Source organism: Sphingomonas sp. GC_Shp_6, from assembly GCF_026540835.1.
GTDB lineage: Bacteria > Pseudomonadota > Alphaproteobacteria > Sphingomonadales > Sphingomonadaceae > Sphingomonas.
Genome location: NZ_JALNUO010000020.1, coordinates 1 through 53685, shown reverse-complemented (window position 1 = coordinate 53685; position 53685 = coordinate 1). Strand labels below are relative to the sequence as shown.

The 53685-nt window shown below is 65.7% G+C and carries 68 protein-coding genes and 1 tRNA gene (1 of these 69 only partly in view); 51 read left to right on the top strand and 18 right to left on the bottom strand.

What is annotated here, in order from left to right:
- On the bottom strand, positions 1 to 1651 hold part of the coding region annotated (locus OXQ95_RS16765) for a hypothetical protein (protein ID WP_267382632.1) (this coding region is incomplete at its 3' end). Its footprint begins 3795 nt before the window's first position; 1651 of 5446 annotated nt are visible.
- A 280-nt stretch (positions 1652 to 1931) separates the two neighbouring features.
- Here OXQ95_RS16765 and OXQ95_RS16760 point away from each other — a divergent pair.
- The 3 genes from OXQ95_RS16760 to OXQ95_RS16750 all read left to right on the top strand — a co-directional run bounded on the left by OXQ95_RS16760 (position 1932) and on the right by OXQ95_RS16750 (position 4387).
- Positions 1932 to 2678, top strand: a complete 747-nt coding sequence (locus tag OXQ95_RS16760) for a SapC family protein (RefSeq protein WP_242096264.1) — start codon at positions 1932 to 1934, stop codon at positions 2676 to 2678.
- 66 nt (positions 2679 to 2744) lie between these two features.
- Positions 2745 to 3422, top strand: coding sequence for a hypothetical protein (locus OXQ95_RS16755; RefSeq protein ID WP_267382631.1), 678 nt, complete (start codon positions 2745 to 2747; stop codon positions 3420 to 3422).
- A gap of 341 nt (positions 3423 to 3763) precedes the next feature.
- On the top strand, positions 3764 to 4387 hold the full coding sequence (locus OXQ95_RS16750; protein ID WP_267382630.1) for a replication protein A: 624 nt from the start codon (positions 3764 to 3766) through the stop codon (positions 4385 to 4387).
- Positions 4388 to 4762: 375 nt separating this feature from the next.
- Here the strand turns inward: OXQ95_RS16750 and OXQ95_RS16745 are convergent, their stop codons facing one another.
- The 5 genes from OXQ95_RS16745 to OXQ95_RS16725 all read right to left on the bottom strand — a co-directional run bounded on the left by OXQ95_RS16745 (position 4763) and on the right by OXQ95_RS16725 (position 9436).
- Positions 4763 to 5179: a hypothetical protein gene (locus OXQ95_RS16745; RefSeq protein ID WP_267382629.1), complete on the bottom strand. Its 417-nt coding sequence runs from the start codon at positions 5177 to 5179 to the stop codon at positions 4763 to 4765.
- A gap of 70 nt (positions 5180 to 5249) precedes the next feature.
- Positions 5250 to 5477, bottom strand: coding sequence for a hypothetical protein (locus tag OXQ95_RS16740; protein WP_267382628.1), 228 nt, complete (start codon positions 5475 to 5477; stop codon positions 5250 to 5252).
- A 105-nt stretch (positions 5478 to 5582) separates the two neighbouring features.
- Positions 5583 to 6407: a DNA adenine methylase gene (locus tag OXQ95_RS16735; protein ID WP_267382626.1), complete on the bottom strand. Its 825-nt coding sequence runs from the start codon at positions 6405 to 6407 to the stop codon at positions 5583 to 5585.
- A 150-nt stretch (positions 6408 to 6557) separates the two neighbouring features.
- Positions 6558 to 7619, bottom strand: a complete 1062-nt coding sequence (locus OXQ95_RS16730; protein ID WP_267382625.1) for a phage portal protein — start codon at positions 7617 to 7619, stop codon at positions 6558 to 6560.
- On the bottom strand, positions 7616 to 9436 hold the full coding sequence (locus OXQ95_RS16725) for a terminase family protein (protein WP_267382624.1): 1821 nt from the start codon (positions 9434 to 9436) through the stop codon (positions 7616 to 7618). The genes OXQ95_RS16730 and OXQ95_RS16725 overlap by 4 nt, the downstream gene beginning before the upstream one ends.
- A gap of 187 nt (positions 9437 to 9623) precedes the next feature.
- Here OXQ95_RS16725 and OXQ95_RS16720 point away from each other — a divergent pair, with 187 nt between their 5' ends.
- From OXQ95_RS16720 to OXQ95_RS16660, 13 genes are all read left to right on the top strand, one after another.
- Complete coding sequence (locus OXQ95_RS16720) at positions 9624 to 10439, top strand: GPO family capsid scaffolding protein (RefSeq protein WP_267382623.1); 816 nt, start codon at positions 9624 to 9626, stop codon at positions 10437 to 10439.
- A 43-nt stretch (positions 10440 to 10482) separates the two neighbouring features.
- Positions 10483 to 11547, top strand: a complete 1065-nt coding sequence (locus OXQ95_RS16715; protein WP_267382622.1) for a phage major capsid protein, P2 family — start codon at positions 10483 to 10485, stop codon at positions 11545 to 11547.
- Positions 11548 to 11596: 49 nt separating this feature from the next.
- Positions 11597 to 12484, top strand: coding sequence for a phage terminase small subunit (gene gpM / locus OXQ95_RS16710; protein WP_267382621.1), 888 nt, complete (start codon positions 11597 to 11599; stop codon positions 12482 to 12484).
- A gap of 132 nt (positions 12485 to 12616) precedes the next feature.
- Positions 12617 to 12841: a hypothetical protein gene (locus OXQ95_RS16705; protein WP_267382620.1), complete on the top strand. Its 225-nt coding sequence runs from the start codon at positions 12617 to 12619 to the stop codon at positions 12839 to 12841.
- On the top strand, positions 12838 to 13332 hold the full coding sequence (locus OXQ95_RS16700) for a head completion/stabilization protein (protein WP_267382619.1): 495 nt from the start codon (positions 12838 to 12840) through the stop codon (positions 13330 to 13332). Before OXQ95_RS16705 ends, OXQ95_RS16700 begins: the two co-directional genes overlap by 4 nt.
- Positions 13332 to 13547, top strand: coding sequence for a tail protein X (locus OXQ95_RS16695; RefSeq protein ID WP_267382617.1), 216 nt, complete (start codon positions 13332 to 13334; stop codon positions 13545 to 13547). Before OXQ95_RS16700 ends, OXQ95_RS16695 begins: the two co-directional genes overlap by 1 nt.
- Before the next feature lie 2 nt (positions 13548 to 13549).
- On the top strand, positions 13550 to 13957 hold the full coding sequence (locus tag OXQ95_RS16690; protein ID WP_267382616.1) for a hypothetical protein: 408 nt from the start codon (positions 13550 to 13552) through the stop codon (positions 13955 to 13957).
- On the top strand, positions 13954 to 14544 hold the full coding sequence (locus tag OXQ95_RS16685) for a hypothetical protein (RefSeq protein WP_267382615.1): 591 nt from the start codon (positions 13954 to 13956) through the stop codon (positions 14542 to 14544). Before OXQ95_RS16690 ends, OXQ95_RS16685 begins: the two co-directional genes overlap by 4 nt.
- A 17-nt stretch (positions 14545 to 14561) precedes the next feature.
- Complete coding sequence (locus tag OXQ95_RS16680) at positions 14562 to 14825, top strand: hypothetical protein (protein WP_267382614.1); 264 nt, start codon at positions 14562 to 14564, stop codon at positions 14823 to 14825.
- Positions 14826 to 14851: 26 nt separating this feature from the next.
- Complete coding sequence (locus OXQ95_RS16675) at positions 14852 to 15214, top strand: hypothetical protein (protein ID WP_267382613.1); 363 nt, start codon at positions 14852 to 14854, stop codon at positions 15212 to 15214.
- A gap of 14 nt (positions 15215 to 15228) precedes the next feature.
- Entirely contained in the window at positions 15229 to 15447 is a 219-nt protein-coding gene (locus OXQ95_RS16670; RefSeq protein WP_267382611.1) for a hypothetical protein, read from the top strand.
- A 13-nt stretch (positions 15448 to 15460) separates the two neighbouring features.
- Positions 15461 to 15937 carry a phage tail protein gene (locus OXQ95_RS16665; protein ID WP_267382610.1) on the top strand — a complete coding sequence of 159 codons (477 nt, stop codon included), beginning with the start codon at positions 15461 to 15463 and terminating at the stop codon, positions 15935 to 15937.
- On the top strand, positions 15934 to 16608 hold the full coding sequence (locus tag OXQ95_RS16660) for a phage virion morphogenesis protein (protein ID WP_267382609.1): 675 nt from the start codon (positions 15934 to 15936) through the stop codon (positions 16606 to 16608). The genes OXQ95_RS16665 and OXQ95_RS16660 overlap by 4 nt, the downstream gene beginning before the upstream one ends.
- 78 nt (positions 16609 to 16686) lie before the next feature.
- Here the strand turns inward: OXQ95_RS16660 and OXQ95_RS16655 are convergent, their stop codons facing one another.
- Both OXQ95_RS16655 and OXQ95_RS16650 read right to left on the bottom strand, forming a co-directional pair.
- Positions 16687 to 17379 carry a hypothetical protein gene (locus OXQ95_RS16655; protein ID WP_267382608.1) on the bottom strand — a complete coding sequence of 231 codons (693 nt, stop codon included), beginning with the start codon at positions 17377 to 17379 and terminating at the stop codon, positions 16687 to 16689.
- Positions 17380 to 17591: 212 nt separating this feature from the next.
- A complete protein-coding gene (locus tag OXQ95_RS16650) occupies positions 17592 to 18212 on the bottom strand; it encodes a hypothetical protein (RefSeq protein ID WP_267382606.1) in 621 nt (206 codons plus the stop codon).
- Positions 18213 to 18520: 308 nt separating this feature from the next.
- Between OXQ95_RS16650 and OXQ95_RS16645 the strand changes: the two genes are divergently transcribed.
- From OXQ95_RS16645 to OXQ95_RS16575, 15 genes are read left to right on the top strand one after another with little or no spacing between them, the layout of a single operon-like run.
- Positions 18521 to 19426 carry a baseplate J/gp47 family protein gene (locus tag OXQ95_RS16645; protein ID WP_267382605.1) on the top strand — a complete coding sequence of 302 codons (906 nt, stop codon included), beginning with the start codon at positions 18521 to 18523 and terminating at the stop codon, positions 19424 to 19426.
- Positions 19416 to 20072, top strand: coding sequence for a phage tail protein I (locus tag OXQ95_RS16640; RefSeq protein ID WP_267382604.1), 657 nt, complete (start codon positions 19416 to 19418; stop codon positions 20070 to 20072). The genes OXQ95_RS16645 and OXQ95_RS16640 overlap by 11 nt, the downstream gene beginning before the upstream one ends.
- Positions 20069 to 21313 carry a hypothetical protein gene (locus tag OXQ95_RS16635; RefSeq protein ID WP_267382603.1) on the top strand — a complete coding sequence of 415 codons (1245 nt, stop codon included), beginning with the start codon at positions 20069 to 20071 and terminating at the stop codon, positions 21311 to 21313. Before OXQ95_RS16640 ends, OXQ95_RS16635 begins: the two co-directional genes overlap by 4 nt.
- A gap of 12 nt (positions 21314 to 21325) precedes the next feature.
- Positions 21326 to 21820, top strand: coding sequence for a hypothetical protein (locus tag OXQ95_RS16630; RefSeq protein WP_267382601.1), 495 nt, complete (start codon positions 21326 to 21328; stop codon positions 21818 to 21820).
- Between the two features lie 4 nt (positions 21821 to 21824).
- Positions 21825 to 23609, top strand: coding sequence for a hypothetical protein (locus tag OXQ95_RS16625; protein WP_267382600.1), 1785 nt, complete (start codon positions 21825 to 21827; stop codon positions 23607 to 23609).
- A 1-nt stretch (position 23610) separates the two neighbouring features.
- Entirely contained in the window at positions 23611 to 23880 is a 270-nt protein-coding gene (locus tag OXQ95_RS16620; RefSeq protein WP_267382598.1) for a hypothetical protein, read from the top strand.
- A 60-nt stretch (positions 23881 to 23940) separates the two neighbouring features.
- Positions 23941 to 24513 (top strand): phage baseplate assembly protein V, encoded by a 573-nt coding sequence (locus OXQ95_RS16615; protein WP_267382597.1) that lies wholly within the window; start codon positions 23941 to 23943, stop codon positions 24511 to 24513.
- 5 nt (positions 24514 to 24518) lie between these two features.
- Complete coding sequence (locus tag OXQ95_RS16610) at positions 24519 to 24878, top strand: GPW/gp25 family protein (protein WP_276589156.1); 360 nt, start codon at positions 24519 to 24521, stop codon at positions 24876 to 24878.
- 11 nt (positions 24879 to 24889) lie between these two features.
- Positions 24890 to 26065 (top strand): phage tail sheath subtilisin-like domain-containing protein, encoded by a 1176-nt coding sequence (locus OXQ95_RS16605; protein ID WP_267382595.1) that lies wholly within the window; start codon positions 24890 to 24892, stop codon positions 26063 to 26065.
- Positions 26066 to 26109: 44 nt separating this feature from the next.
- The gene (locus OXQ95_RS16600) at positions 26110 to 26619 is read left to right on the top strand and encodes a phage major tail tube protein (protein ID WP_267382594.1); all 510 of its coding nucleotides are present in this window, start codon (positions 26110 to 26112) and stop codon (positions 26617 to 26619) included.
- Entirely contained in the window at positions 26619 to 27068 is a 450-nt protein-coding gene (locus tag OXQ95_RS16595; RefSeq protein ID WP_267382593.1) for a hypothetical protein, read from the top strand. Before OXQ95_RS16600 ends, OXQ95_RS16595 begins: the two co-directional genes overlap by 1 nt.
- Positions 27069 to 27079: 11 nt before the next feature.
- Positions 27080 to 27196, top strand: a complete 117-nt coding sequence (locus OXQ95_RS16590; protein WP_267382221.1) for a GpE family phage tail protein — start codon at positions 27080 to 27082, stop codon at positions 27194 to 27196.
- A 4-nt stretch (positions 27197 to 27200) separates the two neighbouring features.
- A complete protein-coding gene (locus OXQ95_RS16585; protein ID WP_267382592.1) occupies positions 27201 to 29717 on the top strand; it encodes a phage tail tape measure protein in 2517 nt (838 codons plus the stop codon).
- A gap of 5 nt (positions 29718 to 29722) precedes the next feature.
- Positions 29723 to 30118 carry a phage tail protein gene (locus OXQ95_RS16580; RefSeq protein WP_267382591.1) on the top strand — a complete coding sequence of 132 codons (396 nt, stop codon included), beginning with the start codon at positions 29723 to 29725 and terminating at the stop codon, positions 30116 to 30118.
- Positions 30115 to 31155: a contractile injection system protein, VgrG/Pvc8 family gene (locus tag OXQ95_RS16575; protein ID WP_346731945.1), complete on the top strand. Its 1041-nt coding sequence runs from the start codon at positions 30115 to 30117 to the stop codon at positions 31153 to 31155. The genes OXQ95_RS16580 and OXQ95_RS16575 overlap by 4 nt, the downstream gene beginning before the upstream one ends.
- Positions 31156 to 31288: 133 nt before the next feature.
- Here the strand turns inward: OXQ95_RS16575 and OXQ95_RS16570 are convergent, their stop codons facing one another.
- Both OXQ95_RS16570 and OXQ95_RS16565 read right to left on the bottom strand, forming a co-directional pair.
- Entirely contained in the window at positions 31289 to 31870 is a 582-nt protein-coding gene (locus OXQ95_RS16570; RefSeq protein WP_267382590.1) for an SHOCT domain-containing protein, read from the bottom strand.
- Between the two features lie 155 nt (positions 31871 to 32025).
- Positions 32026 to 32748, bottom strand: a complete 723-nt coding sequence (locus OXQ95_RS16565; protein WP_267382589.1) for an XRE family transcriptional regulator — start codon at positions 32746 to 32748, stop codon at positions 32026 to 32028.
- Positions 32749 to 32834: 86 nt separating this feature from the next.
- On the opposite strand from OXQ95_RS16565, the gene OXQ95_RS16560 reads away from it, so the two are divergent.
- From OXQ95_RS16560 to OXQ95_RS16495, 14 genes are all read left to right on the top strand, one after another.
- Complete coding sequence (locus OXQ95_RS16560) at positions 32835 to 33194, top strand: hypothetical protein (RefSeq protein ID WP_267382588.1); 360 nt, start codon at positions 32835 to 32837, stop codon at positions 33192 to 33194.
- Entirely contained in the window at positions 33191 to 33688 is a 498-nt protein-coding gene (locus OXQ95_RS16555; RefSeq protein ID WP_267382587.1) for a hypothetical protein, read from the top strand. Before OXQ95_RS16560 ends, OXQ95_RS16555 begins: the two co-directional genes overlap by 4 nt.
- 2 nt (positions 33689 to 33690) lie before the next feature.
- Entirely contained in the window at positions 33691 to 34008 is a 318-nt protein-coding gene (locus OXQ95_RS16550; RefSeq protein ID WP_267382634.1) for an ogr/Delta-like zinc finger family protein, read from the top strand.
- A 99-nt stretch (positions 34009 to 34107) separates the two neighbouring features.
- Positions 34108 to 34548, top strand: a complete 441-nt coding sequence (locus OXQ95_RS16545; RefSeq protein WP_267382586.1) for a hypothetical protein — start codon at positions 34108 to 34110, stop codon at positions 34546 to 34548.
- Positions 34545 to 34673, top strand: coding sequence for a hypothetical protein (locus tag OXQ95_RS16540; RefSeq protein WP_267382585.1), 129 nt, complete (start codon positions 34545 to 34547; stop codon positions 34671 to 34673). The genes OXQ95_RS16545 and OXQ95_RS16540 overlap by 4 nt, the downstream gene beginning before the upstream one ends.
- Positions 34673 to 34843: a hypothetical protein gene (locus tag OXQ95_RS16535; protein WP_267382584.1), complete on the top strand. Its 171-nt coding sequence runs from the start codon at positions 34673 to 34675 to the stop codon at positions 34841 to 34843. The genes OXQ95_RS16540 and OXQ95_RS16535 overlap by 1 nt, the downstream gene beginning before the upstream one ends.
- Position 34844: 1 nt before the next feature.
- Positions 34845 to 35036, top strand: coding sequence for a hypothetical protein (locus OXQ95_RS16530; protein ID WP_267382583.1), 192 nt, complete (start codon positions 34845 to 34847; stop codon positions 35034 to 35036).
- Between the two features lie 96 nt (positions 35037 to 35132).
- Positions 35133 to 35408 carry a DUF2312 domain-containing protein gene (locus OXQ95_RS16525; RefSeq protein ID WP_267382633.1) on the top strand — a complete coding sequence of 92 codons (276 nt, stop codon included), beginning with the start codon at positions 35133 to 35135 and terminating at the stop codon, positions 35406 to 35408.
- A complete protein-coding gene (locus OXQ95_RS16520; protein WP_267382582.1) occupies positions 35408 to 35902 on the top strand; it encodes a hypothetical protein in 495 nt (164 codons plus the stop codon). Before OXQ95_RS16525 ends, OXQ95_RS16520 begins: the two co-directional genes overlap by 1 nt.
- The gene (locus tag OXQ95_RS16515; RefSeq protein ID WP_267382581.1) at positions 35899 to 36204 is read left to right on the top strand and encodes a hypothetical protein; all 306 of its coding nucleotides are present in this window, start codon (positions 35899 to 35901) and stop codon (positions 36202 to 36204) included. Before OXQ95_RS16520 ends, OXQ95_RS16515 begins: the two co-directional genes overlap by 4 nt.
- Positions 36201 to 36593 (top strand): hypothetical protein, encoded by a 393-nt coding sequence (locus OXQ95_RS16510; protein ID WP_267382580.1) that lies wholly within the window; start codon positions 36201 to 36203, stop codon positions 36591 to 36593. Before OXQ95_RS16515 ends, OXQ95_RS16510 begins: the two co-directional genes overlap by 4 nt.
- On the top strand, positions 36593 to 38665 hold the full coding sequence (locus OXQ95_RS16505; RefSeq protein WP_267382579.1) for a DNA cytosine methyltransferase: 2073 nt from the start codon (positions 36593 to 36595) through the stop codon (positions 38663 to 38665). Before OXQ95_RS16510 ends, OXQ95_RS16505 begins: the two co-directional genes overlap by 1 nt.
- Before the next feature lie 415 nt (positions 38666 to 39080).
- Entirely contained in the window at positions 39081 to 40139 is a 1059-nt protein-coding gene (locus tag OXQ95_RS16500; RefSeq protein WP_267382578.1) for a phosphoadenosine phosphosulfate reductase family protein, read from the top strand.
- 203 nt (positions 40140 to 40342) lie between these two features.
- On the top strand, positions 40343 to 41590 hold the full coding sequence (locus OXQ95_RS16495) for a hypothetical protein (RefSeq protein ID WP_267382577.1): 1248 nt from the start codon (positions 40343 to 40345) through the stop codon (positions 41588 to 41590).
- A 9-nt stretch (positions 41591 to 41599) separates the two neighbouring features.
- Here the strand turns inward: OXQ95_RS16495 and OXQ95_RS16490 are convergent.
- The 5 genes from OXQ95_RS16490 to OXQ95_RS16470 form a co-directional block, all read right to left on the bottom strand.
- Positions 41600 to 41673 (bottom strand) — tRNA-Gly (locus tag OXQ95_RS16490).
- 13 nt (positions 41674 to 41686) lie between these two features.
- The gene (locus OXQ95_RS16485; protein ID WP_267382576.1) at positions 41687 to 43078 is read right to left on the bottom strand and encodes an AarF/ABC1/UbiB kinase family protein; all 1392 of its coding nucleotides are present in this window, start codon (positions 43076 to 43078) and stop codon (positions 41687 to 41689) included.
- A gap of 4 nt (positions 43079 to 43082) precedes the next feature.
- On the bottom strand, positions 43083 to 43577 hold the full coding sequence (locus tag OXQ95_RS16480) for a DUF427 domain-containing protein (RefSeq protein ID WP_267382575.1): 495 nt from the start codon (positions 43575 to 43577) through the stop codon (positions 43083 to 43085).
- A complete protein-coding gene (locus OXQ95_RS16475; protein WP_242096260.1) occupies positions 43574 to 43930 on the bottom strand; it encodes a DUF393 domain-containing protein in 357 nt (118 codons plus the stop codon). The genes OXQ95_RS16480 and OXQ95_RS16475 overlap by 4 nt, the downstream gene beginning before the upstream one ends.
- A gap of 89 nt (positions 43931 to 44019) precedes the next feature.
- Entirely contained in the window at positions 44020 to 44793 is a 774-nt protein-coding gene (locus OXQ95_RS16470) for a molybdopterin-binding protein (RefSeq protein WP_267382574.1), read from the bottom strand.
- Positions 44794 to 44852: 59 nt separating this feature from the next.
- Here OXQ95_RS16470 and map point away from each other — a divergent pair, with 59 nt between their 5' ends.
- Positions 44853 to 45680, top strand: coding sequence for a type I methionyl aminopeptidase (gene map / locus OXQ95_RS16465; protein ID WP_242096258.1), 828 nt, complete (start codon positions 44853 to 44855; stop codon positions 45678 to 45680).
- A gap of 3 nt (positions 45681 to 45683) precedes the next feature.
- Here map and OXQ95_RS16460 read toward each other — a convergent pair whose 3' ends face one another.
- The gene (locus OXQ95_RS16460) at positions 45684 to 46148 is read right to left on the bottom strand and encodes a hypothetical protein (RefSeq protein WP_267382573.1); all 465 of its coding nucleotides are present in this window, start codon (positions 46146 to 46148) and stop codon (positions 45684 to 45686) included.
- Positions 46149 to 46301: 153 nt separating this feature from the next.
- Here OXQ95_RS16460 and purL point away from each other — a divergent pair, with 153 nt between their 5' ends.
- The 5 genes from purL (at position 46302) to bfr (ending at position 51695) form a co-directional block, all read left to right on the top strand.
- Positions 46302 to 48533: a phosphoribosylformylglycinamidine synthase subunit PurL gene (purL, locus tag OXQ95_RS16455; RefSeq protein WP_267382572.1), complete on the top strand. Its 2232-nt coding sequence runs from the start codon at positions 46302 to 46304 to the stop codon at positions 48531 to 48533.
- 138 nt (positions 48534 to 48671) lie between these two features.
- Positions 48672 to 49370, top strand: coding sequence for a lipid-binding SYLF domain-containing protein (locus OXQ95_RS16450; RefSeq protein ID WP_242096255.1), 699 nt, complete (start codon positions 48672 to 48674; stop codon positions 49368 to 49370).
- 202 nt (positions 49371 to 49572) lie between these two features.
- Positions 49573 to 50829, top strand: a complete 1257-nt coding sequence (locus tag OXQ95_RS16445; protein WP_267382571.1) for a DUF418 domain-containing protein — start codon at positions 49573 to 49575, stop codon at positions 50827 to 50829.
- Positions 50830 to 50910: 81 nt separating this feature from the next.
- A complete protein-coding gene (locus OXQ95_RS16440; RefSeq protein ID WP_242096253.1) occupies positions 50911 to 51081 on the top strand; it encodes a (2Fe-2S)-binding protein in 171 nt (56 codons plus the stop codon).
- 92 nt (positions 51082 to 51173) lie between these two features.
- A complete protein-coding gene (gene bfr, locus OXQ95_RS16435; protein ID WP_242096252.1) occupies positions 51174 to 51695 on the top strand; it encodes a bacterioferritin in 522 nt (173 codons plus the stop codon).
- Between the two features lie 16 nt (positions 51696 to 51711).
- On the opposite strand, the gene OXQ95_RS16430 is transcribed toward bfr, so the two are convergent.
- On the bottom strand, positions 51712 to 52149 hold the full coding sequence (locus OXQ95_RS16430; protein ID WP_242096251.1) for an Hpt domain-containing protein: 438 nt from the start codon (positions 52147 to 52149) through the stop codon (positions 51712 to 51714).
- Between the two features lie 96 nt (positions 52150 to 52245).
- The gene (der, locus tag OXQ95_RS16425; protein ID WP_267382569.1) at positions 52246 to 53625 is read right to left on the bottom strand and encodes a ribosome biogenesis GTPase Der; all 1380 of its coding nucleotides are present in this window, start codon (positions 53623 to 53625) and stop codon (positions 52246 to 52248) included.
- Positions 53626 to 53685: the final 60 nt, after the last annotated feature.

Genomic DNA, 53685 nt, shown 5'->3' with positions numbered 1-53685 from the left:
GCGCCGCGCCGCCACCGCCACCGACCGATTGCGCGAACAGGCCACGCGAATCGACGCCCGCGGTGGTGATCGTGCCACCGCTCTCGATCGTCGCCGCGGCCGCCTTGCCCCCCTTGGTGCTCGATCCGCCAAGCGATACCAGGCCGACGCCGACCTTTCCGGAGCCGCCGCCGCCGCCGACCGACTGCGCGACCACGCCGTCGGCTTCGATGCCACGCGTCGCGACCACCGCGCCGTCGAGAACCCGGACGGTGGCGCTCTCGGCATTGCCGCCGCCGCCGCCGCTCGACCCCAGCGACACTAGCGCAACGCTGGCTCCGCCGCTGCCACCGCCACCGCCGACCGATTGCGCGAACAGACCGGTGGCATAGTCGCCCGACGTGATCGTTGCCGACGTGCCCGTCGCGGTCAGCGTCACGGCCGATCCCGTGCCGCCCGTACCGCCGCCGAGGCCGGTCGCCACGATGACCCCGCCGCTGGTGCCCGCGTTGCCGCCATCGCCACCCACCGACTGGGCCAGCACGCCATAGGCATTGTCACCCGACGTCTGCACCCGCCCGCGCGTCGTCACATCGACCTTGCCGCCGTCGCCCGCGATCGTGCCGCTGCCGCCGCCCGCGACCGAGACGTAGCTGTTGCCACCCGAACCGCCCGAGCCGCCGACCGACTGCCCGACGATCCCCGCCGCGCCCTTGCCCAAAGTCGTCACGTCGGCGCTGCTGTCCAGCGTCACGTCACCGCCCTTGCTGGCGACGCCACCGCTGCCGCCGCTGCCGGTAGTGCCTATGTTACGGCCGCCGGCACCGCCGGTACCGCCAGCGCTCTGTGCGAAAATGCCATAGACGCCGGTGCCCGACGTCTCGATCGTCACGCCCGGCTTGACGGTCAGCGACACCATGCCGCCATTGCCCGCATTGCCGCCCGCCTTGCCGCCGCCGGCAAGGTTCAGGTACGAACCGCCGCCAGTGCCGCCATTGCCACCGATGCTCGCGGCATAGATACCAGCCGGATTGCCCGTGATCGCCGTGATCTTTGCGGGAGGATTGCCGGCCGGGGGCGACACCACCGCGACGACCGGCGCACCCGAACCGCCCGCACCGCCTTCGCTTGCCGGTACGAACAGGGCGCCTGCGCGACCGCCACTGCCCCCCGCACCCTTCTGCACGATCGACACGGTGTTGGCGCTGCCGGCTGGGGCGACGATGGGGATCAATCCAGCCGGCGCGCCGGCCGGGCCGGTCGCCAACGGTGCGGCGACCTGTTCCGTCTGGGTGGTCGTATCCTTGCTGTTGCTCAATTCGATGGCGACGACGACGGGAGTGTTGCCGATCGTCTTCGTGGTGACGGACTCGACCTTGTACGTGATCGCTTCGGTGCCCTGCCCGACGGTGAACGTGTCGTTGACCGCGGTCTTGGTGATGATGCGGTTGTTCTGATCGGTCTGAACCGCCGAGTCGCTTAATTGCGCCACGACCTTTTCATCAAGGCCGGTCGCCGGATTAAGGATCATGTCTCCGACCTGATAGGTCTGCGCGTAGGCGATCGAGGAGGTCGCCGATACCGCGATCGCGGCCAGCACGCGGGGAGACATCAGGCCGGCGTTCTCGACCAGCAACCGCGCGACAAGACCGCGCTGACCAACATTACGCACCGGCATTCCCCCCCGATAGATGACCGCCCGGCCCCCCGACGCGATCACAATGGCTCTGGCGCTATCACCTTAACCGCTCCGTTGCCACGACACTTTGGCGTGGCCAGCCAACTATCCCGAAACCGGACAATTTGCGTTTGCGTTATGCTGGCCCGCACAACCATGACGCAGGGGCAGTAGCGATCTCTTTCTTTAAATCTTGTGCGATACGTGTAGCTGACAGACCAAATTTCTTGACGCACCCCTTTGCGTCACCATCACGACGGATCGATAAACGGCAATGGATACGCTCGCGCTACCCGCAGATCGCTTCATCGAGGGTGTGTTGCCACTTTACGGCAACGTCACGCTGGTCACGGCGGAACGTCATGGCGACCTGCAACTCGCGCCGGATGCCGCCTTCGGCTTTGCACGCGATGCGGCGATCGTCCCGTTGACGATGGATGAATTCGAACGGGCGGCGCTCGACTATCCGATCGTCTTCTTCGGGCCGGCGCGTCGGGCGTTTGCGGTGATGGGCCTTACGGCCGATCGGAACCTGTTCGTCGGCGCGAACGACGAGGTGTTCCGACCGGGTGCTTACATACCCGCCTATCTGCGCCGTCACCCCTTCGCGCTGGTGGAGGACAGGGATCAGGGCCGCTGGGTGTTGGGCGTCGATGAAACCTCCGTCCGGCTGGCCTCGGCCGGCGCCACGCCGCTGTTCGCGGACGGTGAGCCGACCGACGCGCTGCGATCGGTCGTTGCATTCTGCGAATCCTACCAGAACGCGCAGATCCGAACCGAAAACTGGGTACGGATCCTCGACGATTTCGACTTGCTCGAAGCCCGCCAAGCCCATCACCGGCCCCTGGATGACGCCGAGCCGGTGTTGCTGCTCGACTATGCCGCCGTCAACCGCGACCGGCTTGAGGCACTGGATGCCGCGGCGATCATGCGATTGCAGGCGCTCGGCGGATGGGGTCCGATCTATGCGCACCTTTTCTCGGCGGCAAACTGGGAACGACTTGCCATCGCGTCGTCTTGATAAAGTCCGCCTTTACCAACGGCTGCTAGGCGAGGCAGCGATACGCTCCAATGGAGACCCGTCTGCATGTCTTCGCCGTTTCCGGCCCGCTCGGTTGCCCTGCTCGCCGCGATCGTGGCTGCAGGGTTGGAACTGTGGCTGACCATCCGTGCCGACCTCGATCCGATGTTCGCGTTACCGCTGGCGATCGCGACGGGCGCCGTGGCGATCTGGTCCTGTCTCGCGCTCGATGCATTGATCCGCAGGCGCGCCAGACCCGACCGGACGGACATCATAGACATTCGCGACCTCCAGCACAGCAATCGTGTTGCGCTCGACGATCACGGCCGACGGATCGGGCAGATGGAAACCATGCTCGCGTTCCTCGCCACCCAGCCCGCGCTCGACGAGGCTGAAGACAGGCTTGCCGCAGCGGCGACCGCCGTAGAACGCTGGGAATCGCTACAGTTCACATTGCCGATCTGGTATGATGCACGGCGCGCATGGACGGCCTTGGCCGAACGCCTAGCCCCCGGCTGCACCGCCGGCGCCGACATGCCCGATTCTGACGAGCTTCGCATCGCACGCGAACAGCTGCCCATGACGCAGAACTTTTCCAGCGAAGACTTGAAGGCCGCCATTCACTATATCACGCAAGTGCAACATATGGCTGTGTCCCGGAATTTATTGCAAGTACGCAGAAACGCCGTCTTCGAAGCGGCAAACTTCAGCTCAGCATTCATAGATGCGAGCGTCGCGATCTGATTTGGGCCCCGCGAGAAGACCACAGTTAAGCGATCTTTATCGACTGACGGACGAGCAGATGGCGCGGGCGCGATCCGCCGGGGCACTTACTGCGAAGATGGAGCGGGTGAAGGGAATCGAACCCTCGTCGTAAGCTTGGGAAAACTCCGTCGTCAGCTTTCGTACGAGACAAAAAGCTGCGTAATCGAGTGTTCTACACGTGAACATATCGCGATCAAGAAGAGCACAAGCGTCGGTCTTACCGCACTTGCACCGCACTCTTTTTCAGGTGCGCTGTGACGGGGCGTTCGGTCCAGCAGATCGCCGCCGGTAAAGGAGGCGCACCACGCACGGGGCAACCGGTGCGTCGGAACAGTCGCAATGCCGGCGGGGCAGAACTGGCGCTTTGGCGCAAGCACAACATGTTCCCGAAGACAGAGCACAACGCTCGAATGCGCGCCGCTGAGGAGTTCGAGCACGAAACGAAGCTCCCCGGCCGCCGCAACGGAGCTCTGGGAGCCATCGGTTTGAAAGTCTACCGCTACCTTATGCGGCTCCGTGGGAAGAAGAGCGGGCGTCTCGATCCCACGATCCGCTGGATCGCGGATCAAGTTCATCATTCGCGCAGTGCCGTTGCCGCTGCATTGAAGCGGCTAAAGGAGCATGGGTTCCTGGATTGGATCCGGCGTTGCCAGCCAGTCGAAGGCGCACAACCCGATGAGCAGCAGACCGAGCAAATCGCTAACGCGTACGTTCTGCCGCTGCCGGCATCGGCAGCCGAGCGGGTTCGACGCATGCTTCGCCGGCCGAGCGAGTTTGTCCGTGCTGTTGCAGAGAGGCTCGCACGCCAGCGCAAGCTGGAGACCTCAACCGTTGATGAAGTGATCGGCGAAGTTCAAGATCCCGCGCTACGGGCGATCCTCGCTCGCGTCCGCGCCTCTGTTGATAGTGCAAATCCTTCGAGCGGACAGACAGAGGCCCTGTAAGAATCAAGGATAGATAGAACGCCTTCGGCGCGCACAGTTTGATGACTTTTCCAGCCCCAACGGCCCGGAACCCACTCACGCCACGGTCAAGCGACTGCTGGCGAACGTGCCCGCTTACGCGGCCCCGAGGCTCCCTAGAGGGAGACCGCAAGGTCTGTGCCGCATTCTCGCTAATGAAGCGCTTGCTGCCCTGGGTGCTGCACCGATCCGCACCTTCATGGGGGTCGATCGGCGCGGTCAGAACCCTAGGAGCTGGGCCGTCCAAATCGGCAAAGTGGCACCGCACCGAAAGCGACTCGAAAAGCGGGCGGGCGAGGAGGGGGGAAAAGCGCGCATTTTGGGGTTGCAACGATCAATCGTTATCGCGCAACATTGTTACACCCCTGGATCGACCTCGGGGGTGATGGTCGGCGGCGTTGATGTCCTCGATCTGCCTGCCGTGCGGCGCGCGCGGGCCAGCGCCGTACCGAAGTCGATCGTCTGTGCGACGCCGACGCGCCGACAGATGCCTGCGAAGCACCCGTGCGCTTCCGTCCCGCGGATCGTGTTCTGCATGCTCACGCTGTAGGCCGGCTCGTCGCTCGTGATCGCCTTCCAAAACGCGTCGAACACGCCCCGGTGGCTGTTGTAGATCTCGGTGCGATCGTTGCTCACGCTGTAGAGATAGGCGAGCGCCAGGCGAACGCCGGGGAGCGGCGGGCGCAGCGGACCCTTCATGCAGGCGTGCGCGGCATCGTCGAGGACACAGAGCGCATGGAACACCAGCACCTCTCGCGGCAGACGCACGGTCACCGGTGACCGTGCCCCCCGTCGAGCGCGTCGGCGGCCGCAGTCGCCAGCTCGACATGGCACCGGCTGGTCATCAGTAGCTCAGCCAGTCCATCTCGGCATCGTCGAGCGCCGCGAACGCGTCGCCATCGGCCCCCATGTCGCGCAGCCGCTTGCGCACGGTCTCTACGTCGCCCCCGCGTGGAAACGCGCGATCGGCGCGCGCAGCTTCAGCGATCCCGTCGACCCAATCGCCCCGGTCGCGCTGCATCATCAGCCACGCCCCGAACGCCGGTCGATCTTCACCATGCCTGTCCATCATCGCGCGACTCCTGCTGCTCGATGGGCACGCCCTTACCATGTTCCGTTTATGTTCCGCTAGATGCTGGTGCCGGGGCTGGCGGCCAAACCCCGGCACCACGCGCGATCAAGCGTTCGCTGCGGCCCCTTCCGTCAGCGGGAAATTGGAGATCAGCAGCTCGGCCGCGCGCGTGGAAGCCTTGGCGCCGAGGGTGTATGTGGTCTCGACCGCGCGCATGTGGAACGCAGCGAACGTCGCTCGCACGCCCGGTGCGTCGTTGATCGACATCAAGAACCGCCCATTCATCCGGGATAGCACGAGCGCGAGCCGCTCGAAGTCCGGTCGGCCGAACACGTCCTGGCCATAGTCCGTCTCGCAACCCCAATAGGGCGGATCGAGATAGAACAGCATGCCGGCGCGATCGTACCGGGTGATGAACGCGCCGAAGTCGAGCTGCTCGATCACGACGCCGGCGAGGCGATCGTGGATGTCGGCGAGCATCGGCTCCAGCTTGGTGACGTTGAACCGGGCACTCTGTGTCCGGTCGACGCCAAAGTGCCGCCCCTCGACCTTACCGCCGAACGCCAGCCGCTGAAGGTAGAGGAAGCGGACAGCGCGCTCTAAATCGGTGAGCGTCTCTGGCGGCGTCGCCTTCAACCGCTCGAACTCGGCCCGGCTGGCGACGCGGAAGCGCAGCATGTCGATGAGATAGGGATAATGGCGCTGAAGCACGCGGAAGAAGGTCGCCACGTCACCCGACACGTCGTTGATGACCTCGACCTTCGGTCGGGCCCTGCGACGCAGGAATATGCCTCCCATGCCGACGAACGGCTCTGCATAGCCATCATGCGGGACGTGATCGATGATGGCGGTGAGGCGGGACGCGAGATTGCGCTTGCCGCCGATATAGCCGGCCGCAGGCGCGACCGGTCGAACAATGGTGGTGGACATGTTGGAAAAGCTCGCCTTGTAGAACTCCCGCCCGGCGCGAGCCGGGTGCGGGATGGCCGGTTGGCCGATCGTGTCATGGCGAGCTGTCGTCTCGTCGGTTCGCCGGGCTGCAACCCGGTGTCCCCCGCCCGGCTGGCGCCGGACGCAGAATCAGGTGGCGGCGGGCTGAGCGCGCGGTTTGAACCGCACGGCTTCCACGCCGAGCCAATCGTTGATGTCGAGCAGCCGCGCCTGAAGCGGCGCGATCTCCAGCTCGAAGAACATCGCCGTCGCCTGGAGCGGGTTGCCGAGCGCGCTACCCTGCGCCGGAACGATCCCGATGAGCTGGGGCGGCACCCGGTGCGCTGCAAGCACGTCGTCGCGCGTCGCGTTCTTGATGCCGAGGAATTCGTCCTTCGCGCCCACCTCGGCGATCGGCAGGATCTTCAGCGATCCGTCCTTACCACCCGGCGCATGCACGAACAGGTTGCGGAAATTGCCCGGCCCCTTCGATTTGCGGAGCGCATCCTTGATCGCGTCGGTGTCGTTCGCGTCGATATCGCCCGTGGCATAGAGGATGTAGCCCGCATGGCTGCCGTTCAAATAATAGCGGCGCCGGAACAGCGTCGCCGCTTCGTTGAGCAAAGCGGATTGTAGCGCGCTCAAATACTCGGGAACGCCGTAAATCTCCTGGTTCACGTCGGGCTGCATCACCTGGACGATGCTGCCCGGCTCGAACTCCGTTTCCGGCACGTTGTATGGCGCCCAGAAGAACGTGCCCGGCACGACACCGCGCCGGGTGAACTTGGCCGGCGCGTGCATCATGCGCAGCGGCCCGCCCACCAGATTGCGGACACGCTGGAGGTAGCCGTTGCCGAAGACGAGATAGTCCTGGACCAGTTTCTCGAACTCGCCGCGGCCGAGCAAGGGCGTCGGGTCGAACGATCCGACGAGCAGGTTGCGCTTGAGCATAATGGCCGAGCTGTGATGCGGTGACACGCGGAAGGCGCGCGCCAGCCCGTCCATGGGAAGCGGCGGGATGTAGAACCGGCCGTTGCTCCAGCATTCGACCATGTCGACGAGCATATGCTGATCGAGGACGGGTTCCGGATCGCCGAAGGTGAAGGCCTCCACCCCACCCTCGCGCGCGACATGCGCCACGATCGCGCCCGGCTTGGCGGCGCCGCTCTCCGCACGCGACATCGCGCGCGCCCTCGACCGTGGCTTGCTCATTCGAAGATCTCCATGCGCGTTTTGCCGCGGGCCTGCCCGTCGAGCGGTTCGTTGATGAGGATGTGCATCGCCGCCCAGGCGAGATCGGCGTGACCGACATCTTCGCTGCGGCCCGCCTTGAACGTGATCGCGCGACCCGAACCGGTCAGCGCCTTCTTGATCGACAGGAACGCGGATTGCAGGTCGATCCAGCCGGCGTCGAACTCGATACGCTGGCGCGCAAAGCTATGCTGCGCCTTCATCACCATGGCCGTTTTCGCCTCGAGCGAATATTCGATCTTGGTGAGCCCGCGCACCTTGCCGATCAGGAGCTGGTGGACTGCGGCCCCTACGCCGTTCGCGTCGATGCCCAGATAGGTGCAATTATAGAGGCGCAGCCGCGCGAGGATGAATTCGGCCTGCGACTGGAAGTCGCCGCGGAGTTGGTGACGCTCGATGAGTTGGAACTTGCCGCCGGGTCCCGAGGGCGGCACGCCGATCACCAGTGAGGCGTTGTCGCCATCCTCTCCCCCGGTCGGATCGTACCCCGCCCACACGTCACGATCGCCGACCGGCCGCGCTGCCAGCGGGTTGAACCATGGCCAGTCGATCATGGTATCGACGGTGCAGCGCTGGATTTCGTTGAACTTGAATGCCGAGAGGCTGTCGTCAACGAACTGGCACATCAGCAGGTTGGCGAACTCGTCGGGCGCATATTCCACGCGCAGCTCGTCGACGTCGAACAGATCGCACCCGCGCGCGGCGGCATCCTCGATCGTGACGATCTGGCGCCACACCTTGTCCTCGCACAGCACGCCGGCCTGGAGCCGTGCGTGGCTCGTGTCGATGTCGATCCGGTCGGCCTTCTTGACACGCCGGTTGCGGCGGTCGCCCGTCCAATAGGGGTGCGCCTGGTGCGCGACGCTCGACGGCGTCGAGAAATAGGTTCGGCGCCAGCGCTTGTGCATCGCCATGGCGCTGGCGACCTTGTTCAGCTCCTCGAACCCGTAGGTCCAGAAGAACTCGTCGAAGTAGAAATTGCCGTGATAACCCTGCGCGGTTCGGGCATTGGTGCCGAGGAAGATCAGCTCGGCCGCGGGCTCGCCGTCGGGGATCGTGTCGGCGGTGAGGACGATCGGATCACCCTGCAGCTTCACGCCCACGCGCGCGGCGAACTGGATGATGTAGCCGCGGAAGATATGCGCCTGCGCCTTCGACGCCGACAGGAAGATTTGGTTGCCGCCCCCGCGCAGCGCGTCGAGCAGTGCCTCGCGGGCGAAATACCATGTCGCGCCGATCTGGCGCGATTTTAGGATCATGCGGGTGCGCTGATCCTTCGCAGCCCACCAATCCTCCTGATAACCGAACAGCTCGGCCTCGAAGAGCCGCTCCAGTTCCTCGACCTGCTCGGTCGTGAAGTGGTTCTTCGGCGCCTTGTCCTTCTTCGGACCGGCGTTACGGTTGGCGACCTTGTCGTTCAGATCGCCGGCATGCCCGCCCGGTGCCTCGTAGCGGCGCACCTTTGCGGTCGAGACCACCTGCCGCATCAGCAGGTCAATCTCCTTATAGTCGCCCCCGGTTTTCTGATCCTTGGCGATCAGCGTGTTGAGGCGGCATTCCAGCGCATCTTCGATCTTCGTGAGCGAGGGCGCCTTGTCCCACTCGTCGCGGGCCTTCCACGATTTCACCGTCTCGGCGTTGATGCCCAGCTCGCCCGCGATCTGGGTGCAGCCCCACCCCCGCCAATAGAGGCTGCGCGCCTGCCGCCGCGCGTCCACCGGGATCGGTAGCGCGGTGGCGGGCAGCGGCATGCCGGTATCGGGCGGGAGCTTGTCCATGGAGGCGCGAGCCTAGCCACGCCGCGCGTGCCGATCGCAGCGCCGGGCCTTGTAGAAAGGCTTTCTACAAGGTGGCGCGCTTGAGCCCGGCGCCCCGATCAGTGCCTGTTGCGATCGTCAGCGCGGCCATCGGTCGCCACCATCGATCGAACCCGGAGACGGCACCGCCATGGGCACCAAGAGCAAGATGTTCCGCGCTTTCGTGGAAGGTCAGACGATCAGCGACGGTCGGAAGATCGAGGCCGGCTGGATCGACGAAATCGCCGCCAGCTTCAATGCCGAGAATTACGCCCCGCGCGTGAATGTCGAGCACATCAGCGGCTACAGCCCCGAACCGCCGTTCAACGGCTACGGCACCGTCGTTGCAGTGGAAGCCAAGACGGACGCGTTCACGATCGACGGCAAGGCCGAAAACCGCCGCTGCCTCTATGTCCAGGTGGACGGCAACGACCAGCTCGTGCAGCTCGCCGCCCGCGACCAGAAGCCGTATCCCTCCGTCGAGCTGACGGACAGCTATGCGGGCACCGGCAAGGTCGGGCTGATCGGTCTCGCCTTTACCGACACGCCGGCATCAATCGGCACCCAGCGCCTCCAGTTCTCGCGCTCCGCGCCCGGCACCCATTTCTCGGTCGCGCCCGACGCGGTGGCGATCGAGTTCGAGGCCAAGCAGCCCGACTCCAGCGCCGGTGCGTTCTCGGCGATGAAGGCCTTCTTCGATCGGCTGACATCCGGATCAGCGGCGACGCCCCCCGCGCAGACGGCCACTCCGACGCCGCCCACGCCACCCGCCCCGGCGAACGACAATTTCGCGCAAATCCGTGAGGGCCTCGGCCTCATCAGCGCCAGCCTCACCGCGCTCGACGCGAAGGTCACCGCCGATGTCGGCGCGCTCCGCGGCGAGTATGCGACGCTGAAGACCAAGGTGGAGACCACCGCGGCACCGAACGGCTTCAGCCGTCCGCCCGCGACCGGCGGCACCGGCGGCCAGCTCACCGACTGCTGATCGCTACCCGCACCCCCAACGCCACCGCCCCCGGAGTATCCCGATGCAGACCAACACCCGCCTCGCGTTCAACGCCTATGTCAGCCAGATCGCGAAGCTGAACGGGCTCGATGTCAGCTTCAGCGCCGTCCCCGGTGAGCTGAAGTCGTTCAACGTCTCGCCCGTGATCGAGCAGCGCCTACAGGCGAAGCTCCAGACCACCAGCGACTTCCTCGGCCGCGTGAACGTGGTTCCGGTGGTGGCGCAGCAGGGCGCGCGCGTCGGCGTCGGCGTCGGCCGGTCGCTGGCCAGCCGCACCGATCGCACGTCGGGCAACCGCCGCACGCCGACCGATCCGAGCGCGTCGGACGGGATCGACCAGTATTTCTGCAAGAAGACGGATTACGACTATGCGTGGTCGTACGCGATGCTCGACGCCTGGGCGCACCGGCCCGAGTTCCAGCAGCTCGTGCGCGATGCCGTGATCGTCCAGAAGGCGAGCGACATCATCACGATCGGCTTCAACGGCGTCGATGCCGCGGTGCAGACCGACCGCGTCGCCTTCCCGCTGCTCCAGGACGTGAACTGGGGTTGGCTCTACAAGATGCGGACGTTCGCGCCCGCCCGTGTGATGGAGCACGGCGCGCTCGATGCCGTCCACGTCTATGTCGATGACGCCGGCTATGCGGCGGGCAAGGCCGATTACGCCAACCTCGACGCACTGGTGTTCGACGCGATCCACAACCTGATCCACGAGCGCTTCCGCACGGCCACCGATCTCGTGGTGATCGTCGGCATGGATCTCGTGCACGACAAATACTTCAAGATCATCAGCGAAGCCGGCGACAACGCGATGCAGCAGGTCGCGCGCGACGTGATCCTGTCCAGCCGCCAGCTCGGCGGCAAGCCCACCATGCAGGTGCCGTTCTTCCCGTCGAACGCCATCATGATCACGAGCCTGTCGAACCTGTCCTACTACTGGCAGATGGGTTCGGCGCGGCGCCTGATCCGCGACGAGCCCAGCCTCGACCAGATCGACAACTTCGAGTCGATCAATGACGCCTTCATGGTCGAGGAATACGGCAAAGCCTGCCTGATCGAGAACATCCAGCTCGGGGCGAAGGCGTAACCGCCTCCGCCTCCCCGCCACTGTCCGCCTTCTTCCGTCAGGATCGACCATGAGCCCAGCTCGCAAGCATCGGGACCGGCACGCCGCAGCGCCTGCCTCCATCCCCTCCAGCATGGTCGCCCCTCGTGAAGAAGGCGGGCAGACCACCGCCCGCGTCGCGCCTGATCTCACCCCGGCGCGCGCGCACCGCATCGTCCAGGCGGCGATCGCGCCCGCGGCCGACAACACCGCGGCGCCCCGCGCGGCCCGCGACACGATCGCCGATGAGATGATGCTCCGCCTGACGCACGACCTGCGCCGGCTGAAGCAGATCGCCTCGATTCAGCTCAAGATCGCCGCGAAGGTCGAGATGCTGCCTGCGTATCGCGCCTGGTGCGATGCGCTGCTCAACGCCTATCGCGCCGATGCCGGCACCGCGGCCGAGGTTCTGCCGACCATCATGGTATGGTGCATCGATACCGGTGACTGGATGCGCGCGCTCGAACTCGCCGAGCACGTCGTGCGGCACGATGTTGCCCTGCCGGCTCGCTACGCGCGCTCGGCGCCCGCCCTGATCACCGAAGAGATCGCGACCGCCGCACTGAAGCTCCAGGCCGCTGGCAAGTCGTTCCCGCTCGACGTGCTCGATGCGGTGGAAGAGCTGACGGCCGGCGCTGACATGCACGACGAGATCCGCGCCAAGCTCCACAAGGCGATCGGCTTCGAACTGGCTCGCCATGCGGACGAAACCGAGGGTGACATGGCGCGCCCGTTCATCGTCAACGCTCTCGCCGCCCTCACGCGGGCGCAGAGCCTGCATGACCGCGTAGGCGCCAAGACGCGCATGGCGCAGATGGAAAAGCTGCTCGCCGCCAATCTCGCCGCCTTCCCGCCGCCCGCACCCGAGCGCGGCGAGTCCGCTACCCCGCCTTCGACCGACACGAACACCGCCGGCTGACGCCGGCTCACCAGCTCGCCCCCCGGCGCTCGGGGGCGGATCGCGCGGGACGGGAGACCTTAGGGTCGTAGGGCCGTCGACCGGACCCGATCCCCACCCCCGAAAACCGGGCGGGCGGAATCGAGGATCGACATGTGCGACATCATCATCCGGGTCATGATCCAGCTCCTGTGCGTGGTGGCGCTCGGCGTCGGCGCCTGGGCGGCGTTGTGCGGTAGTGTCGGTGCCGCCACGCGGAACTTCTGGGCCGATGAAGCGGCCCGCTCGCCGACCGTGCGAGCCTTCTGTGCGCTCGCATTGGCGGGCCTGCTACTGTTCGTGGTGGGTTCGGCCGGTGCCGTGGCGACGATCGCATGAGCGGCTTCGTCATCCCCAACCTGCCTGCGGACACCACCCCCACGGATAGCGCGCCCGCAGTCGAGCCGCCGATCGTCAACGACGGCTGGTTCCCCGACATCGTCCCCGCCGACTTGCGCAAACAGGTCCGCGTTCGCGACACGGTCACGATCGAGCGGCTGCGCGCGGCCGTGCTGTTCGCGATCATCTCGGTCGGTAACCAGCTCGTGGTGTGGCAGGCAGCGCGCGCGGCCGAGGGGCGTACCCGCCTCGCCGACGTGCCTGCGCCCCAGATCGATGGCGAGAGCCGCCTGACGATCCTCTACCGCACCGCCGTCTATGCCGAAGCCAAGGCGCGGCTGGTCGAGAGCTACCGCGACACCGACCTGACCGGCGCCGGGCAGCGCAAGGTGGACGATCTCGACCCGTCGATCAGCGAATTGCGCCGCGATGCGATCCACGCGGTGCGCGACATCCTAGGCCGCACCCGCACGTCCGTCGAGCTGATCTGATGGCCGACACGCTCCATGCCGCGCAGGGCGACACGCTCGACGCTCTGATTTGGCGCGAGCGCGCGCTCGGCCCGGCTGCGATCGGCGCGGTGCTCGCCGCCAATCCCGGCCTCGCCGCACTCGGCCCCATCCTGCCGATCGGCACCGTCGTCACGATCCCGACCGTCGCCGTTCCCACGATCGCGACCCGCACCCTCGTCCAGCTCTGGGATTGATCATGACCGACACCACGACCCCGACGCAGAGCGTCATCGTTCAACCCGCGGCCGTTGCCACAGCGGCGCCCCCACCTCTCGGCGTCAACATTTCGGTGCTGAGCGAGTGGGCTATCGCGCTCGTCGCCATCGCGGCGCTCATCGCCCTGATCCACAAAAGCTTCACCCGCGAGCTGAACCGCGATCTGCTCCAGGTCAACCACAAGGTCGGCAACACGATTGCGCGTGTCGACTCGCTGGAGCGTCTGCGCACGGCCGACATCGAGCGGATCGTGAAGGTGGAGACGACGATCGGCAACGTCGAGAAAGGCCTCGATCGGATCGATCGCAGCATCCACGAGCGGTTCGATACCCTAGCGGACTCGATCCGCGAGATCCGCACCGTCGCGCCGCGCGGAGATCGCGCGTGACCGGCGCCGGCACCAGCTCGCGGACGATCGATCCGCCCAAGGGCAAGCCCCCTATTGTGCCCGGCGCGTTCTTCGCGCTCGTTGCCGCAGCGGTGCTCGCGGTAATGCCGCACACGCGTGCGGCCGAGGGGGACGTGCCCCACACCTATCAGGATCTCGGGGGCGTCTGGACGGGTGGCGTCGGCCACACCGGCGCCGACGTCAAACCCAACGCCGCGGTGTCGCCGGCGCAGAGCGCCGCATGGCTGAAGGCCGATCTCACCGCGCATGTCTCGGCGGTGCTGAAGGCGACGCCGACGCTCGCCGAACAGCCGAGCGCGCTTCAGGCGGCGGGCGACTTCGCGTTCAACGCCGGCGACGGGCGCTGGGCGGGCTCGCCTATGGCCGCGCTGTTCGCGCGCCGGGCGTGGCGCGAGGGCTGCGCCGCCTTCAGCGGCTACATCACCCGCTACCGCGCGCCGAAGCCCGTGCCCGGCGGCTCGTGCACGGTCAGCAAGACGAACGGCAAGCTCTACTGCGTAGCGCGCGGGCTCGTGCGCCGGCGGGATGCCGAGCGCGCCATGTGCCTCGCCGGCCTCAAACCATGACCCTGAAGGATCGCGCTATGCTCCAGCTTTCCAAGCTCGCGGCGCGCGTGCGCGCGTCCGCCCCCGCCGCCCTGGCATGGGCCAAGCGCCGCGCTGGCGAGCGATCCACCTGGATCGGGCTGGCCGCGGTCGCCGGCGGCCTCGGCAAGTCCGTGTGGGCCGATCACCTGACCAGCATGGCCGACGTCGTGCCGATGCTGCTCGGCGCCGGCGGTGCCGCGCTCGCTGCCGCTTCCACCAATCCCCGCCCCCCGGCGCCGGATGCGGACAGCACCCGCTGATCCGCCACCAAGAAGGTATGCCCCAAATGAAAATCTTCGGCCTCACCATCACCACCGCCGCGATCGTCGCGGCCTCCGCCTCGCTGAGCCACGTCGTCGCGGCGACCGCCGAGCCCGGCAACCCGGTTGGCGACGCGGCCATCTCCACGGCCACCGCTCTCGAAAACACCAAGCAGTCGGGCGCGGAAAAGAAGGCCGCGGTGGTCGCTGCGATCACCCCGCTGATCGTCCAGGCCGCGACCAAGGGCGGTCTCGCCGCGCTCGAAGTCGATGCGGAGAAGTTCGCCGGCCTCGTGGTCGAGGAAGTCGTGGCCAATCTGAAGCCCACGCCGCTCGTGCAGCTCGCAAAGGCGCTGCTCGCGGTGTTCGGCATCAAGGTGCTCGGCTGAGCGGCACCGGCAAGGTGTTGGAGGCGGTCGGGGCAAATGCCCCGGCCACCAACAAGCCGTCACGTCGCGTCACCGTGGAGAAAGCGGACGGTAGCTGGAGCTGTTTCGAGATCCCGCTGGGCTGCGATCCGCCGATCGATGCGACGATCACCTGGGGGCCACACCACGCATGGTGGGACGGCCACAAGGTCACCAAGGGCTGGGATCGCGATCCCAACGCACCCCTGACGTAATTGGAGCGCGGCCATGAAGAAGCCCGACACCCTGCGCAAATACCTGCTGGCGGCGGTCGAGCCGCTGGCGAGCAAGCCCGAGAATCTGTCGCTGTTCGTCGACAAGGGCCGCATCGGCGCCCGCGCCGGATCGCTATCCTATGAGCATCGCTACACGCTGAACGTCGTGGTTCAGGACTATGCCGGCGACATCGATAAGCTCTTCGTGCCGCTGCTCGCATGGATCGCGCAAAACCAACCCGAGCTGCTCCAGCAGGATAAGCAGGAGCCCTTCAGCTTCGAAGCCGATCTGCTCGACGGCGAACTGATCGACGTTTCGATCGACATCGAATTGACCGAGCGCGTGCGCGTCGAACGCGTGGCAGGCGGCACGCAGGTGACCGCCCTGTGTGAACCCAAGTTTCCCGACGTATTCGACGGCGTGGATCCGTTGGCGCCATGGACCGGGCTGCTCGCCGACCTCGTCGCGGACGCGGTCGATCCGGCATGATCGAAAACGACTTCGCCCCGATCGAGCAGCTCGCCGGCGCCGCGCTCCGCTCATTGGAGCCCGCCGGCCGGCGCAAGTTGCTGCGGCGCATGGCGCGCGAGATCCAGCGGAGTCAGTCTGCTCGGATCGGGCGCCAACAGAATCCGGACGGCGGCGCGTTCGCCAAGCGGCGTCCCAAGGCCGAGCTGAAGCCCGGTGCCTATGCGGTCAAGTTCCTCTACCCCAAAGGCGTCGCCGAGCCCCGCCTTGTGCATATGAAGAGCTGGGTCAGACAGGGTCCCCTCATGACCGGGTTCGACATTGAGGCTGGTGGCATCCGCAGCTTTTTCTGGGACAAGGTCGCCAAATGGCTGCCGATCGAGCCCGGCGAGCAGAACGCCAGCGCGGGCAAGCTGCGCCGACGCGCGCGGATCAAGGATGCGGTCATGTTTCGTAAGCTGCGGCAAGCGCGCAACCTGCGTGCTGATGCGACGGACCGCGAGGCATGGATCGGATTTACCGGCCGCGCGGCCGAGATCGCGCGGGTACATCAGGAAGGCTTGATGGATCGGCCGAGCGCAAAGGCGAAAGCCGTGCGCTATGTGATACGCGGCATCCTCGGGCTCACGAGCGGCGAGCGCAACCGCGCTCTAGACCTGCTGCTGGATGCCGCTGCTCCCAAGGCAAAGTGATGGGCAACATAATGGGTATTGCGCCTGCGAGAATGGCCTTTTCAAGTGGCCGTGGCGGAGGGTTTCTCCGCCACGGTGTCAGACCAGTGGTAGCGTGCCTGCAGACGTTCCTGTGCGATAGTGATCAGGTATGATCACAGGGTTTTCTTTGTCGTATTGGTTTACCGAAGAGAATTGAAGGGTGAACTGACGGGCTCCCTCAAATGCCTTCTCAGTTAGCGTAGCGACGGAATTGAGGGCCGAACTATTTCGGGCGTCGATTGTGAACGACAGTAAACCGCCATGAAGGGTCGACTGGATCGTTCTATCGTTCAGCGTATTCATTATCAATGGCCCGCCCTGAGGCATGTGGCTTCTATGTCTTGCAATCGACTCGTGGGCTGGAGCCCCATGCGCGATACCGGTGCGAACCGATTTGTTCATTTTTGGAAAAAAATTCTCGAATGTTTCAGTAGCAGCCTTGAAACTATTCTCGTCCATCGATTTACTGATTGTATCGGATTTGGGATACAACTTTGCAATCTGGCTTAAACACTCGAAAGCGTTGTACGTAGCGATTACCCCGCTTTCAACCGCGATGAACTTCCATTTTATGAATTGCCGATGTTCCGTCGAGCCGAAATCATATGCCTGCCGGTTTTCATCGAGAAGATCAACCAAGGCTAGCGCGTCGGAAAAACGCTCGGCGTAAGAGCGTAGCGAGATGATGTTAACGCCTAATAGATAGGCAACTTCACGCTCTGAGGCGAGCAGACCATAATCTAAAAACATAGTAGCAACGTAGCAGCGCCGGCGGCAGTGAGTCTAGCCGGCTCGTCTAATTCCCTATCTTTGAACCAGCAATCTTAACAGGTTCGAAAAGCTGTCAAAGTGGGCAATTGACGGCGCGTGGGCGGGTGCCGGGCGCTCAGTCGGGGACGATTTGAGGTCAACACGGCGGAGGTGATCTCCGCCCTAAAGGGGTTGATAAGCAAGTTACACGCCTAGCGAAATATTGTGCCCAACAACTGGCCGGAAAGATAGACGCCAACGGCATTTATAGGGTTAATGTCTGTACCGACATCTCCATGGAGGACGCCCAAGATTTTGCCACCTGAGGTGATCGGTCCACCCGAAAAGCCTTTGGCGGTAGGCCTATCGAGTTTAACGGAAACGCCTACTGTCTCAACGACCTTGGCGCTCAAGGTGCTAGCGGAGATCAGCGTTTCCTGTAGCCCCGGAAATCCATGCACGATCACTTCCTGATCAACTGCGGGAGCAATCACATCATCTAAATTGTAGGCGCCGAAAGACGCAAGCTGCGCCATTTCGGCATTGTTGAGCTTGATGGTGAGTACGTCGACAAGAGTTCCATCTGATCCGTACGGCACGACGATGTAACGCTTCCGATGAGAATCGTCATACAGATCAATCTTTAGGCCTGAACCAACGACTGTGATCGTGGACCCTTCAAAAAGAGAATTGTCATTTGGTGTCACTATCATGTTAGTAAAGTTATGAACGCATGTTGTTAGCCAAAATGCCGTGCCGTCTGTCGCCACGAACGCGCTGCCCGCAAGGTGATAGGAACGAGATCGCGCGTTGATGGGAATTGGATGTGGCATTCTGTATCTACCTCAATCGCATCGGATTGTTATGTTCCTTGAGCGAGTACCTCAAAACTAAAATCATGTCTTCTTGTTTCGAGAAAACAGGTCTTCTACTGCGGCAACTGCTATCCTGCGGTCGTGCGAAAACGTGTATCAGCTCGCCTGTCGATGGGTATGACGCACTACGCCCGCGTTCAGAAAAATGGCTCCGGCGAGCAACCTCAGCCGCGGCGCACGAGCTGCTCTCTCCCTGCGCTGCTCGACCTTGTAGAAAGCCTTTCTACAAAGTGGCGGCATAGCCACCCGGCATAGCGCGCGACGACATGGGCGGCATCATGACCGCCAGCTCCAGCACCGTCGATCTCTCGCGCTTGCCTGCTCCCGTTATCGTCGATCAGCTTGATCTCGATACGATCGCGGGGCAGATCGTGGCGGACCTGCAAACGCGGCTACCGGCTTTTACCGCGATCGTGGAAAGCGATCCCGCCATGAAGGTGGTCGAGGCATGCGCTTACCGCGAGCAGCTCCTCCGCCAAGCGTTCCAGGACGCCGCGCTACAACTGTTCGTCGCCTATGCCACGGGCGCCAACCTCGACCAGCTCGCGGCGGTCTTCGGCATCTCGCGCCTGATCATCACGCCAGCCGACGCGAGCACTGGCGCCGCGGTGGTGTACGAGAGCGACGACTCGTTGCGCCAGCGCGTGACCCTCGCACCTGAAGCCTATTCGGTCGCAGGCCCGGAGCTGGCCTATGTCGCACATGCCAAATCGGCGTCCGGCGACGTTGCCGATGCCAGCGCGGTGTCGCCGGCGCCGGGTGAAGTGCTCGTGTCCGTGCTCTCCGCCGTGGGCGACGGCACCGCCAGCGATGATTTGGTCGCGGCGGTCAACGCGATCGTCGCCTCTCCCACGATCCGGCCGCTTGGTGACCATGTCACGACCGCGTCCGCGCAGATCGTCCACTACGACCTGACTGCCGCACTCACGACCTTTTCCGGACCTGACGTTACGATCGTCCTCGCGGCCGCTCGCGCCGCGATCGATGCCTATCTCGCCACCAACCGGCTGCTCGGCCGCAACCACCGGACCGCTGGGATCGAGGCCGCGCTTGTCGTCGCCGGCGTCGAGAACGTGACCCTCGCGAGCCCTCTCGCCGACATCCTGTGCGACGATACCCAGGCAGCAAACGCCGCGGCCATCACGATCACGCACGCCGGCTATGCTGCCTAGTCTTCTGCCTCCCAATGCCACGCCGCTTGAAAGAGCGCTGGAAGGCGCGACCGCGCGCGTCGGCGCGATCGACATCGCGCAGGCCGCCGAGCTGTGGAACCCCGCAACGTGCCCCGCACCGATCCTGCCCTGGCTTGCATGGTCGCTCTCCGTCGATTTCTGGGATCCGGCCTGGTCGGATGCGGTCAAGCGCGAAGCCGTAGCAACCTCGATCGCCAAGCACCGGCGCAAAGGCACGCGCACCTCGGTGGAAGAGGTGCTCGCGCGCTATGATGAACTGCTGCGCGTGATCGAATGGTTCAAAGCGGTGCCGCCCGCGCAGCCGCACACGTTCGAGATCCAGCTCGATCTCGTCACCGCAGAGGGCGTTGCGCCCGGCGGACTGCGGTCGAGCGCAGCCTTTGCCGAAGCGATCATCCGCGACGTGACGCGCGTGAAGCCGCTCCGCGAGCACTTCATCCTTGCTCAAACACTCCGCGCGCGTGCCGCGGTCGGCATCTTCGGTGTCGCCCGGCTCGCCGGCTTCGTGCGCGAACGCGCCGCCCTCGTGTCCGACACGTCGCCCTTCTGGGATCCCTGCCTCCAAAGTGAGGATGGCGAGCCATTCCAGGACGACCTCGGCACCTTTTTCGAGGATCTCGCATGACGCCGTCGATTACGCTCACCATGACCGAGGCAGGGTTCGCGCGCTTTACCGCGGCCCAGCTCGGGCAAGGTATCGACCTGAAGGTCACCTCGATCGGCGTCACCAATACGCCGTTCATCTCGGCGCCGACGCTCACCGTCATGCCTGGAGAGATCAAGCGCATACAGACCGTCTCGGGCGCCAAGGTCGGCGACAACACCGTTCACCTGATGATCCGCGACGATAGCAGCGACATCTATTCGGCGGTTGGTGTCGGCCTGTATCTCGCCGACGGCACGCTGTTCGCCTTCTACGGCCAAGCCACGCCCATTTTTCAAAAGTCGGCGCTCACCACCTTCCTCGTCGCGCTCGACATCAGCTTTCCTGACGCGTCAATTAACGCGATCACCTTCGGCGACGCGAACTTCCTCAACCCGCCCGCGACGAGCGACACCGCCGGCGTCGTGCAGCTCGCGACACTTGCCCAGGCGCAAGGGGGAACGGACACGACGCGCGCGATCGTGCCGGCGGTGCTCGCCGCCATGCTGTTGCCGATCAATACCGCAATCACGGCGCTCCAGAATGCCGCCGGCATCGTTTCGACGGCACTCAGCGCGCTGCTCGCGCGGACGATCACCGGGGGTGGCCTCGTCTCCGGAGGCGGCGATCATACAGCCAGCCGCGTGCTGACGGTCACCGCAGCAACCGCCGATCAAGCCGCCGCAGGGACTGATGCGACCACAGCGGTCACACCGGCATCGCTTGCGACGATCCTGACCACGATCGCAGCTAAGGTGCCCCAAGCGCGCAAGGTCGCCACGTCGGGCCTTCTTTCGGGCGGGGGACCGCTCACCGGTGATCTTGCCCTTTCGATACTGAAGGCCACGGCAGCGACGATCGCGGCCGGCACCGACGACGCCAGCGCCGTCACGCCAGCGGGGCTCGCCAGCTTGCCGAAGCTCGCAGCGAAGTCGGGTTTTCTCACCCTGCCCGGCGGCATCATCATCCAGTGGACGGCGGGAAGCTCTCAGGCTGCTGGCAGTGAGGGCACGCAGACGATCACGCATCCGATCGCGTTCCCGAACAACGCGTGGCGCGCCTTCGTCACCACCAACCTCGCCGCCAGCACCTCCTCAGGTGACGCCTTCTTTCAGACGATCGGCGAGCCCTCGCTCGGCTCCAGCGTCGTGCAGCGGCAAATCACGGGCAACCCCTCCGACAGCAGCGCGAGCACGCCCGTGCTGTTCGTCATTGGTAACTGAGAGGCAGGCGATATGAGCTTCCACTACAGCGCGGCCAACGCCAGCTTCTACCACGCCGACATCCACCATGCGCTGCCCGACGATGCCGTGCCGATCTCCGCGCGCGAGCACGCGCGGCTCCTGGCTGGGCAGGCGAGTGGCAGGAGCATTGTCGCCGCGCCAAATGGCCGGCCGACGCTCTCCAGGTCCGCCGCGCCGAAGCTCGACCAGCTGCGCGCAGGCGCGGTGCGCGCGGTGAAGCGCGAGGCGCGGCGCCGCATTCTCGCAGTCGCCACCATCGAACGGCAGTCGAACGACAACGCGGCAATCGCACTGGCAGCGGTCGCGAACCTCCTCGGCATCGTACATGACGATCGCGAGGTGACGATGGCCGCGCTGCGGCGCCGCGCCGCGATCGACGCGATCCGCGCCGCCTCCAATCGTATCGAGACGACGATCGCCAAGGCGAACGCGGACGACCTCGCCGCGCTCGACGTCATGACCCTCCCGCTCTGGCCCGAAGGCTGACCTCATGGCAAAGATCTCCGCACTCGATCTGCTGACCGTCACCGATGGTACCGAGTCGATCCCCGTCGTTTCGGGCGGTCGAGCCAAGCGCATGTTGCTGTCGGGCCTCGCCAAGGCGGTAATCCCGTTCCTGGTCGCTTGGTACAAGGGCGACAAGGGTGAGCCGGGCGGCAACGTCATGGCGATCGGTTCCAAGTTGCAGGCCGCTGGCCAGACCGTCAACGCCGCAACGACCTTGGTTCGGGTGTCGGACTACGATGGCCGCGGCATCGGTGAGGCGCCCTACACGGCAGCAGCGGGAGCCGACGCAACCACGCTTGCGAAATACGCTCGATCGACCTTCCAGTCGGCAGACGGCCGTTACTTCGCTCGCGTGAAGGGTTCGCCTCTCATCACCGAGTTCGGTGCGCGGCCTGATGGCTCGCCGCAATCTGACATCATTGCGGAGGCGATCGACTGGGCAACCGATCGTGGGGTTAACGATCTGGTGTTCCCCACCACCGGCAACGATCCGGGCTTCTTCCTCGACAAAACGATCAACATCGAGAACGCCGTTACGCTGCGTGGCACCGGCACCGGGCGCGCCGGTGCGGACCAGTCAAAGTCCATCATCAACGTTGCCGATGGCATCGACGGCATTGTCATCCACCGCTCGAATACCGGACCTCGCGCGAATAAGCCCGGCATCCTTGGCGGAGATGGGTCACGCATCCTCGGTCTGAAGCTGGTCGGTGGGACCACACCCGGAACCGTTGGTCTCCGCATGCGCGCGCGTGCCGAGTTTGGACAGAACGTCATCAACTATTTCGGGGGAAGCGTCAGCGTTGCCGTCGGCACCGGCTCCGGCGGTACGACCGAAGGAAACGCCAACGCCTGGAGCGTCCACAACTGCCGCCTCGACAGCGCCAACGGACACGGCCTGAATGTCGACTATGCCGACTCCAATGCGGGTTCCGCTCGGGATATCGATGTCTCCGGATGCAATGGGTTTGGCGTTCGCGGCAACAGCTTTCTGTCCTGCATCTACGGCAACATACAGATGTCGGATTGCGGCACGTATCAGTATCGTGGCAACGGCACCTTCGCCGGCATCAACTACATCATCGGCAACAGTTACTACTTCTTCGTGCCTGCCCCCTACGCAACGTCGGCCGATCTGGGCGCGCATGCCCCCTCGCTTACCGATCAAACGTACTGGCTACTGGTTTATCAAGGCGCCAACGGCGCTTATCCAGTATGGCAGCAGGGCGCGACCAACTACGCACCGGGCGGCCCGTTCATGTTCGCCGGCCCGCCTCTCGCGACTGGCATCTACACCGAGAGCAATCAGGGGCCAGGCATCATCCAGGGCGGATCGATGCTGATCATGGGCACGCAAGGTGCAGGCGTGATCGGCAACGGATGTTATCTGTCGACGGATGGCAGCGGAACTTTGATTTCCCGGAAGGGCCTCGTCACTCGCAATCCCCTAAACCCAAATCAATATGCGGGTTTTGGAGACGGCTTAGCTGGCGGCAAGTGGATGGAGTGGGGAGACCCGACCGTTTTCCCGAGCGAGCTAAACTGGCGGATGATAAGCGCATCACAAATGTCTTTATGCCACGGACCAACCGCATTCGCGACAATCAATGGTCAAAACCATCCTAGCGATCCCAACAGGTGGACGCTTAATCAGCCTCTTATGCTTTTCCCAGATGCGCCTAACGATGCTCAAGCACAAACGATCAATGTCAAATCTGGGCAGTGGTACTTCAATACCACTATCCGGGCTCTTAGCAGGGTAGCATAGTATGGCCGACATCATGCCGAACATGGAAGGGTCGCTCTTCTATCGGACTAAAGCCATCGCGCAAGACGACGCTCTGCGGCTGCTCAACCGGATCAATGGCATTTGGGCGCGGGTTGCGCCGGACGGAATCGAATACGGCATCTCGCCGATGGTCGCCGCTGGGGCCGGGTTCCTGCCCAACTTTGCCGGGCACAACGTCTTGGCGAAAGCGACCGAGCTGCTGAACGCCGCAGATAGTGTGGATGAGGTGAGCGCGGGCAGCACCTTGTAGAAAGCGTTTCTACAAGGTGCTGCCCGCGCAGATGCGAGATCGCGGCGTCATGGTCGCGGCATGGCCGATCCTGCCGATATCCAGCGCCTCGTGGGCGATCTCGCGCGCATCGGCGTCGTGCAGTCCGTCGATCAGACGCAGGCCACGGCGCGCGTCGCCATCGGCGATCTGCTCACCGGCGATATACCGTGGGTCGCCCCGCGCGTCGGTGCGACCCGTGTATGGTCTCCTCCGAGCGTCGGCGAACAGGTCCTCGTGCTCTGCCCCGAAGGTGACACTGCCGCTGGCCTGATCGCCGGCAGCCTTAGCAGCGATGCCAACCCTCATGCCGCAAGCGATGGCTCCACCGTCATCGTCTTCGCAGACGGCGCGTCGATCGGCTATGATCCGGAACGGCATGTCCTCACCGTCGTGCTACCCGCAGGCGGCACCGCGCGCGTTGCAGCGCCCGGCGGCATCGTCTTCGAGTGCGACGTCGAGATCAAAGGCGGCCTGACGATCGACGGGCACGTCTATGCGACGGACGCGATCCACAGCGATGCCGACGTGACCGCGAACACCGTCAGCCTCCAGCATCACGTTCACGACAAGGTGCAGGCGGGCACCGCCCTCTCCGGGAAACCAGTCGCGTGATCGGCATGGACCGCACGACCGGCAAGCCGCTCGCCGGCGCCGACCACCTCGCGCAGTCGATCGGCGACATCCTCGGCACGCCGCTCGGCAGCCGGGTGGGACGCCGCGACTATGGCAGTCAGCTTCCCGAGCTGCTCGATCAGCCCATGAACGGCTTGGGCCGTCTGCGCGTCTTCGCCGCCACCGCGCTTGCCATCATGCGCCAGGAGAGCCGGGCGCGCATCTCGCGCGTGGCGCTGGAGCGCACCGCCGTAACCGGCGCCTTCCTGCTGCGCATCACCGGCACCCGCACCGATGCCGCCGGCACCGCCGCGCAAATCGATCTCGCCATCCCCGTTCGCGCGACCAGCGCGCTCACCGCCTGAAAGGACCGACCATGGCCGACTATCTCCACGGCATTCGCGTTACCGAAAGCTCCGGTAACAGCATCACGCTCGCGACGATCGCCACCGCCATCATCGGCCTCGTCGGCACAGCGCCGCTCGCCGACGAGGCCGCGTTCCCGCTCGACACGCCCGTGCTGATCACCGACCTTCAGGCTGCGATCAGCGTCGTCGGCGCGACCGGCACGCTGAAGGCGGCGTTGACCGCCATCTCCGAGCAGGTCCGTGCGCCTGTCGTGGTCGTGCGGGTGGCGCCGGGCGCCGATGAAGATGCCACGGAGCTGGCGCTGATCGGCACGGACGCCGGGGGCCACAAGACCGGCATGCAGGCGTTGCTCGGCGCCTATGCGACGCTCGGCGTCCGCCCGCGCATCCTCGGCGTGCCGGGGCTGGAGAGCGAGGCCGCCACCACGCAGCTCGCCACCGTCGCCGCCAAGCTGCGCGGCCGGGCGTATTGTGCCGCGATCGGCGCGGCGATCGGCGACGTGGCCACCTACCGCGCCAAGTTCACCCAGCGCGAGCTGACGCTAATTTGGCCCGACGTGGTCGAGCCCGTCGACGTGCTCGGTACGCCGGGCACGACGCCGGCTGCGGCGCATGCGCTCGGCCTACGCGCCGCGATCGATCAGGATCAGGGGTTCCACAAGACGCTATCGAACGTGCCGCTGGCGAGCGTCACCGGCATATCGCACCCGCTTTCCTTCGACGTGCAGGACGCCGATTGCGACGCCAACACGCTGAACGCCGCTCAAGTGGTGACGCTCGTGCGGCTGAACGGCGCAATCCGCTTCTGGGGCAACCGCACCTGCGCCGATCCGTCGAGCGACTTCACTTTCGAGAGCGCCTGCCGCACCGCGCAGGTGCTCGCCGACACGATGGCGCTGGGCCTGACGCCATATCTCGACAAGCCGCTGCGCCCCAGCCTCGCGCGCGACATCGTCGAGGAGATCAACGAGCTGTTCCGCCGCCTCGTGCGCGCCGGCCGCGTGCTCGGCGCCACCGCATGGTTCGATCCGGCCAAGAACACGACCGATACGCTCAAGCAAGGAAGGCTGACGATCTCGTATCGCTACACGCCCGTCCCGCCGCTGGAGCGCCTCGATCTCGATCAGGAGATCACGGACGAATTCCTGGCCGATTTCGGCGCACTCGCCGCCGCCAATAGCTGAGCCGCCCCGCTCGCCTGACCCGACCACTCTCCCGGAGACCCCCGATGGCCCTGCCCCGCAAGCTCAAGAACCTCATGCTTTTCAACACCGGCAACGCCTATCTCGGCGAAGTCGCGTCGTTCACCGCCCCCAAACTCGCGCGCAAAATGGAAGAATGGCGCGGGGGCGGCATGGACGGCCCGGTCAAGATCGACATGGGCAGCGAAGGGCTGGAAGCCGAATGGTCCTGCGGTGGCCCCATGCGAGACGTGCTGCGCCAATACGGCGTCACCGACGTGACGGGCGTCCAGCTTCGCTTTGTCGGCGCCTACCAGCATGACGACAGCGGCGAGGTGGACGCGATCGAGATCGTGATCCGCGGGCGCCACGAAGAGATCGATATGGGCGAGCAGAAGGTGGGCGATGCCGGCGAGTTCAAGGTGAAAACCGCCATCGCCTATTACCAGCTCACCTGGAACGGTGTCGTCGAGATCGAGATCGATCAGCTCGGCATGGTGTTCGTCGTGGGCGGTGTCGATCGTCTCGCCGAGATCCGTGACGCGCTGGGTATCTGATGCCCGGCCACGGCACCCCGGTGCCCGCGCGAGCCCCGCGCAACCACAATCCGACCGAGGCCTGCACTCCGCGCCAGTGGCGCGCGGAGGCGCAGGCCGAAACCCAGAAGGCCACCACCATGATCGACGCCGCCAACACCACCGCCGATGCTCCCGAAGCTCCGGGCTTCACCCTCGACGAACCCGTGATGCTCGGCAACACCGAACTGTTGCCGGCCGGCACGCGGATCAGCGTCCGCAAGCCCGATTCCGGCTCGCTGCGCGGTCTGAACCTTATGGGCCTGTCCCAGATGGATGTCGTGCAGCTCGAACAGCTCGCGCCGCGCATTACGATGCCCGTTATCCAGAAGGGGGCGCGCCTAGGCGCCGCCGATCTGATGCAGTTCGGCGGCGAGGTACTGGATTTTTTGCTTCCGCGAGCAGCGAAGGCGGCGGTCTCCCACAGCTGATCGACGACGCGATGGCCGATCTCGCGCTCGTATTCGGCTGGAGCCCTGAGACGATGGACCGGATGGACCCGGCCGAGCTGATGCAGTGGCGCGCCCGCGCCGCGGCGCGCCACAACCCCGAGGACTGAAACCATGGCCGACCGCGACCTGCGCATCCGCATGCTGCTCGAAGCGGCCGACCGCGTCACCAAGCCGCTGAAGGACATCGCCGGCGGCGCCGGGCGCGCGTCGACGGCGCTGAAGGCCACCCGCGACCGCCTTCGCGAGATCGAGCGCGTGCAGGGCGATGTGGACGCCTTCCGCAAGCTGAAGAGCGGGCTCGCCACCACCACAGAGGCGATGGAGGCCGCGCGACAACGCGCCACCCAGCTTGGCCGCGATCTCGCCGCCACCGAGGCGCCGACGCGGGCAATGGCACGGGAGTTTGCCGGAGCGAAGCGGGAGGCCGAGCAGCTCACCCGCCAGCACCAAGCGGAGTCGCGCGAGCTTACCACGATCAGGAGCCGCCTCACCGAAGCCGGGGTCTCGACCCGTCACCTCGCCGCGGCCGAGCAGGCTCTAGCGGCCGATGCGCGCCACACCAACGCGGAGCTGCGCGAGCAGACCGAACGGCTGGAGCAGCTTCAATCCCGAAGCCGGCGTTTCAGCGCCGCCAAAGGGCAATTCGGCAAGGGCCAGGAGCTGGCGGGCAGCCTTGCCGCTGGTGGTGCCTCCGCGCTCGCAGTCGGCGTGGGATCGGGCACCGTTGTGGCGTCCGTGGCCAAGGATGCGATGAACCTTGAGGACAAGATGGCCGGCGTCCGCAAAGTGTCGGGCATGTCGGCGATCGAAATCGGGAAGATGGCGGCGGACATCCAGCAAATGACCCGCACGATTCCGCTCACCGCCGTCGAACTCGCCGGGATTACCGAGGATGCGGCGGCCGCAGGCGTCGGTCACGGCATGAAGGACCAGCGGCGCCAGCTCGTCGACTTTGCAACCCAGGCGGCCAAGATGGGCACTGCGTTCGGCATGACCGCGGACGAGGCCGGCACGACCATGATGGCATGGCGCGAGGCGTTTCAGGCTCCACTGCCGAAGCTGAAGGAGCTGGGCGACCAAGTCAACGCGCTGAACGCCAAGTTCGGCGGCAAGGGCCCCGAGATCGCGCAGGTGATCGAGAGCATCGGGTCGCTGGGCAAGGTCGCTGGGGTGTCCTCGCCCCAGGTGGCAGCGCTCGCTTCGCGGCTTAGCTCGCTTCATGTCGCGCCGGAAATCGCCGCGACAGGTATCAAGAATCTGATGCTGCAGCTCAACATGGGCTCGTCAGCTCGAAAGCGGCTGCTGATGGGGTACAAGGCGATCGGCGTTGACGCGGTCGCGATTGCAAAGGGCATGCAGGCCAACGCCGGCGCCACGATCCTCGACGTGTTCGATCGCGTTGCACGATTGCCGAAGGTGCAGCAGACCGCGACCCTTACGAACATGTTCGGTCGCGAATCCGTCGCGCCGATCGCCGCAATGCTCACGGGCCTCGATCAGCTGAAGGCGCGCTTCGACCTTGTCAGCGATGCCTCGGTTTACGGCGGCCAGGTGCAACGGGAATACGATCGGCGACTGGCGACAAGTTCAAACCAGCTGAAGCTGGCAGACAATCGCTTCACGGCGCTCAAGATCACGATCGGCACTCGCCTGCTGCCCACGATCAATCTCGCGGCCGACAAGCTCGGCGCGCTGTTCGATCGCTTCAACACCTTCGCGTCCGCGCACCCCAAGCTCACGCAGGCGATGATCGTCAGTGTGGCAGTGATCGCCGCCATGCTCACCGTTCTGGGCGCACTCGGCATCGCCCTCGCCGCCATCATCGGGCCGTTCGCGGCCGTTTCCGCCGTCGCGACGTTCTTCGAAGTCGGCATGCTCCCGATCATCGGCATTGCAGCGGCAGTAGTGGTCGGGATTGGTCTGCTCGCGGCAGCGGTGTACCTGATCTACAGCAATTGGGGGCCAATCATCGGCTGGTTCTCGGGCATTTGGAATGAACTCAAACATGATGCGCAAGGAGGACTCTCCGGCATTGCCGCGATGATCGTCGATTTCAATCTGTTCGGCGGCATCTATCGTGCTTTCGCAATGCTCGTGAATTGGCTCGGTGGAAGCATGCCATCAAAGCTGAGTGATGTCGGACGTATGCTGATTCAGGGACTCATTGGCGGAATCAAGGATCAGCTCAACGCACTGAAGGCAACAGTTTTAAAAGCTGCCGGATCAACGGCGCTGTGGTTTCGGCAAGCACTCGGCATTCATTCGCCCAGCCGGGTCTTCCATGGTTTCGGCGGCTTCATGATGGAAGGGCTGGCGAATGGCATCGCGGGCGGCGAAGATGGGCCGGTGCGCCGCATCGAGCGCCTGTCGCGCCGCGTCCAGGGCGCGATTGCCGCTGGCGCCGCAGTCGGCTCGATTGCCGGGGCGGCGCACGCCGCCTCCGCGCCGGCCGGTCGCGCAGCCGGTGCACCCGGACCTGCTAACCATTACGAGGTCCATTTCCACCCGTCTGCCGGGATGGACGAGCAGATGCTCTTCGCCAAGTTCGAGCGCTGGCACGCCGACCAGGAGCGCAAGAAGGCTGCGGCTGGTCGATCGGCCTATGCCGATACTCCGGATTGGGAGTGACGCCGATGCTCTTGGCCCTCGGACTCTTCTGTTTCGACATCCCGACGCTCGCCCATGACGAGCTGCAACGCCGCATGGATTGGCAGCATGCGCGCGGCACGCGCGTCGGCGTCCGCGACGCGGTGCAGTATGTCGGCCCCGGTGACGACAAGATCGCGCTCTCCGGCCGAGCCATGGCCGAACTGAGCGACGGCCCGGCATCGCTCGATCAGCTCCGCGTCATGGCCGACAAGGGCGAGGCCTGGGCGTTAGTCGACGGCACCGGCCGCGTACTCGGCGCCTTCGTCATCACCGGCATCGACGAACGCCAGAGCGTTTTCCTGCCCGACGGCACGGCGCGCCAGATCAGCTTCGGGATCGAGCTGCTGCGCGTCGACGATCCCACGAGCGTCGCAGCGTGACGATCGCCAACATCCACGACTTTCGCCTGACGCTCGCCGGGCAGGATCTGCGCGGCACGCTGTACGACGAAACCGCGACGCTCGCGGACATCACGGCCAAGGTTCGCCCGCGCCTCGTGTCGCTGACGCTTTCGGAAAAGCGAGGCGGCGAAGCCGATCAGCTCGATATCGTGCTCGACGACACCGATGGGCTGCTTGCGCTGCCGGCGATCGGCGCGGTTCTGAAGCTCCAGCTCGGCTGGAAACAGGGCAGCGACGTCACGGTGGGCCTCGTGGAGAAGGGCAGCTTCACCGTCGACGAGGTGCAGCATGCCGGCCCGCCCGATCAGGTGACGATCCGCGCGCGCTCGGCCGATTTCACCGGTGCGCTGAAGGTGCGCCGCGAGCAGAGCTGGCACGGCACCACGCTAGGCGCGATCGTCAACGAGATCGCCGGCCGGCAGAAGCTCACACCGCGTTGCGCGGCGACTCTCGCTGGCATTGCGGTCGATGGACAGCACCAGAGCCGGGAGAGCGACATGGCGTTGCTTCGTCGCCTCGGCCGCGAGCACGATGCGGTCGCCACAATCAAGGGCGGCGCGCTGATCCTCGCGCCGATCGGCGCCGGCACCAATGCGAGCGGCAAGCCCCTGCCCGCGCTGGCCCTCGCGCGCCGCGAGGGAGATACGCACACCTACCGCGTTGCAAAGCGGGAAGCGGCCGAGGGTGTCAGCGCTGGGTGGCACGATCGCAAGGGCGCACGCCGCCAGTTCGTCACGGTGGGCAAAGAGGACGGTGCGAAGAAGCTGTCACGCACCTACGCCACCGAGGCCGATGCGCGCGCCGCGGCGCGGGCGGCCAAGGGCCGCGCCGATCGCGAACCCGTGTCGCTGGATTGGACCCTCGCGCTCGGCCGCGCCGACATCTACCCCGAGCAGAAAGCCAACATCAGCGGGTTCAAGGCGGCGATTGATGCGGTGGCCTGGGTGCTGACCGAAGTGACCCATCGGCTTGACAGCGGAGGTTACAAGACCGCGCTTAAGCTGGAAAACACCTGACCGATCGAGAACATCAGCTCGCCAACCGCCGCACCGAGCAGCATCGCCAGTACGGTCGCCTCGATCAGCCTGACCCACCATCGGACGGGCGTTGGGTCACAATCGCTCGAATGAGGCCAATCGCGCAACGAAGCTACTGGATTTCGCAATCGCTGAGCTGTGGTACTGAAATGACCTCGCTGACGCTTGCGCAGAGCAGCTGGATCGACTGACCCTTGCTCAAGCTACTTGCCTTGGCCTTCGAATTATCGCCGAGGCGAGCCGACGCGCTCATGAATTCGTTTGGTGTGCGAAGTTGCACGACGGGATTATCGACGATGTCGAGATCGATCGACGCGATCTTGCCACTCACCAGCAACGGATGCTTGCCATAGCGCTCCTGCGCCGCTGCTTCGTTCGCCTGATACGCGTTGAACAGCTCTGTCGCTGTGACGGCTATCGGCGCTTCGGCCGCTGCCGTTTCTTTGGCAGCGGTGCCGCCATGCGATCCACCGCCAATAATGGCGCCGATGACGCCCAGAACGATCAGGATGCCGAGGAGCACCAAGCATCCCTTGCCCATGCTGCGCTTGCCGGGCGCCGGCGCTACGGCGGCCGGCGTCGCAGGATGGTCGCCACGCAGCACCGCGGCTTTCTGCTGCTGGAATTCATCTTCGGTGAGCACGCCCTGATCGCGCAGTTGCGCCAGCTTGGCCAGTTCCTCGGCAGTGCTCATCGACATCCCCCTTATGCGTTCGGCACAATCATGCTGATCGGCCCCGAAATTGTCACGTTACTCAACGCGCGACAATGCCGCCAATCTCACCGACGTCATAGCTCCGATGGCATCAGTTTTCGATGTAATGCGTCGCGCCTGCACCCCCGCGCTCATCAAAAACCGAGGGCCTCATCCCAAGGCATCACGCGATGTACCGCGGAAACTTGCTCGTTCGGCACTTCGAAAATGGTGTGGGGATTAAACTGCCTCAACACGACTGCACCGGGCTTCCGTCGAACCAGTTGCTTGATCAGAACGTGTGTAACCTCCTCGCCATCGAAAATCGCGGCGCGCAGTTGCACCACCACGTCATCCCCGACAACAGGCGTCCGCCTGGGATCTATGAGATAGCGACGGCCGCTATCGAACCGCGGCTCCATCGAATGCCCGGATACGACAACGACGTACATGTCTGAGCGCCCTGCGATGCCGGTTGGCCGAGCCATGTAATCGATGGGCTCTGCCATATGCACCTCGGTCTGCTCGACCTTCACAACGACTCCGTGCTCATCGTCGTATTCTATATCAGCCCCGAGGGCGCTGCCATAGATCGGCAGCGTTTTCGGAAGGCGCCGCAACGTTGCGAGTGGAAGCGTATCTCCTCCGCCTCCAGTTCGTTCGATCGCCGACTCGCGTCCGAGCAGCCAATCGGCGGTCGTGCTCAGGTGCTCCGCAATAGCGTCCAGCCGATCGATCCCCGGCATGGACCCCTTCTTGATGATGTTCCGAATCGCATCAGGCTGTCCAACAGCGGCGAGCGAGATTTCACGCGCAGTGACGTTCAGCTCGGCGAGCTTGGCGGAAATCCGCTCCTTCAGAATTTCTGGCGCGTTCATGCGTCACCTATGCACCACAGAGAAACCACCCGCGAGCGGTAAGGAGGTGTTGACAGGTGGTGTTTTCTTGACGCACAAGCTGCGTCATGAGCAACGCATATGAGAACGCATTGGGAACGGTGGCCGACGCTTACGAGCGCGCGTACGCCGATCATGGCGGCAAGTCGCTCTCGCGCGTTGCGACGATCGTCGTCAGCAGCGGCGCGTTCTTTCAACGGCTCCGGGCCGGCAAGACGTTCTCCGTGCAGACGCTCGATCGTTTTGCCGAGTGGTTCCGCGTTCCCGCCAACTGGCCTGATCGCATCATCCCTCACGATGCGTGCTGTGCGCTGATAAGCATAGGCCGTCCTCCAGTCGATGTATCCGCACCGCATCAATGCCGCACGGTGCCGATGGTGGTCGATTGCGATCAGCCGACGACAACGCAATTAGGCCTGCGCGCATGACGAAGATGCGCATCCCTCTCACGTCGGCAGACGCCATGATGCGGATCACTAGCCTGCTCGGCTGGGAGGAAGTCGCCCGCATCGCGCGCCGGAACAACCGCTGCCTGCGCAATTGGTCAGACCCCGATCATCCCACGTCTGCGCCGATCGACACCGCACGCAATCTGGAGGTCGCCTACCGCGCGGCTGGAGGCGACGGGTCGCCTTTCCTCGAAGCGTTCGCGCATCAGGTCGAGCAGCAGCTCGCCGCCGCCACGGCGTGCCAGACGGCACTGATCGCCGATTGCGCCGACGTGTCGCGCGAGACCGGCGAAGCCGTCGCCTTCAGCCTCGTGCTCGCCCAGCCGGGCGCCAGCCCACGCGACGCGCTCCGGGCGCTCGCTGAGGCCGAGCAGGCCGAGACCAAAATTCGCGGCCTCGTGCGCCGCATCAGCAGTTTCCTTCCGGCCGTCACGGGATCGGTCGCGGGGAAAGCGGGGGGATCCCACCAGTGAAGATGAAAAAGCCTACCGCACCTCGCCTGCCGTCCATCGCCTGTCCGCATTGCGGCACACGATCGATCGTTCGGTCAAGCGAGGCCGTCACCGACACCGTGCGCGAGCTGCGCATGGTCTGCGAAAACACAGATTGCGGCTGCCAGTTCGTCTCGCAGCTCTCGGTCATCCGGATCGTCCACCAGAGCGCCACGCCCAACCCGGCGGTCCGCATCCCTTTTGGGCGTTGGCCAGCCAAGCCGGCGAATGACGATCACCCGAACCCGGCAAACGATCAAGGCCTGGGCGCTGCCCTCGCCGCCATCATGACCGTCACCTGATCCCCGCGGCCCGGCGCCGCACCCCGTTTCCCATCCTGATCCCGGCCGAAAGCTCCCGCTTCCGGCAACGCCACCCCCTTGTCTGGAAAGGTCCACTCCATGATGCACGTTTTTCCCCGCACGTTCGCCGCTGCCCGGCGCGAGATCGTGCCTGGCATAGCTTTGCCACCGCTTACCCCGGCCGCGTACCTCCGCCTCTGCCGCGAAGCTGCAGGCTTGACGATCCGCGAAACCGCAGCGATGATGGCGCGCACGTCGGCAGAGGTCTGGCCGGCGCTTGATCTGATCTCCGTGCTGGAAACGCCAGGCGCGAGAGCGCGCTACCGCGCGTCGCTGGAACGGCTGCGCACCGTCTTCGCCTTCGACGTGGACGTGTATTACCAACTCGCGGACGAACCGGCCGATCGGCATCCGCGGATCTGTCGCTCCTGCGGCTGCAGCGATTGGGACGCGCGCGATGAGGGCGGCGAGCCTTGTGCCTGGTCGACCGACGCATCCTGCACGCGCTGCATCGGCGCGGCGCTGGAACGCGCCCAGTGAAGGCGCCCGCCAGCACGGCTCCCGGTGCCGCCCGGCTCGCGCGTGTCGCGCTCGTCGCGCTCGTATTGATTTGCGCGGCGCCGATCATGGTCGCCATCTTGGCTGCCCGGCTGGTCAACCGCTGATGGTTGCCCCGATCCTCCACACGATCGGCGCTGCGCTGCTCACCGGCGCAGGCGTCACCGCAACCGTGACGATCGTCGGTTCCGTCCTGCCGCAGTGGCGGCGGATCGCGCGGCTCGCCTGCGGCCATCCCGATCCCGCTCGCCTGCCGATGGCATCGGTGCACCGGTGACATGGAAGCGGCCAGCGTCGCTGCCGGTGATCGCGCGCTTTACCAGGGCGCGGGGCAACTGCGTGGCAAGCAATGCGACGTGCTGGCGGTGCGCCGTACGCACGCGACGATCCGCTTCGACGCCGGCTTCGCCGTGCTCGCCCTCGCAAGCGATCTGCTGCCCGTCCCACGCCGTCCGCCACCGATGTTCTGACCCGCCGCGATGCCGGCAACAGCCGGTCGAGCCACTCTCTACCGGATGCGCCACTGGCGCTCACAGCATTCTCTTTCGCACCAACGAGGCCCGATGATGACCGAACCGAGCAACCACACCGAACAGCAGCTCAATGGCGGCCATGTCGCCGCGGATGAGCTGCGTCTCCTGATCGAGCGGGCCGAGCGGCTGGAGGAAGAGAAAAAGGGAATCAGCGACGACATCAAGGATGTTTTCGCTGAGGCAAAGGGCCGTGGGTACGACCCCAAAGCGATCCGTCGCCTGCTCGCGATCAGGAAAAAGAAGCGTGAGGAGTTCCAGGAAGAGGAAGCGATCCTTGAAGTCTACATGCAAGCGCTGGGGATGCGGTGATGCCCGGCACCTTCCTTACCGCTGAGCAGTGCGCCCGGATCGAACGGCTGGCGCGTGTTCACGACGATCGCACGATCGCGGAACTAACGGGCGCAAGCACCTCGACGATCTACGCGCTGCGGCAGCGTGGCTTCAAGCCGGTCCGGCGGGCGCACCGCCCCTTGCCAACCGATTGGGGCCTCGTCGCGCCGGGGCGCACCTCGGAATGGCTTCGCGTCCATTATGCGGTCTCGCCGAAGGTCATGGCGCGCTGGCGGCGTGAGAAGCCGGTGGCGCAGCCTGGCAAGGCGCATCGCCGACGCGCACGGCCGGCAGATTTGCGCGACGTGCTCAGCCGGATGTCTGTTGCGCAGGCAGAGGCCCATTACGGCTGCACCAACGCGGTGTTGAGCCGTTGGCGTCGTGAGATCGGCATCGCCACCCGCTTCGAGCAGCCGACCCATCGTCGGAGCTGGGTCGAGCAGCGCATCTTCGAACAGCAGGTGCCGGCATGACGATCCTCATGATCCAGGCCGATGGCATCGTGTGGCCGCTCCAAACCTATCTGGATGCGCGAGCGTTTCGACGGGTCGATCCATTTGCCACCCCCGATTGTGACGGCCAGCTCCGCGTCGAGACCGTCACGCTTCAGGCCGAGCTGCAGCCATGTCGGTACGCCAGCAGCGTCGCATGGCACAATGTCCTCGCGTGGCGGCCGGTCGATATCGTTGCCTGTCGCTGCTGCGGTGATCCCGTCGCGAGCCTCGGCGACGATCTTTGCGACGACTGCGACGATGCGTGGGGCATGGTCGAATGAGCGCGCCATGGCCCTTGTTCGAGGTGAGCTTTGAAGGCGGAGCGCGGGTGCTGGCGGCACGATCGCGAAGCGCGGCGATGTACGGCGCCTACCTCGATCTGTCGGATATCTGGGACCTGACGTTCCGCCAGTGGCTTGGGATGGCGAAAGCGAAGCGCATCGATGCAACCCCGCCAGGGGACCCGTACGAATATGTCCGGCGCAACTACGATCGCGATCTGCACCACGGAATACGCGTGACGATCACCGGCGAAGGCCGAGATCTGGAAGGTCGAGCCGGCACGGTCATCCATCCGGGCCGCCCTTCGACCGCCTACGCGCACGTCGTCCTCGACGGCGATCGACATGCGATCATTGTCCATCCCTTCAGCGTCAAGGTCGAAGGCTGATGCTCCAGCGCACCACCACCGAGCGCGTCTTCCGCGTCGCTCATATGTTCTGCGGCGTCGGCGCGGGCGCCAAGGGCTTCAACGATGCGAACCCGCGCATCGGCCACGTTGCCGCACGCTTCGAATGCGCAGGCGGGATCGATGTCGACGCTGGCGCGATCCGCAATTTCGAGCGGATCACCGGCACCCGCGGCACGGTCATGGATCTGTTTGACGTCGAACAATACACCGCGTTCTTCGGCCGCGCGCCGCACGCGGGCTGGCGCGAAGCCGTGCCAGCGGACATATCCGCTACCTTCGGCCCGAAGCTGGACGTCATGTTCCTGTCGGCGCCCTGCAAGGGTTTTTCGGGGCTGCTGTCGGCTGCGGCGAGCGGCACCGCCAAATATCAGGCACTGAACCGCCTGACGCTCCGCGGGATCTGGCTCACCCTCGAAGCCTACAAGAACGATCCGATCGCGGTCATCCTCTTCGAGAATGTCCCGCGCATCGCCACGCGCGGCCGAGCCTTGCTCGAGCAGATCAAGAGCTTGCTCCGCGCCTATGGCTACGTCTTCGCCGAGACCACGCACGATTGCGGCGAGATCGGCGGCCTCGCGCAGAGCCGCAAGCGCTTCCTCCTTGTTGCGCGCCATTCGGAAAAGGTGCCGCCTTTCCTCTACCAGCCCAAGAGGTCGCGCCTGCGCGGCGTGGGCGAGGTCATCGGGCAATTGCCGCTGCCTGGGGCCGAGGCCGCCGGGCCGATGCACCGCGTGCCGATGCTCCAGTGGAAGACTTGGGTCCGCCTGGCCTTCGTGGAGGCCGGGCAGGATTGGCGGTCGTTGAACCGCCTGCGGGTCGAGGATGGTGTGCTTGCCGATTTCGGCATCGTTCCCGACCGCGGGCTGCGCGATAACCAGCTCGGCGTGCTCGGCTGGGGTGAAACTGCGCCGACGCTGACAGGTCAGCGTTCACCAGCGCAGGGTCGGTTCTCTGTTGCCGACCCAAGGCCGGCGGATGCCGCGTGGCAGGCCGACGTGCTTGGGGTGCGTCGATGGGACCGCCCATCAGGTGTAGTTCCAGGCCGCAGTGGATGCACGAACGGCGCCTACAGCGTTGCGGACCCTCGTGAGGATGGTCGCCACCATGGCTCGCTCGGAGTCCGCGCGTGGGACCAGCCAACCGGCGTCGTTGCGGGAGCAACACGCCCATCGAACGGGCCGCACAGCGTCGCCGATCCTCGACCACAGCAGGCCAATCAGAGCTTCGCGCAGTATGGTGTTCGCGCATGGCAGGAGCACGCTGGCACGGTCACGGCGCAGGCGGCGCCGGGCGGCGGCCCCAACTCCGTGGCTGATCCGCGCCTTGGCCGCGTTGCTCACTCGAACGTCTATCGGATTGCTCGGTTCGATGAGCCGGCCGTCGCGGTTACGTCCAGCCGCGATACCGCCGTCGCAGATCCGCGTGGCGGGCCGGATGCGTCGAAGCTTCACGGTTGCTGGCGCGTCGAAGGCTGGGACCATGCCACCAAGGCAGTGATCGGCGGCAACAAGAACGGGGCCTCTGCGGTCGCCGATCCGCGCCCGGTCTGTTTGAACGCAGAGAGTCGTACCGGCTACTCGACGCAGGGGCATTATGGCGTCCTTGACTGGTCGGAACCTAGCAGGACCGTGCCGGGCTATGCGAAATACGATCGGGGCCACTGGTCGATCGCCGATCCGCGCGAGATGCCGGCCGCGCCGATCGCCGCGCTCCCCGCGCCGGCGGACCGGCTGATCGCGCGCATCGTCGCGCTCGACGGCACATGGCACCGCCCTTTCACCACGCTTGAGTTGGCGGCGCTGCAATCGCTGTTCGATCCCGGCGAGGTGTTCGACCTGGAAGGCGGATCGGATCAGGTCAAGCGCGAGTGGATCGGCAACGCCGTTCCCAGCGCCGCCGCACGCGGCATGGCCGAGACGATCGGGGAGACGCTGCTGCTCGCCAGCATGGGCGAGAGCTTCATGCTCTCCAGCCGCGAAATCTGGACAAAGCCGCTCGCCGTCGCCCTCGCGGTCGATCCGCGCCAGCCGATCGACGGGATGGACGCATGAAACTACCATCCATGCAGTGCATCGTTTGCGGACGCCCCGTCCCCCGATTGACACACGATATCGATGTTCGGCCATCGTCGGCTTCATCATCGAACGGTTATTCGAGGCATGCTCAAGTTGTGGCTGATCTGCGTACCCGAGCAGATTGTACGCGACATACGAATGATCGGCACGTCGTCTCGATATTGAAGGGGCCGGGCGGCTTCGTCTCGCGAATGACCGTGTGGGACGGCCTCTCATACTATCATGAGGGTTATTTCTGCACTGGTAGGTGTGCCCAACACCAAGGGAATGCTTCGGCACGCCGCGGCGATCGATTTGAATGGCAGCTTGGTCGATGAGGCGCGCGCCCGACGAGCGGCACCAGCTCGCGCTCTTCACCACCGGCTTCGAAGAACTGCGCTTATCCGATGACGTGCGCGCCGCGATCGCGGCCAGCGCGCCTGTGGCCTTCAGCCTATCAGGCGGCAAAGACAGCGTCTCGATCAGCCACGCGACCGCCGGGCTGCTCGATCAGCTCGGCCACCCGCGCGATCGGCGTTTCGCGATCCATGCCGATCTCGGGCGCATCGAGTGGCAGTCGACCCCGGCTACCGTGCGCGCCGCGGCGGAAAGCATTGGTGCGCCGCTGATCGTCGTGCGCAACCGCAGCCACGATATGCTGTCGCGCTGGGATCGCCGGTTCGAGCTGGGATGCCGACGCTACGAGCAACTCCTCACGTACCACCTGACCGGCCCATGGTCCTCTGCGAGCAACCGCTTCTGCACTGCGGAGATGAAGACGCACGTCATCCTCCCCGAGCTGCTGCGCCGCTTCCCGACAGAGCGGATCATCTCCGTCGTCGGCCTTCGCCGCGAGGAAAGCATCAAACGCCGCCTGACGCCGATCTCCAAGCGCGAGGCCTCCTGCTACACCCGCAAGCGCGGCGCCAACATCCTCACATGGCATCCCGGCGTCGATGTTCGCGAAGACGAGGTATACGCCTATTGCGAGCGCCACGCCCTACCGCTGCCGGAAAGCTATGACCTTGGCACGACGCGGCACGGCTGCGCCTTCTGCGTCCTCGCCTCGATCAACGACATCACGATTGCGGCACGCGCGCCGGGCAACCGCGGCGTCTTCCTCCACCTAGTCGATCGCGAGGCGTCCTCCACCTTCAGCTTCCAGCCCGATCGCTGGCTCGGCGACATTGCGCCGGAACTGCTGCCCGCATCCCTCGCCGCCGACCTCGCACGGGGGCAGGCGTTCGGCGCCGAGCGCCGGGAGCTGGAAGCCTCGCTCCCCGCAAACCTGCGCTATATAAAGGGTTGGCCGCAGCGCGTGCCTAGCCTGGCCGAAGCTGCCGCGATCCTAACTGCGCGCGCCCGCATCATGGCCATGCATAGCCTGACCTCACCTTACACCAGCGCCGTCCAGATCCGCGAGCGCATCGCCGAGCTGCACGACGTCCAGCGCCTGAAGGAAGCCGCATGACACTTGGCCGGCCACACCGCACCGCCGGGAGGATCGCCGATGGCTAGGCTCGCCGGCACGCTCTTCGACCTTGATCGACGCCTGACCCGCAAAATCGAGACCGAGAAGACCCTCCAGATCAGCCCGACCGACCTCGAATGGTTCGTCGCTTCGGGCGCCATCGACACCTTCCGCGCCTTCGTGGCGAAGCAGCAGAGAGAATTATGCGCCGAACGCCGCGCCCGAAGGCAATCTACCAGCGAGGAGACTTCCGGCTCTATCGCCGCCCCGACCGGACCAACCTCGAAATCGTCTGGTACGATCGAGCCAGCCGACGCGAGCGAAGCGCTTCGGCGGGCACGAGCGATGACGGGCTCGCCCGGTTAGAGGTCGACCGCCGCTATCTGGCGGCGGCGGGCTCGCCGATCTGTCCGGGTTGCGGGCGGCCGTTCGATGGAAATGCCGCACCGCTGCTCACCGCAGCAATCACCGACTATCTGCTGCTGGGCGAGGACAAGAAGGGGTTCCGCGCCACGCGTGGACGCCTCGCGTTGGCCGTGGAGTATGTGGCTGCCACCGACCTCACCGTGACGGTCGCGGCGATCGACGAACGCTGGGTCGATGGTTTCCGGAAGTGGCTCGCGGGACGCCCGATCGTGGCGCCCAAGAGCGGCCTCACCCGTGAACGCACCATCGGCCATATCGAAGGATGCGTTCGACAGCTCGCGGCCGCCATCAACGCGACGCCAGGGCAGCAGGCGCGCTTCAAGGCCGAACAGGCCAAGAACGTGTCGGCGTCTCCGCGCTATCGCGCCGACGTGGCGATGCTCGCATCAATGTTCCGCTACTGCCTCGATCCGTCCGGCCCTAAGGTGCGTAGCGCGAAGGAGCGCGCCGTCTATGTCGGCTATCGTGCCAACCTCCTGCGCTACCTGCGCGCGGCTGTGGCGACTTGGGCGCGACCGGAGGAGATCGCGGATCTCCGCGCGGACCAGTATATCGCCAGCGCCGGCGCGCTCGACCTTAACCCTCGCGGCCGACGCCAGACGCGCAAGTACCGGGGCGTCATCCCGGTGCCTCGCCAATTCCTGCCGCACCTGGCCGCCGTCCGCGGAAGCTACCTGCCGATCGCAAATATCCGCGGCGCCTGGGACACGATGCGAGCGGAGATCGGCCTGCCGGCCGATCGCGGCGAGGCGGGCTGGAAGCTGATCCGTCGATCGGTTTCGACGATTGCACGTCGCCGCATCGGCGAGGCCAACTGGCGTCAGGGCGAGATCATGCTCGGTCACGTCCGAGCTTCGACCAGCGACATCTACGCGCTGAGGGATCCAGCCAATCTGGGGCTCGCGTTGGCGGCCACCGAATCGATCATCGACGACATCTGCGGACTTGTTCCCGGTGCCTTTCACCGCACCGACACCGCAAACGCACCTTCTGACTATTCCGAAAATGGGGGAAAAAATGGCTGATTTCTGCGCTGGAGCGGGTGAAGGGAATCGAACCCTCGTCGTAAGCTTGGGAAGCTTCTGCTCTGCCATTGAGCTACACCCGCGATGCCGAGACCTCTAGCTGCCGCTCCCGGCCGGCGCAAGCGGCTCGGCGGGGCGCGGCGTTTCGCCCGCGTCCGTCCGCAATCGGGCATCGAGCATCGCGCGCACGTCCACCCGCGCCTTCAGCCGCGCGGCGAGCAGCGCGGTGCCGCTGATCTTGCGCTGGACGAACAGCAGGTCGATCGGCGGCAGGTGCCAGGTCGCCTGATCCGCGGCGATCGCCGCGCCCTCCTCGCGCAGCGAGCCGACAAAGGCGCGGTCGCCGAAATCGAACGGCCCGGCCCGCCCGAGTTCGCCGACGATCACCGCGATCATCCGGTCGATCGCGGGCCCGTGCCGCGCCACCGCTTCCGGCCCCAGAAACCCCGCCGCGAGCGCCGCGTCGCGCACGCCGCCGATGTCGCCCGCTAGGCCCGCCCGGATCAGCCGCCGATACGCCCCGGACGTGCCGGCGCCGACGGCACGCGCCGCGCCGAAATCGAGCAGGACGAGCCGGCCGCTCTCGGGCTGGTAGCGGTAATTGCCGAAATTGGGATCGGTCTGCATCAGCCCGAAGGCGAACAATTCGCCCAGCACCAGATCGATCAGCGCGTGCATCGCCCGATCGCGCTCGTCCTGAGGTGCCTCCGCCAGCGATTCGATCGGAGCGCCCGCGACATAGCTCATCGCCAACACGCGTTCGGTGGTGAACTCGCGGTCGAGCACGGGCACGACATAGGCCGGGCGGTCGGCCAGCAGCGCGCCGAACCGCGTCATCTGCTCGCCCTCGCGGGCGTAGTCCGCTTCCTGCGCCAATTGCCGCTTGGCCTCGGCGAGCAGCGGCGCGATATCGATCCGTCGCGGCAGCAGCCCGGAGACGCGCAGCAGCGTGGCGACATTGTCGACATCGGCATCAATGCTCTCGCGCACGCCCGGATATTGCACCTTGATCGCCAGATTGCGGCCGTCGCGCGTAATCGCGCGGTGCACCTGCCCGATCGACGCGGCGGCCAGCGGCGTCGCGTCGAACCGCGTGAAGCGCCGCCGCCAATCCATCCCCCATTCGCGTGCCAGCACCTGCTGCAATTGCGCGGGCGGCATATGGTGTGCCCGGTCGCGCAGCCGTGCCATGATGTCCGCCAGCTCGGGCGGCAGCATGTCGCCGGCATCCATTGAGATCATCTGCCCGAGCTTCATCGCCGCCCCGCGCAGGTGCGACAGCCGATCCGCAACGCGCCCGACATTGCCGGGAGTGAGCAGCATGTCGCGCACCCGCGGCCGCTCGCCATCGGCGATCCGGCGCGCGCCTTCGGCGAGCATGCCCCCCGCCACGCCGCCTGCCAGACGGCCGAACTGGCCGAAGCGCGACAGCCGTCCGCGCGGCACCGCGCGGTTGCGGCCGGGATCGGGATCGCCGTCGTCGCTCATCGTCTCACCATCCTCGGCTGCCGGGCACGCCTTTGAACGGGCCGGCGAGATCGGGCGTGATCCATCCGCCGTAGAATTCGCCGGGTTGCGGCACGACGACCGCACCATCGACGGTGCAGCGATCGAACGGCGCGGCATAGAAAGCGATATGGTCGCGGAGCGCGGCGAAGGCGCGGCTCGGATCGGGATAGCTCCAGCCGACCCCCGGCAGCACGGTGTCGCCCAGCACGAGATCCCAATAGACCGCGTTTCCCTTCCACTCGCAGAACGACGTGCCGCCGGCCCGGCGCAGCAAACCGGGCACGATCGCTTCGGGCGGGAGGTAATAGCTGGGCGGATGGCTCGTCTCGATCGTCCGGATGCTCGCACGCGTGTCCGCCACGATCGTGCCGCGATGGGCGATGACGATATGGGCGGCGCTCGGCTCAGCGCGTGCCGGCGTGGGATAGGACCACACGCTCTCCTGCCCCGGCCCCGCCGGATCAGGCCGCGGCCTCACGACGACACACGCCCGCCGGCGAGCCGCTGGATCCGCGGCCGCACGCGAAGGAACAGCGTGTAGAGGCGTTCGAGCAGCGCCAGCACCCAGCGGCGCCGCGCCGCAAGTCCCAGCGGCCGGAGCAGCGGGATCGCCCGCCACATCGCCGCGAACGCCGCCGCGCCTTGCAGCATCCGCCCATCCTCGCATGCGTGAAACCGCGCGAGCAACGCCGCCCGATCGCGCGGGCACGCCCGTGCTGTGGTCGCATCCACGAAGCGGATCGCGCCCCGCCGATCCAGCCGCCGCATCAACGCGATCTCGCGGCGACAGAGCGGGCAGCCGCCATCATGCCAGACGGTCAGATTGGTCATGAACGGCATATGGGGTGCCGCGCGGGCGAACGCATGGGGTAAGAGCCTGATTCCGTGCGGATGGCCTTCGCCGTCCGGATCGGCGCGCTTCAGATCCCGCCCTGCACCACCACGCGACCTTCCGCCTCCAGCGCTTCGGTCAGGTCGGCGAGACAGGCATCCACCGCCGCCGCATCGGGGCTGCGCACCACGAAATTAGCGCCCGTCCGGCCGTCGCGGAAGAAAGGGTAGCTTCCGATCGCCACGCCGCCTTCCGTCGCGCGATCATGGCGCTTCTCGGTTTCGCGAAGCAGATCGGCGACCTCGCTTTCCGCGACCCAGCAGCCGATCGATTTCGAAACGACCGGACGGCCGCCCTCAAGCGTGCCGGTCAGCGCGTCGAGCATGCCCGCGGTAATATGCGGCACGCCCGCCATCACGAAGATGTTGCCGATGCGGATGCCGGGCGCGCCCGAGACGCGATTGTCGATCAAGGTGGCGCCTTCCGGCACACGCGCCATCCGCGCCCGCGCCTCCGTCAGGCCGCCGCGGCTTTCGTAATAGCGCTCCAGCACCGCCATCGCCTGCGGGTGGTGGACGACGCCGGTGCCCAGCGCCTCGGCGATCGCATCGACGGTGATATCGTCGTGAGTCGGGCCGATGCCGCCCGTCGTGAACAGATAATCGTTGCGCGCGCGCAGCGTGTTCACCGCCTCGACGATCGCGGCGGTGCGGTCCGCCACGACGCGTACCTCGGCCAGCCGGATGCCCTGCACGCCCAGCCATGCGGCGATCTGCGCGACGTTGCGATCCTGCGTGCGGCCCGACAGGATCTCGTCGCCGATCACCACCAGCGCGGCGGTCCAGATGCGTTCATGTGCCATGGCGCGGACCCTAGCCCTCTCCTCTCGCAAAGCCCAGCCGGGCGGGCTATATCGTTCGCATGACCGATTACATGACCGTTTCCGCCGACGCGCCCGAGGGCCGCACCGGCGCGATCAAGCTTCACGGCCGCGCCGCGTTCGACGGCATGCACCGCGCCGGGCGGCTGGCCGCCGAGACGCTCGACATGATCGCGGCCCATATGGTGCCGGGCGTGACGACCGCCGAGATCGACCGGATCGTCTATGATTTCATCCTCGCGCGCGGTGGCGTGCCGGCGACGCTCGGCTATCGGGGCTATACGCATTCGAGCTGCATCTCGATCAACCATGTCGTCTGCCACGGCATCCCGAGCGAGAAGACGCTGAAATCGGGCGATATCGTCAATCTCGACGTCACCCCGATCGTGGACGGGTGGCACGGCGACTCGAGCCGGATGTACCTGATCGGTGACGTCCCGCTCAAGGCCCGGCGGCTGGTCGAAGTCACCTATGAATGCCTGATGCTCGGCATCGAGCAGGCAAAGCCCGGCAACCGGATGGGCGACGTCGCGAATGCGATCCAGCGCCATGCCGAAAAACACCGTTACGGCGTAGTCCGCGATTTCTGCGGCCATGGCGTCGGGCGCCTGTTCCACGATGCGCCCGAGGTGGTGCATGTCGGCAAGCCCGGCACCGGGCCCGAACTGAAGCCCGGCATGATCTTCACTATCGAGCCGATGATCAACACCGGCCGGCCCGACGTGAAGCTGCTCGACGACGGCTGGACGGCAGTGACACGCGACCGCTCGCTCAGCGCGCAGTTCGAACATTCGATCGGCATCACCGAGGAGGGCTGCGAGATCTTCACGCTCAGTCCGGCCGGATACACCCAACCGCCCTACGTCTAGGTATCACCGCCGGCAGCGGCGCGCGCTCTGCAACCCGCGAAGGAAGCCGCGCCGGGCGATACCGGCATCGATCGCCGCGGTCTTGCGCCGCTCCGCCGCGCTCGCACCGCTCACTTCGCGAACGATGCCGCGGAAGGGGATCAGCGAGTTGACGATCGCGCTGCTGCCGATCTCCGCCATGTTCTGCCTGTTGGTAGACGGCGAAGTGGAAAAATCGGGGCCGATGACGTGGGTCAGCGCGGCGATCGACTCTGCGATGGCCGCGCAGCTTCCCGTTCCCGCGGTCGAATAGGGCGCCTCGCTCGTCCGCACGAGCAAGGGCGGAATCCGCGTCTTCGCCAATCCCACGTCGCGCGCGGGCTGCGACAGGATATGCCCGACCGATTGTGCGCTCACGGGCGCGACGGACAGCAGGGCGCATGCGATGCCCGCGACGATGCCGCGGGTGTGAAATCGGGCTGCTATCAAGACATCCTCCTCGCGACGACCACGCGGCGGGATGCCGCGTGTCGGATCGGATGTGTAACGATCGACCGGCAAGAGCGATCCGCGCCTTTGAAAACGCATATCCCAAATCATGGCCGGGGTGACGCAGCCGAGCCTCCCCGCTAAAGCCTCGGCATGACCGCCATCACGCCCCAGATCGTCGCCGAACACGGCCTGTCCCCCGACGAATATGCCCGCGTCCTCAACGCGCTCGGCCGCGAGCCGAACCTCGTGGAGCTGGGCATCTTCTCGGTCATGTGGTCCGAGCATTGCAGCTACAAATCTTCGCGCATCCATCTGAAGACGCTGCCGACCGCCGGCCCGCATGTGATCTGCGGCCCCGGCGAGAATGCCGGCGTCGTCGATATCGGTGACGGCCAGGCGGCGATCTTCAAGATGGAGAGCCACAACCATCCCTCCTATATCGAGCCTTATCAGGGCGCGGCAACGGGCGTGGGCGGGATCCTGCGCGACGTGTTCACGATGGGCGCGCGGCCGATCGCCAACATGAACGCATTGCGCTTTGGGGCGCCCGATCATCCCAAGATGCGCCATCTGATCGCCGGCGTCGTCCATGGCATCGGCGGCTACGGCAATTGCGTCGGCGTGCCGACCGTCGGCGGCGAGGTCAATTTCCACAAGGCGTATGACGGGAACATCCTCGTCAACGCGATGACCGTGGGGATCGCGGATACCGACAAGATCTTCTACTCCGCCGCCAGCGGGATCGGCAATCCGATCGTCTATGTCGGCAGCAAGACCGGCCGCGACGGCATCCACGGCGCGACCATGGCCTCCGCCAGCTTCGACGAGGACAGCGACGAGAAGCGCCCGACGGTTCAGGTGGGCGATCCCTTCACCGAAAAGCTGCTGATCGAGGCGTGCCTCGAGCTGATGGCGACCGACGTGATCGTCGCCATCCAGGACATGGGCGCGGCCGGGCTCACCTCCTCGTCGGTCGAAATGGCGTCGAAGGGCGGCGTCGGCATCGAATTGGTGATGGACGACGTGCCGCAGCGCGAGACGGGCATGACGCCGTACGAGATGATGCTGAGCGAAAGCCAGGAGCGGATGCTCATGGTGCTGAAACCCGGCCGCGAGGCGGAAGCGGAGGCGATCTTCCGCAAATGGGAGCTGGACTTCGCGGTGATCGGCCGCGTGACCGACACCGGCCGCATGGTGCTGACCCACAAGGGCGAGACGGTGTGCGACATCCCGCTCGGCCCGCTTGCCGACGATGCGCCCGCATATGATCGCCCGCATGTAAAGACCATGCCCCCTGCCCCGCTGGGCAACGTGCCCGCCTGTACCGACCCCGCCGCCGATCTGCTCGCGCTGATGGCCTCGCCCGACATCGCCAGCCGGCGCTGGATCTGGGAGCAATATGACCACATGGTCGGCGCGGACACGGTGCAGCGGCCCGGCGGCGACGCGGCGGTGGTGCGCGTTCACGGCACGCAGAAGGGGCTGGCGATCAGCACGGATTGCACGCCGCGCTACTGCTTCGCCGACCCATATGAGGGCGGCAAACAGGCGATTGCGGAATGCTGGCGCAACCTGACCGCGGTGGGTGCGACGCCGCTCGCCAGCACCGACTGCATGAATTTCGGCAATCCGCAGCGTCCCGAGATCATGGGGCAGTTCGTCGGCTGTATCGAGGGCATGGGTGAGGCATGCCGCGCGCTCGACTTCCCGATCGTCTCGGGCAATGTCAGCCTGTATAACGAGACAAAGGACGAGGATGGCGGCGCCACCGCGATCCTGCCCACGCCGGCGATCGGCGGCATCGGCCTGCTCGCCGATTATACCAAGACCGCGACGATCGCGTTCAAGGGCACCGGCGACATCGTCGTGCTGGTCGGCGAACATCGCGGCCATCTCGGCCAGTCGCTCTGGTTGCGCGAGATCCATGGCCGCGACGGCGTCGAGGCCGGGCCGCCGCCGCCGATCGACCTGGCGGCCGAGCGCCGCACCGGCGACTATATCCGCGAAGGCATCGCCAGCGGCGCGATCACCGCCTGCCACGATGTGTCCGATGGCGGAGTCGCCGTGGCGGTGGCGGAGATGGCGCTGGCGGGTGATATTGGCGCGATGCTCGACACCTCGGCCGAATGCGGCGTCGCAGGCACCTGGTTCGCCGAAGATCAGGGGCTGTATGTCGTAACGATCGAGGATCACGCGCTCTATGATTTCCTGCTCGGCGCGGATGCGGCCGGCATCGCGGCGCAGCCGATCGGGCGGACGATCGCGAGCCGCCTCGTCTTCGAACTGGATGCCGGCGATTTCGTCCTGACGCTCGATAAACTGCGCGCGGCGCATGAGGGCTTTTTCCCCGCACTGATGGGAGCAGACGCCGCCGTGGCATGACGCGGCGCGGCGGCGCCCTGGTGCACGAACTTCGAAGGCGCGGCGGGAACGCAGGGCCCGGTGTCGTGTTCAGCCCCTGTCGAACCGCACGGCCAGCCGTGCCGGGTCGTCGCCGAACCGATCGAAAGGATGCCTCTCATGGCCAGTACCCGTTCCACCGTCTCCGCGATCCTGTGCGCCGGGGCGCTCGCCGGCATGGCCGCCCCTACGGCCGCACTCGCGCAGGCCCGCCATTACAGCGCCCGGAGCGACGAAGCGCACGGCCCGCAGAAGCTGGTCGACAAGGCCGCCTCGGTGGTCGTCGAGATGGAACGGGATCGCAAGATCGCGCCGCTGATCGGTCGCGCCGTCGGCCTTTACGTCATTCCCGAATATGGCCGTGCAGGCTTCATCATCGGCGGTAAGGGCGGTGCGGGCGTCGTCGTGACGCGCAACCGCACCGGCGGATGGAGTTCGCCCGCGTTCTTCAACACCGGTGGCCTCAGCATCGGGGCGCAGATCGGCGCAGCCGGTGGCGCGATCGTCTATCTGCTGATGGATCGCAAGGCGGTCGACGCGTTCCGCAGCCCCCGCAAGTTCGCGCTGGACGCCGGCGCCGGCGTGTCGGTCATCAATTATTCCGACGCGGCGCAAGGCTCGACGTTCAAGGGCGATGCGGTGCTCTGGACCAACATCAAGGGCGCCTATGCCGGCGCCACGGTGGGCGCGACGGGCGTCGATTACGATCAGGGCCGGGTGAAGGAATATTATGGCCGCCCGGTGAACGTCAATGCGCTGCTCGACGGCCGCGTCACCGCCCCCGGCGCCCGCGCGCTGACGCGCGTTCTGCCCCGTTGATTCGAAGGCCGGTCCTTCCCGTTTGGAGAAGGACCGGCAGCCGACGCGGCACCATGATGGACTGTAGTTGATCCAGTCCCCCCTTCGCGTGCGGCACCGGCCCTTGGACAAGGTCGGGGCAAACGGCGCAAATGACGCCATCGAACGCTAGAAGACTCCGCCGCCCTGTTGTGCCCCGCCACATTGTGCGAGCGTGGCTCGTATGACTGCACGCCCCTTACCCCTGTCGCAGCGCATTGCCGCGCTCGATGTCATTCGCGGCGTCGCGGTGCTCGGCATCCTCGCCGCGAACATCGCGGCCTTCGGCCTGCCCGGACCGGCCTATTTCTCGCCCGCCGCGCTCGGCGCCCCCAGCCGCGCCGACCTCGTCGCCTGGGCGCTCACCTTCGTGCTCGTCGAAGGCAAGATGCGCGGGCTGTTCACGCTTCTGTTCGGCGCCTCGATGCTGCTGGTGATCGACCGTGCGGAGGCGGCGGGGGACGATCCGGCGAAGGTCCATTATGCGCGCATGGCGTGGCTCTTCGTCTTCGGGCTGGTGCATCTCTATCTCTTCTGGTGGGGTGACATCCTGACGCATTATGCGCTCGTCGGCTGCATCGCCTATGCGTTCCGGCATCTTCGGGTGCGCTGGCTGGTGCTGCTGGCCGGCGCCGCATTCACGCTGCAGACGCTGGAGTTCGCCGCCATCGCGCTCGACCTGTTCCGCCGCCATGCCGCGGTGTTTGCGGCGCATGCATCGCCGAACGCCGTAGCGGATTGGCAGGCGCTCGCCTCGCCTTTCGGCCGACCCACGGAGGCCGAGGTCGCGCGCGAAGTGGCGGCGGCGCGCGGCAGCTTCGGCACGTTGCTCGCCTGGCGGTGGAGCACCAACACCGATCCCTTCACCTTTCTCCCCGCGGGCGGCATGGAAACGCTCGGCTATATGCTGCTCGGCATGGCGGGGCTGCGCAGCGGCTTCCTTAGCGGCGCATGGACGCGGCGCACCTATGCGCGGATTGCGGTGGCGTTGCTGGCGATGACGGTGCCGCTATCGATCGCGCTGGCGGCTTTCGATCGGGCATGGGGCTTCGATCCGCGCGCGGTGTTCCTGGCCGCGCTCCCCCTGGCGACGCCGCTCCACGTGCCGATGGTGCTCGGCTACGCCGCGCTGGTGATGGCGCTTGCACGAGCCGGCGGTTGGTGGACGCGCCGCTTTGCCGCCGCCGGCCGGATGGCGTTCACCAATTATCTCGGCACGACGCTCGTCTGCACTACCATCTTCTATGGCTATGGCCTCGGCCTGTTCGACCGCTTGGGCCGGGCGCAACTCTACGCCGCGGTCGTGGCGACATGGGTCGTCATACTGGCCGGATCCAGACCCTGGCTAGCGCGATACCGCTATGGCCCGCTCGAATGGCTATGGCGCAGCCTTGCTCGCCTCGCCTGGCAGCCGATGCGTGGCGCAAATCCGATGAGATGAGGATGCTGCTGCGACTTAGGCGCAATAGGTCTTGCGAGTTGTTCGCATTAGCGGCATATTGATCTCGAAAAAGGAGCAGCCATGGTTGTCTGCGTTTGCAATGCAATACGGGAAAGCGATGTCCGCGCGTGCGCGCGTGGGGGATGCCAGACGCCCTGTCAGACGTTTCGTTCGCTCGGCCGCCAGCCCAAATGCGGCCAATGCGCCTCGTTTACGCGGGCGATCATCGATGCCGAACGCGCGGCTGCGTAGCGTTTGCAACAATAAACGCGGCCTGAACCCGCAAGATTCCGACTTGTCCAAGTCTACCCGTGAGGACTACATAGAGTCCAAGGGAGATCATCATGGCCGGTAAGGGCGACCCGCGGGTCTTGGACTATCTGAACGAAGCGCTCCGTAACGAGCTGACTGCGATCAACCAATATTGGCTTCATTACCGCATGCTCGATCATTGGGGCGTCTACAAGCTCGCCCAATATGAGCGGATGGAATCCATCGACGAGATGAAGCACGCCGACTGGCTGTCGGAGCGTATTCTCTATCTCGACGGTTTGCCCAATTTTCAATTGCTTGGTCGCCTGCGCATCGGCGAAACGGTCGAGGAAGTGCTCAAATCCGATCTTGCGATGGAGATGGAAGCGGTCGATCAACTCAAGGAATCGATCGCCTATTGCGAGCAGGTCAAGGACTATGTCAGCCGCGATCTGTTCGCGCGGATCCTGGCGAGCGAGGAAGAGCATGTCGATACGCTCGAGCGGCAGTTCGAGATGATCGCACGAATGGGGATCCACAATTACGTGCAGCTCAACTCTATTTCGGAGCATGATTCGCCCAAGACCGGCGCGGCGCCGTATCTGAAGGGCTGAAGGAGCAGGCCGGGCTTTATGCCCGACCGAAGCCGCCGGTGGGCCGCCGGCCAAATCCGCCGCCCGCTGCTGGGCGACGCGCCACCAATGGATTGGCCTCGCGCTCCAGCAGCGCCAGTGTTTCCTCGAACAGGGGACGCAGCCGGGCGACGGGCGTCAGCGCATCCTCGGGCGTGTCGTGCAGCTCGACGCAATCGCGCGCGATGCCTTCGATCTCTTCGGCCAGTGCCGCCAGCGGCTCGGCCCCGAACTGCCGCGCCTCGCCCTTCAGCGTGTGCGCCGGGATCACCATCGCCGCCGCGGATTGGGCGCGCATTGCCGCCTCGATCGCGGCGACCGATTTTACGCCGTCCTCGCGAAAATAGCCCAGGATGCGGACGAAGCCGCCGCCCAGCTCCGCACGGGCGTGCGCATAGGCCGCCCAATCCACCAGGGTGCTTCCCTCGAACGACACGGCTTTCTCCCGATCGGACCTCCTTTGGCCCCAAAGCACAGACCTCGGGTTAGCGGCTCGAAGTAAACACAAGGTTTCTTCGGAGAACTTCGCCGGTTATTTCGCCTGATCGAACGGATTCTTGGGCGCGCGCATCGTGATCCGCACGGGCACCGCGCCGAAGCCCAAATCGCGGCGCATCGAATTGACCAGATAGCGCTCGTAGCTCGCGGGCAATTGATCGACGCGCGTACCGAAGATGACGAAGGTTGGAGGCCGCGTCTTCACCTGCGTCACGTAGCGCAGCTTGACCCGCTTGCCGCCCGGTGCGGGCGGCGGATTGGCCTCGATCGCGCGTTCGAACCAGCGGTTCAGCTCGCCCGTTCCCACCCGCCGCGACCACGCTTCGCGCACGTCGAAACAGGCCTGGATCAGTTGGTCGATGCCCTTGCCGGTGGCGGCGGAGACGGTCATCACGCTCACCCCCTTCACCTGGCTGAGCCCGTCTTCCAGCGCACGCTTCACGCCGTTGAAGAGCGACGACGCATTCTCGGCCACATCCCATTTGTTGAGCGCGATGACGAGCGCACGGCCCTCCTCCAGCACCCGGTCCGCGATGCGCAGATCCTGCCCCTCGAGCCCCAGCGTGGCGTCGAGCAGCAGCACCACCACCTCGGCAAAATCGACGGCGTGGAGCGCGTCGGCGACCGACATCTTCTCCAGCTTGTCCTGCACCTTGGCGCGCTTGCGCATGCCCGCGGTGTCGATCAGCCGCACCTTGCGGGCCTCGCCCCCGGCCGGTTCCCACAGCCAGTCGACCGCGATCGAATCGCGCGTGATCCCGGCCTCGGGTCCGGTAATCATCCGGTCTTCGCCCAGCATGCGGTTGACGAGCGTAGACTTGCCCGCATTGGGGCGGCCGACGATCGCGAGCTTCAACGGACCGTCATAGACCTCGTCCTCATCCTCCGAGGCGACGTCGTCCGCCGCGGTGACCGCATCGAGCAGCGGAAGCAGCGCCTCGAACAGATCGCCCATGCCTTCGCCATGTTCGGCGGACACCTGCACCGGGTCTCCGAAGCCCAGCGCCAGCGCCTCCAGCACGCCCTGATCGCCGGCGCTTCCTTCTGCCTTGTTGGCGGCCAGCACCACGGGCGTGGTGGACGCGCGCAGCCAGCGAGCGATCTCTTCGTCGAGCGGAACGATCCCCGCACGGGCATCGACCATGAACAGGGCGACGTCAGCCTGCGCCACCGCCGCCTCGGTCTGCTGACGCATCCGGCCGGGCAATGTCTGCGCGTCGTGATCCTCATAGCCCGCGGTATCGACGATGCGGAAATCGAGCCCGATCAGGTGCGCGTCGCCCTCACGCCGGTCGCGTGTGACGCCGGGACGATCGTCGACGAGCGCGAGCTTCTTGCCGACGAGGCGATTGAACAGCGTCGACTTGCCGACATTGGGGCGGCCGACGATCGCGACGACTGGAAGTTTGGACATGATGCCGCCCTAGCGCGTCAGGTGCGGGCCGTCACCCTCCCGAAGGAAAGCGACGGCAAG

Excerpts from the sequence above, each read along its gene's own strand:
- OXQ95_RS16530 (WP_267382583.1), top strand. The coding sequence starts at position 34,845 with ATGGAAGCGGCCAGCGTCGCTGCCGGTGATCGCGCGCTTTACCAGGGC.
- OXQ95_RS16535 (WP_267382584.1), top strand. The coding sequence starts at position 34,673 with ATGGTTGCCCCGATCCTCCACACGATCGGCGCTGCGCTGCTCACCGGC.
- OXQ95_RS16650 (WP_267382606.1), bottom strand. The coding sequence starts at position 18,212 with ATGCCACATCCAATTCCCATCAACGCGCGATCTCGTTCCTATCACCTT.
- OXQ95_RS16515 (WP_267382581.1), top strand. The coding sequence starts at position 35,899 with ATGACGATCCTCATGATCCAGGCCGATGGCATCGTGTGGCCGCTCCAA.
- OXQ95_RS16580 (WP_267382591.1), top strand. The coding sequence starts at position 29,723 with ATGCTCTTGGCCCTCGGACTCTTCTGTTTCGACATCCCGACGCTCGCC.
- OXQ95_RS16730 (WP_267382625.1), bottom strand. The coding sequence starts at position 7,619 with ATGAGCAAGCCACGGTCGAGGGCGCGCGCGATGTCGCGTGCGGAGAGC.
- OXQ95_RS16545 (WP_267382586.1), top strand. The coding sequence starts at position 34,108 with ATGATGCACGTTTTTCCCCGCACGTTCGCCGCTGCCCGGCGCGAGATC.
- OXQ95_RS16595 (WP_267382593.1), top strand. The coding sequence starts at position 26,619 with ATGCCCGGCCACGGCACCCCGGTGCCCGCGCGAGCCCCGCGCAACCAC.
- OXQ95_RS16655 (WP_267382608.1), bottom strand. The coding sequence starts at position 17,379 with ATGTTTTTAGATTATGGTCTGCTCGCCTCAGAGCGTGAAGTTGCCTAT.
- OXQ95_RS16740 (WP_267382628.1), bottom strand. The coding sequence starts at position 5,477 with ATGATGGACAGGCATGGTGAAGATCGACCGGCGTTCGGGGCGTGGCTG.
- OXQ95_RS16510 (WP_267382580.1), top strand. The coding sequence starts at position 36,201 with ATGAGCGCGCCATGGCCCTTGTTCGAGGTGAGCTTTGAAGGCGGAGCG.
- purL (WP_267382572.1), top strand. The coding sequence starts at position 46,302 with ATGACCGCCATCACGCCCCAGATCGTCGCCGAACACGGCCTGTCCCCC.
- map (WP_242096258.1), top strand. The coding sequence starts at position 44,853 with ATGACCGATTACATGACCGTTTCCGCCGACGCGCCCGAGGGCCGCACC.
- OXQ95_RS16725 (WP_267382624.1), bottom strand. The coding sequence starts at position 9,436 with ATGGACAAGCTCCCGCCCGATACCGGCATGCCGCTGCCCGCCACCGCG.
- OXQ95_RS16495 (WP_267382577.1), top strand. The coding sequence starts at position 40,343 with ATGCGCCGAACGCCGCGCCCGAAGGCAATCTACCAGCGAGGAGACTTC.
- OXQ95_RS16485 (WP_267382576.1), bottom strand. The coding sequence starts at position 43,078 with ATGAGCGACGACGGCGATCCCGATCCCGGCCGCAACCGCGCGGTGCCG.
- OXQ95_RS16600 (WP_267382594.1), top strand. The coding sequence starts at position 26,110 with ATGGCCCTGCCCCGCAAGCTCAAGAACCTCATGCTTTTCAACACCGGC.
- OXQ95_RS16610 (WP_276589156.1), top strand. The coding sequence starts at position 24,519 with ATGGACCGCACGACCGGCAAGCCGCTCGCCGGCGCCGACCACCTCGCG.
- der (WP_267382569.1), bottom strand. The coding sequence starts at position 53,625 with ATGTCCAAACTTCCAGTCGTCGCGATCGTCGGCCGCCCCAATGTCGGC.
- OXQ95_RS16665 (WP_267382610.1), top strand. The coding sequence starts at position 15,461 with ATGAAGAAGCCCGACACCCTGCGCAAATACCTGCTGGCGGCGGTCGAG.
- OXQ95_RS16565 (WP_267382589.1), bottom strand. The coding sequence starts at position 32,748 with ATGAACGCGCCAGAAATTCTGAAGGAGCGGATTTCCGCCAAGCTCGCC.
- OXQ95_RS16525 (WP_267382633.1), top strand. The coding sequence starts at position 35,133 with ATGACCGAACCGAGCAACCACACCGAACAGCAGCTCAATGGCGGCCAT.
- OXQ95_RS16470 (WP_267382574.1), bottom strand. The coding sequence starts at position 44,793 with ATGGCACATGAACGCATCTGGACCGCCGCGCTGGTGGTGATCGGCGAC.
- OXQ95_RS16475 (WP_242096260.1), bottom strand. The coding sequence starts at position 43,930 with ATGACCAATCTGACCGTCTGGCATGATGGCGGCTGCCCGCTCTGTCGC.
- OXQ95_RS16520 (WP_267382582.1), top strand. The coding sequence starts at position 35,408 with ATGCCCGGCACCTTCCTTACCGCTGAGCAGTGCGCCCGGATCGAACGG.
- OXQ95_RS16735 (WP_267382626.1), bottom strand. The coding sequence starts at position 6,407 with ATGTCCACCACCATTGTTCGACCGGTCGCGCCTGCGGCCGGCTATATC.
- OXQ95_RS16635 (WP_267382603.1), top strand. The coding sequence starts at position 20,069 with ATGACGCCGTCGATTACGCTCACCATGACCGAGGCAGGGTTCGCGCGC.
- OXQ95_RS16440 (WP_242096253.1), top strand. The coding sequence starts at position 50,911 with ATGGTTGTCTGCGTTTGCAATGCAATACGGGAAAGCGATGTCCGCGCG.
- OXQ95_RS16585 (WP_267382592.1), top strand. The coding sequence starts at position 27,201 with ATGGCCGACCGCGACCTGCGCATCCGCATGCTGCTCGAAGCGGCCGAC.
- OXQ95_RS16450 (WP_242096255.1), top strand. The coding sequence starts at position 48,672 with ATGGCCAGTACCCGTTCCACCGTCTCCGCGATCCTGTGCGCCGGGGCG.
- OXQ95_RS16620 (WP_267382598.1), top strand. The coding sequence starts at position 23,611 with ATGGCCGACATCATGCCGAACATGGAAGGGTCGCTCTTCTATCGGACT.
- OXQ95_RS16690 (WP_267382616.1), top strand. The coding sequence starts at position 13,550 with ATGACCGACACCACGACCCCGACGCAGAGCGTCATCGTTCAACCCGCG.
- OXQ95_RS16760 (WP_242096264.1), top strand. The coding sequence starts at position 1,932 with ATGGATACGCTCGCGCTACCCGCAGATCGCTTCATCGAGGGTGTGTTG.
- OXQ95_RS16625 (WP_267382600.1), top strand. The coding sequence starts at position 21,825 with ATGGCAAAGATCTCCGCACTCGATCTGCTGACCGTCACCGATGGTACC.
- OXQ95_RS16630 (WP_267382601.1), top strand. The coding sequence starts at position 21,326 with ATGAGCTTCCACTACAGCGCGGCCAACGCCAGCTTCTACCACGCCGAC.
- OXQ95_RS16615 (WP_267382597.1), top strand. The coding sequence starts at position 23,941 with ATGGCCGATCCTGCCGATATCCAGCGCCTCGTGGGCGATCTCGCGCGC.
- OXQ95_RS16695 (WP_267382617.1), top strand. The coding sequence starts at position 13,332 with ATGGCCGACACGCTCCATGCCGCGCAGGGCGACACGCTCGACGCTCTG.
- OXQ95_RS16605 (WP_267382595.1), top strand. The coding sequence starts at position 24,890 with ATGGCCGACTATCTCCACGGCATTCGCGTTACCGAAAGCTCCGGTAAC.
- OXQ95_RS16755 (WP_267382631.1), top strand. The coding sequence starts at position 2,745 with ATGTCTTCGCCGTTTCCGGCCCGCTCGGTTGCCCTGCTCGCCGCGATC.
- OXQ95_RS16590 (WP_267382221.1), top strand. The coding sequence starts at position 27,080 with ATGGCCGATCTCGCGCTCGTATTCGGCTGGAGCCCTGAGACGATGGAC.
- gpM (WP_267382621.1), top strand. The coding sequence starts at position 11,597 with ATGAGCCCAGCTCGCAAGCATCGGGACCGGCACGCCGCAGCGCCTGCC.
- OXQ95_RS16675 (WP_267382613.1), top strand. The coding sequence starts at position 14,852 with ATGAAAATCTTCGGCCTCACCATCACCACCGCCGCGATCGTCGCGGCC.
- OXQ95_RS16570 (WP_267382590.1), bottom strand. The coding sequence starts at position 31,870 with ATGAGCACTGCCGAGGAACTGGCCAAGCTGGCGCAACTGCGCGATCAG.
- OXQ95_RS16705 (WP_267382620.1), top strand. The coding sequence starts at position 12,617 with ATGTGCGACATCATCATCCGGGTCATGATCCAGCTCCTGTGCGTGGTG.
- OXQ95_RS16720 (WP_267382623.1), top strand. The coding sequence starts at position 9,624 with ATGTTCCGCGCTTTCGTGGAAGGTCAGACGATCAGCGACGGTCGGAAG.
- OXQ95_RS16555 (WP_267382587.1), top strand. The coding sequence starts at position 33,191 with ATGACGAAGATGCGCATCCCTCTCACGTCGGCAGACGCCATGATGCGG.
- OXQ95_RS16715 (WP_267382622.1), top strand. The coding sequence starts at position 10,483 with ATGCAGACCAACACCCGCCTCGCGTTCAACGCCTATGTCAGCCAGATC.
- OXQ95_RS16560 (WP_267382588.1), top strand. The coding sequence starts at position 32,835 with ATGAGCAACGCATATGAGAACGCATTGGGAACGGTGGCCGACGCTTAC.
- OXQ95_RS16700 (WP_267382619.1), top strand. The coding sequence starts at position 12,838 with ATGAGCGGCTTCGTCATCCCCAACCTGCCTGCGGACACCACCCCCACG.
- OXQ95_RS16660 (WP_267382609.1), top strand. The coding sequence starts at position 15,934 with ATGATCGAAAACGACTTCGCCCCGATCGAGCAGCTCGCCGGCGCCGCG.
- OXQ95_RS16680 (WP_267382614.1), top strand. The coding sequence starts at position 14,562 with ATGCTCCAGCTTTCCAAGCTCGCGGCGCGCGTGCGCGCGTCCGCCCCC.
- OXQ95_RS16645 (WP_267382605.1), top strand. The coding sequence starts at position 18,521 with ATGGGCGGCATCATGACCGCCAGCTCCAGCACCGTCGATCTCTCGCGC.
- OXQ95_RS16550 (WP_267382634.1), top strand. The coding sequence starts at position 33,691 with ATGAAAAAGCCTACCGCACCTCGCCTGCCGTCCATCGCCTGTCCGCAT.
- bfr (WP_242096252.1), top strand. The coding sequence starts at position 51,174 with ATGGCCGGTAAGGGCGACCCGCGGGTCTTGGACTATCTGAACGAAGCG.
- OXQ95_RS16445 (WP_267382571.1), top strand. The coding sequence starts at position 49,573 with ATGACTGCACGCCCCTTACCCCTGTCGCAGCGCATTGCCGCGCTCGAT.
- OXQ95_RS16640 (WP_267382604.1), top strand. The coding sequence starts at position 19,416 with ATGCTGCCTAGTCTTCTGCCTCCCAATGCCACGCCGCTTGAAAGAGCG.
- OXQ95_RS16505 (WP_267382579.1), top strand. The coding sequence starts at position 36,593 with ATGCTCCAGCGCACCACCACCGAGCGCGTCTTCCGCGTCGCTCATATG.